Below are 56,909 nucleotides of genomic sequence, written 5' to 3' on the forward strand. Positions count from 1 at the left end.
ACGGGGATGATGAGGATGACGAGGACGACCAGCAGCCCCAGATGCCCGACTTCCCGCACGGGTCACCGTTCGAGAAGTTCTTTCACGATTTTATGAACCGCCAGACCGACCCCAACGCCCCGCCCCGCAGGATGCAGGCTCTAGGCTCGGGCTTTATCATCGACCCGGCGGGTTATATCGTGACCAACAACCATGTCATCCGCCATGCCGATAAGGTAACGGTGACCTTGCAGGACAATACGGTGCTGACCGCGCGCCCCATCGGGCATGATGACCGCACCGATCTGGCGCTCCTGAAGGTGGACAGCAAAAAGCCGCTGCCTTTTGTCTCGTTCGGTGACAGCGACCGCCACCGCGTGGGCGACTGGGTGCTGGCCATTGGCAACCCGTTTGGCCTGTCGGGCACGGTGACGGCAGGGATCATCTCCTCGCGCGGGCGTAATATCGAGCAGGGGCCGTATGATGATTTCATCCAGACCGATGCGCCCATCAACAAAGGCAATTCCGGCGGCCCGCTGTTTGACATGGATGGCGCGGTCATTGGGGTGAATACGGCCATTTATTCCCCATCCGGCGGCTCGGTCGGGATTGGTTTTTCCATTCCCTCCAACGAGGCCCGTAGCGTGGTTGAGCAACTGCGCAAGAACGGCAAGGTGTCGCGCGGGTGGCTGGGTGTGCGTATCCAGAACGTGACACAGGACATTGCTGACGGGCTTGGCCTGTCCCCCGCCCGGGGTGCGCTGGTGGCCGGGGTAGAAAAAGGCGGCCCGGCAGACAAGGGTGGCCTGCATACCGGCGATGTGGTGCAGACGCTCAACGGCAAGCCGATCGAAGGCAAGGCGCTGCCCCGCCTGTCGGCCCAGTTGCCGGTAGGCAGCGTGGCCCATCTGGGCCTGTGGCGGCATGGCAAAACGCTGGACCAGCCCGTGACCGTGGGTGCCCTGCCCGAAGAGGCTGAGGAAGCCGCCGCCAAACCCGCCCCCGAGCACAAGCAGCCTGCTGCTGTCAGCTTTGAGGACTTTGGTTTTTCCGTAGGCCCGCTGGACGCGCAGGCCCGCCAGAAATATGGCCTGCCCGCGGGGCAGAAGGGTGTGCTGGTGCGCTCGGTGCGTGATGACGGCATTGCCGCCGAACGTGGCCTGAAGGAAGGCGATGTGATTACCGAGGTCCAGCAGGCCGAAGTCACCAACCCGTCGGCCCTGAAGCAGCGTATGGAAGCCGCCCGTAAGGAAAAGAAGCGCTCCATCCTGCTGCTGGTGCATGACACGGACGGCATGCGCTGGGTACCCCTGCCGCTGACTGGGGAGGACAAGCCCTGAAGGTGCAGTTCCCGGCGGTGGTCAGGCATTGGGTGTGGCGGTGGCAGGCGGTTGTGCATCATCTGGCACGCTGGCGGGCACAGCCTGCGGTGTGCCAGACCGCGCGTATGCTCAGTGCCGTGGCTCTGGCCGCAGGTGTTGCCCGGCTGACCCGCCTGCAGGAACCCGGCTGGGCGCTGATTACCTCTGTCATCGTGGTGCAGAACAGCATAACGGACACGATCTCCAAGGGGCGTGACCAGTTGGTGGGGACGCTGATCGGGGCGACCGTCAGCATTGTGCCCATTACGCTGATGATGTTCATGCACTGGCCGGTCTGGGCTGCGTTTACGCTGGCGTTTGTGCCGCTGGCGGTGCTGGTGTCGCGCAAGCCCGAAGCGCGCCTGGGGGTGGTGACGTTGATGGTCGCCATCCTGTTCCCCTCTGATAACGACCCGTATCTGCGGCCGGTGGAGCGTGTCATTGCCATTCTGATCGGTGTGGCGTCGTCCACGATCGTGACGTATGTGGTGCTGCACGAACAGGCCCGGCGCGATGCCTTCCGCAACGCGGCGCAGACAATCCGCCAGATTGTGGACATGTTGCAGGCCGCCCGGGCTGGAGATGTGGCGTGGTCGGTCATTCAGGACAAGAATGACGAGTGCGCGGCCACCCTACGCAAGGTGCAGGCCGCTCTGGAAGAAGCCCGGCGCGAGCACTGGCGACCGCTGGAGGAGCGCGACCCCATGCTGGCCCGCCTGCCCCAGGGCATACGCCAGTTGCAGATGGATGCGCTGGTTATGGCGCGCGCCATGCTGACCCTGCCTGAACGTGCCGCCGCGCTGAACCCCCATGATGCGACGGTCCTGCAAGCGGGTATCATGCGTGGGTTCCAGTGGCTGATCGCCCGTTGTGAAAGCGAGGCCGTCGCCCGCACGGGGGACGACAGGCGTGTTGCGGCGGGCGTGATTGCCGCCCTGCCCACAGGCGAGGCGGAAGACCCCATTATCCGCTTTGTTGTCAGCATTTTGCTGACAGACCTGCGCCAGCTTATCCAGTTTCTGGGTGATGATGATACGGACAGGCCGGGCTGAGACCCTGTTGCGGGCAGGGCGTTTTCTACCCGCCGTATCTTTCCCGACCGAGGGACGTTAGCGTTTGTAGCACTTCCGGTATGGGCCCGTACTGGCCGCCAGACAGGTGTTGCCCGGTGCGGGCAGTCGTAGCAGCAGAAAGAGGACGGCATGGTGACACAGGACACGACAGTTGTGCAGGTTGACGCCACAGGCGGGCCGGAGGTGTTGCAGGTGCGCACGCAGCCTGTGCCCCAGCCGGGTGCCGGGCAGGTGCTGCTGCGGCAGGAAGCCATAGGCGTCAATTTCATCGACACATATTTCCGTAGTGGGCTGTATCGGTTCCCCGCCCTGCCTGCCACACCGGGCATGGAGGGGGCTGGTGTTGTTGCAGCACTGGGCGCTGGCGTATCCGACCTGCGGGTGGGGGACCGTGTGGCCTATGCCGGGGCTATTGGCGGGTATGCCCGTGACCGTCTGATTGCTGCGGACAGGCTGGTGCGGCTGCCCGATGCTGTGCCGTTTGATGTGGCGGCGGCGGTCATGCTGCGTGGTCTGTCGGCCCATATGCTGCTGCGGCAGGTCCATGCCGTGCGCGAGGGGGAGGATATTCTGGTCTATGCCCCGGCCGGGGGTGTGGGGCAGTTACTGTGCCAGTGGGGCCGCCATCTGGGTGCGCGCGTGATTGGTGTGACCTCGTCAGAGAAAAAAGCGGATATTGCGCGGGCCTGTGGTGCTGCGGATGTGCTGGTGGGCACGCATGATCTGGCCGAGCGTGTCAGCGCGCTGACACAGGGGCGCATGGTGCCTGTCGTGTATGACAGCATTGGCCGCGACACGTTTGAAACCAGCCTGTCCTGTCTGGCCCCGCGTGGGCTTATGGTCAGCTATGGCAATGCGTCCGGCCCGGTTACGGGGGTGGATGTTGGCACGCTGGGTGCGCGGGGCAGCCTGTATCTGACCCGCCCCTCCCTGATGACCTATATCGCGGCCCGGCCAGAGCTGGAGGCCGCAGCGGCGGAGTTGTTTGGCCTGTTGCAGGCGGGTGTGCTGCGGCCCGCTATCGGCCAGCGCTTTGCCCTGCGTGACGCGGCCCAGGCGCACAAGGAGCTGGAAGCCGGACAGACCACAGGCAGCACCATTCTGCTGCCCTGAACGTGGTCGCCCTGCTGGCGGCAAAGGGCTGCATGGCAGGCGGTGGGCATGACGCGGCGCAGCGGATGGGGTAGAGTTGTTTTTAGCGTCCGCCCTGTGGCGGGCGGAACCTGTATTGAAGGATTGTTCACATGGCAAAATGTGTCGTGAAGTGCCCCAAGTCCCCCTGTGCCCGCGGCCTGCTGCTGGTTGGTCTTGTTGCTGCGGCCTTCTTCTTCTTCCGCAAGAAAAAGAGCGCTGTCTGAGTTCAGACAGTCTGCGCACTGAAACGAAACCCGTCTGACCCGTCAGGCGGGTTTCGTTTTTCCGGGCCTGCGGTGTGCAGGTATCCGGCCAGCCTTTGCCCAGTCATGAGGGAGCTTTTACCTGCGTGCTGGTAGTCCTGTGGAGAAACAGGGCTGTAATGGCGGGAACGGATAACGCTTTGCCGCAGCCTGTGTTATGGTCTTACACCTTATAGTGCGGTCAGGTCGGTAATCCGGTACTGGCTGTCTGGCCTCTGGCGGTGCGCCGGGGTCTGATGATGGAAAGGATAGAGAGCGTTGCAATCCCTGGCTTCCCGTTTTTCCCTGCGTGTCATGGCGTCCGTTGCGGCATGCGCGTTCTCTGTCGCTGGCGTGGCGTTCAGCCCGTCTGCCGCACATGCCCAGGCCTCGGTCCTGCTGAAGAGCCAGCACGCCACGGCTGTGGTTGAAACCGTTGACCGCGACGCGCGTGAAGTGCTGCTGCGTGAAGGCAACGGCCACCTGATCACCATCGAATACGGCAAGGCCGTGCGTGATCTGCCCCACCTGCATGAGGGCGACCGCCTGAACATCAACTTTGTGGAAACGCTGGGCGCACAGGTGGCCCTGCCGGGTAGCCCGATGCCCGAATCCACGCTGACAACGGCCCGCGGCTTTGTGCATGGCCACCCGCGTGGGGTTATTGCGGCCTTCAACCGCGAGCGCGCAACGGTCCGCAGCATCGACATCAAGACCCACACCCTCTCCTTTGTGACGGATGATGGCGACCTGCACGTTGCCGTGCTGCGTACCAAGGCCATGCAGGACTTCCTGGCCACGCTGAAAATTGGTGATGTTGTGGACATTACCCGTATGGAATCCATTTCCTACGTGATCAGCAACGCGACTGTGGCCCAGCCTGTGCCTGCCACCCCGCAGCTTGCTGTCCCTGCGGGTGACACTGTGGCCGCCCCTGTGGCCCCCCAGACCCCGGCTGCCCCCGCGCAGTAAAGGATCGGGCCTGGCCGGGGGGTGCCCCTGACCAGTGTTTGACAAGTCTGTCTGAGCAAACACCCGGCGGTGCGCCTTTGCCCCGCCGGGTGTTTGCGTTTTGGGGCTTCCGGTTTATGGGCCATGCGGCGCGTAAATGTTTTTTTAAGGCAGGGTAATAAAGTAAAAATACAATTTTTAAATGTGTGCCAATGCGGCTCTTAAATAAATATAAAATTTTATACTAAAAAGAATATGCGCGATAAAAATTCGAAACGATAGGCATCATAAAAACATGTCTATTAGTGTTCTATAATTTTTTGTTGAATTTTGTGGCGATATTTTGTAGGGTGATTTTATCAATTCACTTCCGGAGCCCTGTTTTATCAGGCGTATTCCATGCTGCCCGCTTTTTCCGGGCCCGAAGGGACAGACGCGCCCGCACGTACGGGTGCGCGCCTTCCGCGGGATGACCGGACCATGCAAAGGAGGGCCAGAGCGTTTTGCAACTGAGCCGACAAACCCTATCCCGGCTGCCTGCGGGTGTTCATGTTCCAGACTTTGACCCCACCCGTCTAAAGCCCGGTATTGTGCATCTGGGCTGTGGTAATTTCCACCGTGCCCACCAGGTTGCCGCCACCCAGGCCGCGATCGAACAGATGGGCCATGCGGGGGAGGACTGGGGCATTGTCTCGGCATCCATGCGCAAGCCCGAACTGGCCCAGACCCTGACCGCGCAGGACAACCTGTACACCCTGCTGACCCGTGCGCCTGACAGCACGCAGGCCAGTGTGATGGCCGCGATCACCCAGACCGTTTTTGCCCGCGCCGAGGGCGAAACGCTGGCCGCCCGCATTGCCGCACCGCTGACCCGCATTGTCACCCTGACCGTAACGGCTAGTGGCTATTACCTGACTGCCGAGGGGCGGCTGGACCCACGGTCCAAGGCTATCGTTACGGACCTCAAGGCATCCCGCCCCCGTACGGCTGTGGGTATTTTGGCGCGTGGGCTGGAACTGGTGCGTGCCCGTGGCGGCGTGCCCCCTGTTATTCTGTGCTGCGACAACGTGAATGAGAATGGCGCGACCCTGCGCCAGGCAGTCATGGATTTTGCAGCCCTGCGGGGGGACGACAAGCTGGCCGCATGGATTGGTCAGAACGTGCAGTTTCCCGACAGCATGGTGGACCGGATTGTGCCGACCACGACCGAGAACGACCTACAGGACGCCAAAAGGCTGCTGGGCGGGCTGGACGATGCTGCCCCAGTTTCGGCCGAGCCATGGTTCCGCTGGATTATCAGTAATTTTGATGGCCCCCGCCCGTTGTGGGAGGCGTACGAAGGCACGCGGTTTGTTGAGGACGTTGGCGTGTTTGAGCGTGCCAAGCTGCAAATGCTCAACGGTGCGCACATGCTGCTGGCCTATGCGGGCGGCCTTGCCGGACTGGACACGGTCGCTCAGGCGGCGTCTGACCCTGCGCTGGGCGGGCTGGTGGAGCGCTTTATGCGTGACGAGCAGACAGCAGGCATAGACCTGACCAGTGCCCGGCTGGATACCTATGCCGAGGACCTGATGACGCGCTTTCGCAACCCCACCATTGTGCATGAGGCGCTACGAATCGGGCGTAACGGGTCGGCCAAAATGGCCGGGCGTGTCCTGCGGCCCATGCGTGAAAATCTGGAGGCTGGTCGGTCAGTCGGGGGCGCACATCTGCTCATAGCGTCCTGGATCCACTGGTTTACCGAGCACGATCAGGGTGTGCCGGACCGCAAGCTGGCTGACCCACGCGCCGAGACACTGCGTGAGATCTGCGCCCGCACCCGTGGGAACCCGCAGGCCAAGGCGCAGGAGTTTCTGGGTATGGAGAACGTGTTCGGTGCTCCACTGCCCGACCACGAGGCCCAGGTGGCGGCCATAGCCGGGCTGTTGCAGCGGTTTGAAACGCAGGGTGTCCCCGCTGTGCTGGAGGCTCTGGCTAACGCCTGAGTGTCAGCCTGCGGAGGAGGTGTTTTATCAACCATTCTCCGCGCCGTGGAGATCAAAAGCTCTGCGGCCTCTTTTGGGGAGGGGGAGCATGCTGGGAACTGCCACCCTTGTTGGGGAGGCAGAGACTTGGCGTGCAAAAAATCTGTTTTTTTGGAAAAGAGATTTTGTGAGCATCAATTCTCCCACGTGATGTGGGGTTGCGTGTGTGCCCAACAATCAATGGGCACAGTTTTTTCTGGTATTTTTGTGTCTGAGACAGGCAGTTTTGCCATCAGAGTATTCTGTTTGTGTAGAGTGCAGGCAGCAGAATAATTCTCAGCGCCGTATAATATAAAAAATCATCTGGAAAACAGTAAGTTTCCAAAATAGGACTCTGGTCTTGCCCCCGCCCGTTACAGGCGGGGGCAGGTGCTGGCTTATGCCTGCGGGGTAATATAGGCGGGTATGCTGGTCAGGTCATCCACAACGGCCAGTGCTTTGTCACAGACGTCCTGCGGCGGGGTTATCAGATCAGGAATGATGATAACGCGGATATTGGCCGCCTGTGCTGCCCGTGCGCCCGAGGGAGAATCTTCCAGCGCCAGACAGAACGCAGGGTCCACACCAATGTGGCGGGCCGCTGTCAGGTAGGGCTCGGGGTCTGGTTTGCCGTTTGTGACATCATCACGGGTGATAATGGCGTGGAAACGATCAGCCAGCCCCACGCGGGCCAGATGGTGCGTGGCGCGTGGGCGGCTGGAGGATGTTGCAATGGCGCGTGGCAGGCCCAGCGTGTCCAGCAGGTCAAGCAGCGGCAGAACCCCCTTTTTCAGGGTCAGCCTGTCATTGTTGACGAAGTCACGCAGGTGTTTTTCCTGCAATGCAAAAAACGCTTCAGTGGGAAAATCCGTACCGTAGGTCTCAAGCACAAGCTTGCGGCACCCATCGGCGGGCACGCCCACCATGCGGCGGCAAAAGCTTTCGGGCACGTCATGCCCAAGGTCGCGCCCGGCCTGGATCAGGGCATCAATAGCCAGACTTTCGCTGTCCAGCAGCAGTCCGTCCATGTCAAAAATGACACCCCTGATCGGAGTATTTTCGGTTTCCTTATGTCCTGACAACGTGTTTCCTTTCATGGCTGCGAACTTTTGAAGAGTGTTTCAATAGCCCATTATGGAATCTCGTATTTTCTTATACACGAAAATACGAGGATTGTGTGTCAGAATTCTTAACTATTTCAGAATGATCTTTTCAGGCCGTGTCTTACGCCGTGGGTGTGCCAAGCGGGGCAGTGTGGAACAGACCCACACGCAGCCCCCCATGGGGCACAGGCGGGCCAGAGGGCAGAAACGGCAGGCCCGAGGCATGGGCCAGGGCGGGTTCGCTCGTGACTATGGCGGCTCGCCAGCCCGGAAAGTGCTGCAACAGCCGCTGCCCCAAGGCCCGGTAAAGGGGGAAAAGGGCTTCACGCTCGCCAATGCGGGTGCCGTAGGGCGGGTTGGTAATGACCAGCCCCGGTGGCCCTGCGGGGGGCAGGAGCGTGCCTATGCTGCCTTGCTCAAAATGGGTGTAGTCCGCAACACCGGCGCGGGCGGCATTGGCCTGACTGTTGGCAATGGCGGTGGCGTCGCGGTCGCGGCCATAATAGTGGTTGGCCGGGGTGCGCTGGCTTTTGACAGCGCGCATGGTCTCCCATGCCTCGGCATCAAACGTGGCAAGCTGCTCAAAGGCAAAGGACCGTGCCCGGCCGGGGTTCAGGCGTGCTGCCATTTCCGCAGCCTCGATCACAAAGGTGCCTGACCCGCACATGGGGTCCATGACAGGTTCCACCCCATCAAACCCACATTGACGCAGGAAAAGGGCCGCCATGGTCTCGCGCATCGGGGCGCGGCTGACAGACAGCTTGTAGCCCCGCCTGTGCAGCAACGCGCCAGAGGTGTCGATGCTGATGGTGCAGATATTGCGCGCAATACGCACACGTACCCCTACGGTGGCCTTGTCATCCAGCGGGGCGCCCAGTGTGGCGTGGATGGCGTTGGCCACACGCTCTGCCGCCGCCCCGGCATGGTAAATGCGCGAGGCCTCGCACGAGGCCTCAACCCGCACCGGCACGTCGGGCCGCAGCACGGTCTGCCAGGGCACCTGGCGGGCAAGGCGGTCCAACTGCGCCAGATGGCTGACAGGGAAGGACGCAAGGCGCGCCAGCACACGGCTGGCCCCCCGCACCCACAGGTTGGCACGCCAGACCTCGGGCCAGCCGCCCTGAATGCTGACACCGCCGGGCATGGCCTGGGGTTTACGAAACCCGCGCAAGCGTATTTCGGCCAAAAGGGTTTCTTCCAGCCCCGGGGCGGTGGCCAGAAAGATTTCGAACGGGCTGTCCTGTGCTGTCATTGTGCCTGAATGGCAGGAACCCGCCGCCACGGCAATGCACCGTGCAGGTGCCAGCCCCCGCCAGCCCTGCGTGACCATGCTGGTCGGGCAGGGTGGCAGGGGGTGCCGTGGTTAATACGTGCCAGTGCGGAGTTGCAGCACGCGGGCGGTCTGGAAGCGGCTGACGCTCTCGGCCAGGGTGCAGGTTTCCTGCCGCAGGTTGTGTGTGGCGGCGCTGGACTGTTCCACCATGGCGGCGTTCTGCTGGGTGCTCTGGTTAATGTCGGCAATTGCCTTGTTGACCGCACCAAGGCTTGACGCCTGATCCTGCGAGAGCTGGTTGATCTGCCCTATGGCGTCGGTCATGGCCTCGACCTGTTGGGCGATGGTCTGCAGGGTCTGGTGCATGCTGGCCACCAGCTTGACACCACTGTCCACCTGCCCGCGGGACGAGCCGATAAGCTGTCGGATTTCCTTTGCAGATACCGATGATTTTTCGGCCAGGGTGCGTATTTCGGCGGCGACAACCGCAAACCCGCGCCCACTCTCACCCGCCCGTGCAGCCTCCACCCCGGCATTGAGCGAGAGTAGATTGGTCTGAAAAGCAATGCCGTCCAGTAGGTCAACAATGGCCGACATTTTGTGGGATGATCCCTCAATATCCCGCATGGTGCCAATGGTGTCCTGCATGACAGTCTCCGAGGCCCGGGCTGCCTGCCGGGCCTGTGCGGCCATGCCGCGTGCATCCAGCGTAATGCGGGCTGTCTGCTCTGCCCCGTGGGTGACGGTGTGCAGGGCGGCTGCGGTCTCGTTCAACGTCGCGGCCTGGCGCTCGGTGCGCTGGGCCAGATCCTCCACCGCGTGGGCAATTTCGGAAGACCCGGTCTCCAGCCCCCCGACCGCGCCCGTCACCTGGCCCATGGCATCCGACAGGGACGACAGTGCTGCGTTGAAGTTCTGGCGCAGGCCCTCAAACTCCTGCGGGAAAGGGCTTGTAAAGCGGAAGGACAGGTCGCCCCCTGCCAGCGCCTTCAGGCCAATATCAAGGTCACTGATCAGGCTGTTCTGGCGTCTTTCCCGCTCAAGCGTTTCCGCCTGGGCGCGTTCGCGCTCTTTGCCTGCTTCTTCCAGATACACGGAAATGGCCAGGTCAATATCCAGCAGTACCGCCTTGCACAGGCTGCCCAGTGCCTTGCCAAATTCTGCGGGGGTCTGCTGGCTCTTGCGTGAAAACAGCCCCCCAGGGCTTGTGTTGCTCTGTACGGCTGATTGTACAAGGTGATCCAGCACGGTGGCATAGCCGCCAATGTACCAGCGTGGCTCCAGCCCGATACGGGCATGCACGGTGCCTATGGCGCGGGCCTGCGCGGCGTAGCTGTCACCAAAGCTGGCGCTGGAGATGTTGCGCCAGTGGTCCACCTGGGCGCCCTTGGCGCGGTCCATATGCCCGCGTGAGGAAAAGAATTTGAGGGTCTCGGGTGTTTTGCTGACTTGTTTGTAAAAGAGGTCCAGCCCGTTTGGCAGTTCCCGTTCCATAACGCTCTGGAGGGAGCGGATGGCGGCGCATTGTTCTTCCCCCAGAGCGAGGAAGTCCAGGCGTTTGCCAAGCTCAAGTCGGGTGATGTCAGAGACAGGGGGCGTGGACGTCTGAGCGATGGCATGCATGAGGGTTATCCCGTGTGCGAGGTCGTCTTGCGGTTGCGTGGCGGCTTGACAGGGTGGGTCAACTATGGACGCCAATGTATGAAGGTTTGACAAAGGTCAGACTTGGAAAGATCAATTTTTTGTAATGTTCCGGTTTCGATTGTTTTGGGGGCACGAAGCGCATATGTGTCGCTTAATGATAATGACACCTATTATCATTTATCGGGGCCGCCCCCAGGCACACCGCAGCAGGCTGTCAGAGGGCACGCCCCCGTATCGGATCAGGATTGGATAGTCAGGAAGTCATGCGTTTTATCGTCTTGTGTCACCGCTGGGCGGGTGGGGTTGCGGGCCTGCTGCTGGCCATTCTCGGGCTGTCAGGAGCATTGCTTGTTTATAAGGATGTCTGGACCCTGGTGCCACATCATTACGATACCGTTGTGCAGGACGCGACCCAGGTCGGGCAGGCTGTCACACGGATGATGCACGACCCCCACCCCCCGCAGATGATCACCTTTGCCACCGACAGCCTCGGGGTGGACAAGCTAGCCATAGCCAAAGGCGGTGGTGCTTATGCGGACCAGTCGGGGCAGGTGCTGCTGCGCTGGGGCAGCGACTGGGCCCGGCCCGAGCTATGGCTGGTGCAACTGCACCGCTATCTGCTGGTGCGTCCGGGGGGTGAGACGGTTGTCGGGGTTGCGGGGCTGGTAGGGTTTGCCCTGGTGCTGACAGGCTGCATTGCCTGGTGGCGTACCCGGCGCACCTTTGCCCCCCGCCTGCTGCCCCAGCGGTTGAGCCGCCCGGCCATTATCCGCCACCACCGCGACCTGGGGGTGCTGGTGACACCGCTGCTGCTGATCTCGTTCCTGACAGGGGCGTTTATGGTCTTTCGCCCGCTGGGGGCGCTGGTGTTGGGGCCGGGGGCCGGGCAGGTTGTTGCCAGTGCCTTCAAGGCACCGGATTACCCCCATGTGCGGACATCGCCCGATCTGGATTGGCAGGCAATGATGGAGGAGGCGCGTGTGCGTTTCCCCAAGGCCCAGTTCGGGCGGCTGGCCATGCCGCGCCGGGGCGGGTCACTGATTACGCTGAGCATGCGCCAGCCGGGTGACTGGCTGCCCAACGGGGCGGCCATGGTCTGGTTTGCGCCCGATACGGGGGCTGTTGTGGGCGTGCGCGATGGCGGGCAGGCTCCGGCCCAGGCCCGTGGCTTCATGACCTATATGCCGCTGCATATCGGCCGGGTGGGGGGTATTGTGGGCAAAGCCCTGATGGCGCTGAGTGGACTTTCCTTGGCCACGCTAGGCCTGCTGGCCACCTGGACATTCTGGTTTGTGCAACTGACAGGCGACAAAAAGAAAAAACAGGCCCGCGCCGCCGCAGCGCAGGCCGCGGGCCAGACCGGGGGCTGACCCACCCCCACGCCGGAGGTGTGCACAACTGCGTGGGGTCCAGAACCGGGCTCCCTTCCACACGTTTGCGCAGGACAAGGCGCGGGCCACAAAACCCTGCCCGCACCCGCATACCGCGTGGAAGGACAGACCATGTCAGACAGCAAGACGGCCTTTTCCGGCCAGCCCGACGCTACCAGCCTGGTGGATGTGACAGGCACAGGGGGGGAACTGCACCAGACCCTCCCTCAGGCGGATGCCCAGGCCTGCCTGACAGACAATTTCGGCCACCGTATTGCCGACAACCAGAACTCCCTCAAGGCTGGTGCCCATGGGCCCACCTTGCTGGAAGATTTTGTTCTGCGTGAAAAAATTTTCCACTTCGACCATGAGCGCATACCGGAGCGGATCGTGCATGCGCGCGGGTCGGGGGCGCATGGTGTGTTTGAATGCACCCACCCCATACCGGAACTGACACAGGCCACCCTGTTCCAGCACAAGGGGGCAACCTGCCCGGTGTTTGTGCGGTTTTCTACCGTGGCCGGGGGGGCAGGGTCTGTTGACACCCCGCGTGATGTCCGGGGCTTTGCCGTCAAGTTTTATACCGATGCCGGTAACTGGGATCTGGTCGGGAACGATATCCCGGTCTTTTTCATTCAGGATGCCATCAAGTTCCCCGATCTGGTGCATAGCGTGAAAATGGAAGCCGACCGGGGCTACCCGCAGGCGGCATCCGCGCATGATACGTTCTGGGACTTTGTCAGCCTTGTGCCCGAAACCCTGCACACCGTGCTGTGGGCCATGTCGGACCGGGGGATTCCCCGTTCCCTGCGGATGATCGAAGGCTTTGGCGTTCATACCTTCCGCTTTGTCAACGCGCAGGGGGCCAGCCATCTGGTCAAGTTCCACTGGAAGCCGGTGCTGGGTATTGCCTCCACAACATGGGATGAAGCCGTTAAAATAGCCGGTGCAGACAATGACTTTCATCGTCGTGATCTGTACGAAGCCATAGAGCGCGGAGACTACCCGGCCTGGGACCTGGGCGTGCAGGTGTTTGATGAGGAGTGGGCCGCCCGCCAGCCCTATGACGTGCTGGACGCCACCAAACTAGTGCCGGAGGAAGACGTGCCGGTGCGTATTGTCGGCCGGATGACGCTCACACGCAATGTCAGCAATTTTTTTGCCGAAACAGAACAGGTGGCCTTTCTGCCCTCCAACATTGTGCCCGGGATTGATTTTACCAACGACCCGCTGTTGCAGGGGCGGCTGTTTTCCTACCTGGATACGCAGAAATCCCGTCTGGGCACCACAAACTTTCATCAAATCCCCATCAACGCGCCCCGCTGCCCGTTCCAGAACTTCCAGCGCGATGGCTTGATGCAGACCCACGTGCCCACAGGCCGCGCCAATTACGAACCCAACAGCCTTGCCACAGTAGGGGAGGAGGCCGGTCCACGCGCCTGCCCCAGTACGGGTTTTTCCAGCTTTGCAGGGCTGTCGGGGCAGGAGGATGCAGGCCACAAGCTGCGCCTGCGGCCCGAAAGCTTTGCAGACCATTACAGCCAGCCACGCCAGTTCTATCGTTCGCAAACACCCAATGAGCAGGCCCATATTGCCTCGGCCATTGTATTTGAGCTGTCCAAGGTGGGGCTGGAGCATGTGCAAACCCGCGTGGTGAGCCAGTTGCGCGTGGTGGATGAAGGGCTGGCAGCCCGTGTTGCAGCCGGGCTGGGGATGGACCTGCCCGAGCGCGCAACCCCTGCGCGGGAGCCGGTTGACCTGCGCCTGTCAGACCGGCTGTCCATTCAAAAGCAGGCACAGCCTGATATCCGTGGGCGTGTGGTGGGGATTTTGTTTGCCCAGGGGTCCAATGTAGCGTCCATCCGCGCCTTGCAGGACTATGTTGCCAAGGAGGGCGGCAGCACGGTGCTGGTGGCACCAAGGGTTGGTAAAATTGCTGTCAGCGAAGGCGTGCTGAAGGCCGATGGCCAGCTTGCGGGCTCTCCTTCCGTGCTGTTTGACGCCGTCTGCTCGGTGCTGCTGCCCGAACAGGCCCAGCGTCTGGCGCAGGACGCCGCAGCCGTGCAGTGGTTTGCCGATGCCTATGTGCATTGCAAGACCATTGCCCATTGCAAAGGCACACAGGTGCTGCTGGACAAGGCCGGTGTCGTGCCGGACGAGGGCGTTGTGTCGTTGGAGGATTTCCCCCGTGTCGGGGTCACGCGGCATTGGATGCGTGAGGCATCGGTCCGGAATCTGGCCTGAATTGATGAGTTTTTTTAGGCTTGTGCCCTGCCCGCACGGAGCGCAGGAAGAATGGGAACATTCATGCAGGAACAGGCAGGATAGATCATGACTGAAACAGCAGCCGCTTCTTCCTCGGGCGTGCAGTCCCGTCCTATTGCCCTGGTCACAGGGGCCTCGGCCGGTTTTGGGCAGGCCATTGCACGCCGTCTGGTGGCGGAAGGATACCGCGTTATTGCCGCCGCCCGACGGCTGTCCAGGTTGGAAACTCTGGCGCAGGATCTGGGCGATGCCCTCTACCCGCTGGAACTGGATGTGACGGACCTCAAGGCCGTGCGGGCACTGCCCCAGAGCCTGCCCGAGGACTGGCAGGCAGTGGATGTGCTGGTTAACAACGCCGGTCTGGCGCTGGGGCTGGAACGGGCCTGGCAGGCAGATGGGGATGATTGGGAAACCATGATTGCCACCAATATCAGCGGTCTGGTGGAAATGACCCGCGCCCTGCTGCCGGGCATGGTGGCGCGTAATCATGGGCATGTTGTCATGCTGGGCAGTACGGCGGGGCGTTACCCATACCCAGGTGCCAATGTTTACGGTGGCACCAAGGCTTTTGTGGAGCAGTTTACCCAGAACCTGCGCAGCGATCTGCTGGGCAAGGCCGTGCGGGTGACCAACATCGCCCCCGGCCTGTGTGGCGGGAGCGAGTTCAGCCTTGTTCGCCTGCGGGACGCGGCATTGGCGGATGCCGTGTATGACAGCACCCAGCCATTGCAGCCCGAGGACATTGCCCAGACGGTTGCCTGGGTGCTTGCCCAGCCCCCGCATGTGAATGTGAATCTGATTGAAATGATGCCGCTGTGTCAGGCTTCTGCCGGGCTGGCGGTAGACCGCACCATGGGCTGACAGGTGCGGGTCACCCAGAGTGGCCTGTAGCTAAGACCCGCTGTTAAACAGCCTTTTTCCGTGTGTTCTGCTGGGCAGAGTGCAGGGAGGAAGGCTGTTTTTTTGTGCTATTTACACTAAAAATAATAGTTGTTTTTTGAGGGGCATTGGAGCGTTTGGTTGGGCTTGTGCATTAAATACGAAAAATGAGTGCAATTTATATTGACAGACCGCAGAGATTCCTACAGTGGATAAAAACAAAAGTGGTCATTATAACTACTAAAAATAGTTATTTATTCCACTGATGACATCCACCATAGGCCAGACCGGCCTTGCCACCTGACAGGGAGGAGCAACGTATGAAAACGGATATTCACCAAAGTGTTGCGGTATGCCTTGCTGTGGGTACAGCCCTTGTGGCGGTGGTTTACATGCAGGCTGATATGTTCAGCCTGTCCAGCTTTGCCGAGGCAACATCGAGCCTTTTCAGAACCTGATACGCCATGAGGCGGAACAATCATTCTGATAGCATGTAGCTGCTCCTGAGCATTGCTTTTTCAAAAAGTCCATGTTTTTTACAAAAGCATTTTGGTTTTTAGATAGACCTGTTTTTAAAATACCCTCTTGCATGGATGAGGTCAGAGGGCCACGCTGCTCCTGTCAGTTGTGACTAAGCAGGAGACAGACCCTATGCCCTGGGGTGTTGAAGACGCTGTCAAGCATACGCACAAAGCCACAACACCGGCTTTGCAGGCCCTCTGGGTCAAGGTGGCCAATACCTGTCTGGCTCACACCGGGGACGAAGGCCGTGCCATAAGAGAGGCTAATGCCGTTGTCGCCCGGCAGGTGGAACACCCCCACCACATCCCGCCCGAACAGGGCTAGGGCCTGTTAGATCTTATATTATAGGGATGGAAGAAGGAGGCGGGACAAGCACTTTTACGAACGAGATGTGGGCGATCTGGGAACTTCTGATTGAGGCTGTTCGCCCAAAGGGCAAGACGCCGGCCCATGATCTGCGATGCACGATAGCAGCGATCTTCTGGCATCATGAGAGTGGCGCGACATGGCGGAGTATCCCCGCTGAACTGGGTTCGTGGTGGCGGGCGGCACAGCTTTGCATCTGCTGGGTGAAACTCTGCGTATGGGAGCGCCTGCTCGAACTGGTTCAGGAACAACACGGAGTGGCCCTCGGAATGATTTTTCTGGTTGCCACGAACATCAGGGCTCACCACAAAGTGGCGAGAGCCCAAAAAAGGGGCCTCTTTCGAAGAGCGAGACCATCGTGAAGCACTTGGCCGCTCTCGCGGCGGCTATGACACGAAAGTCTGCGTAATCGCGGACGGACATGGAAAAGCCTTCGGTTTTGCTTTGGCCCCCGGACAGGCTCATGAACTGCCCCTGGCACCAGCCATGCTCGACAACCTTCCCGCCATTCCTACGAAACGACGCGACGGGGCGGTCGCTTGCCCAAAATGGGCCTATCGGTGTCGGCATCTCGTTGAGAGCCTCTGGGCTCGCCTCAAGGAGTGGCGCGTTGTCGCAACCAGATACGAAAAAACAGCAACGTCATTCCTCGCCGTCATACACATCGCTGCCGCAGCAGACTGGATCAAGCCATAACAGGTCCTAGTCTCGCCTCAGCGTAATCAGGACTAACGGCTGTGTTGCCCTTGCCTGCAAGCACCGTGCGGGCTGGCCTTTTCTTTTGTGGCGGGGCGGCATAGGGTTGTCAGGTGCTATCAATTCTCATCTACTGTGCAGCAGCGGCATGCGAAATTGCCGGGTGCTTTGCCTTCTGGGCCTGGTTGCGGCTTGCGCGGTCTCCGTTGTGGGTTCTGCCGGGCTGCCTGTCGCTTGTGCTGTTTGCCTGGCTGCTGACCCTGGTGCAGGCCGATGCTGCTGGCCGGGTTTATGCGGCATATGGCGGCATTTATATTCTGTCGTCCCTGCTGTGGCTGTGGGGGGTAGAAGGCGTGCCGCCTGACAGATGGGATATAACTGGCGCGGTGCTGAGCCTTGCGGGGGCTGCGGTTATTCTGCTGGCCCCTCACCAGGGCTAGTCCCCAAGCACATCTCTCTTCCGTTCAAACCATGGTCATGAATCGGGGTGAAGGGGCCTGCGGTCCCTTCCGGGTTTCAGGGCAGAGCCCTGAGAGCAGATAGCCTCCTAGCAGGCTTTTTTTTCCTGCCTTAACCACTGCACAACCCGCCAAAACGCACAACGCCAGAACAGGTCCTTGCCCATTCTGGCGTTTGCGACGGTATGGATGACGGCCGAACACCGCCACACCATGCAGTGGTCAAGCATCCCCCTACCAACAGGGGCTGTTTACGGCGAGCTTAGTGGAAGTCGGTGCGGAATTTTTCCACCGCAGCCAGCGCGCAGGCTTCGTCCTTGTCGCCCCCCGGCGCGCCGGAAACCCCAATCCCGCCCAAGACAGTACCGTCCGCCTTACGCAGGGTCACGCCACCGGCAATAAACAGGACTTCCGGCACGGTGGCGAGTGACCCGTCAGCCGGGCCGGTCAGCTTGGCAGCGACAAGCTCACTGGTTGTGTTTTTGCCAAATGCCATGCCGTAGGAATAGGCAGTGTACGCCTTGCGGTAGGACACTGACAGCGATTGCAGGGGCACGGTATCCCCCTTGATGACCACCTGCTGGTGGCCTGTGGGGTCCACAACGGTGGCCGTGACTGAAAACCCGTGTTTCGCACAGGTGCTGACGGCGTCTGCCGCCAGTTTTTCAGCCGTCTGCCAGTCCAGCTTCTGTGTGGTGACAAGGTTTGTGGTGGTGGCATGCCCGTAGGGGGCTGTTGCCATGGCGGCAAGGGCTGCCAGCATCAGGGCAGGGGCAGACTGGCGCATGGTCAGAATTCCTCATACGTCGCGGGGTCCTGCCCAAAGGTGCGCCCATCGGGGCGGGCCAGTGTGGCAATCTGCGCCATGTCGTCCGCGCTGAGTTCAAAGTCGAACAGCGAGAGGTTTTCAAGCTGCCGTGCGGGTGATGTCGCCTTGGGCAGCGGTACGGCATCAAGCTGGATATGCCAGCGCAGGATAACCTGCACAATGCTCTTGCCAATCCGCGCGGCCAAAGCCTGTAACACGGGGTCTTGCAGCATGTGGCTGGCGCGGCCAAGGGGGCTCCACGACTGGGTGGCAATGCCGTGGGCTGTGTTAAAGGCGCGCTGCTCGGCTTGCGGGAAGTAGGGGTGCAGCTCAATCTGGTTGACCGCCGGGGTTACGCCGGTTTCGGCAATAATGCGCTCCAGATGGACGGGCAGGAAGTTGCAGACACCAATGGAGCGCACAAGCCCGCGCTTGCGGGCCTCGATCAGTGCGGTCCAGGCCTCAACATACAGGTCCTTGCTGGGGTTGGGCCAGTGGATGAGGTACTGGTCGTAGCTGTCAAGCTGGGCGCGGTAGAGGGATTCCTCAATGGTTGCCAGGGCTTCCTTGTAGTGGTGGTGGCGGCCGGGCAGTTTTGAGGTCACGCGCAGCTCTTCGCGCGCAATACCGGCCCGGCGGATGGCTTCGCCCACAGCACCTTCATTTTCGTAATTGAAGGCGGAGTCGAGCAGCCGGTACCCGGTTTTGATGGCCTGTGCGATGTCGCCCGCACCTGCCGAGCCATTGAGCAGATAGGTGCCAAAGCCGATGGCGGGCATGGTTGCCCCATCATTCAGGGTCACTGTCGGGATCGTTGCTGTGGTCATGTGTCAGCCGCTCCTTGTTCAATTGCTGCCTTACTATAACGGCCAGAACGTATTTGTGTCTGACGAAGGCGGCATCACGGCTGTGTTGGTGGGGGTGGCAAGGGGGCCGGGCGGGCTGTGTGGCCTGCTTTTCTGCGGGTTGGGGCGAGATAGGACGAAGAGAAAAAATATATTCCGATATATCTTGAATTACGATGTATCGGAATATATATCGAAAATTATGAAACATAGACATGGACACGCAGGCGGTCGTTACCGCCAGTTTTTCTCTCCTGACGGGGCAGAGGGTTTTTCCCACCCGCGCCGTCCCCACCACCGCCACGAGGGCGGGCGGCGGGGTGGACGCCACAGATTGTTTGATTACGGAGAAATTCGGCTGCTGGTGCTTGGCCTGATTGCCGAAAAACCGACCTATGGCTACGAGCTGATCCGCGTGATCGGGGAGAAGTTTGGCGGCAGCTATACGCCCAGCCCGGGGGTGATCTACCCCACACTGACCTGGCTGGATGAGGCCGGTTACGTCACGCTTGCTGAGGCTGAAGGCCGCAAGAGCTACCATCTGACCCCGCAGGGGCAGGCTTTTCTGGACGCCAACCGGGCGGCTTTGGAGGAAATTGAGGCCAGAGCCTTGCAGAATGGCGGGCAGGATCAGGCGGGGCGTGGGGGTGTGCCGGTTTCGGTCGCCCGTGCGATGGAAAACCTGCGTACGGCCCTGCGCCTGCGGTTACGCCACGGCGGGCTGGATGCAGAGGCTGCGGAAAAAGTGGCTGCCCTGCTGGACGGTGCCGCACAGGCGGTCGGCCGGGTCTGACCCTGCGGGCATGGGGCCGGGGCAGGGCTGGTTGCCAGCCCCGGTCATGGGCTGGCGGTTATCGTGGCCCCAGAGTTTCTTGCAGTTTTTTGGTATCCAGCGCGTTTTCCCAGCGGGACACAACAATGGTTGCCACCGCATTGCCGATCAGATTGGTCAGCGACCGGCACTCGGACATAAAGCGGTCGATCCCAAGGATAAGCGCCATGCCGCCCACCGGCACGCTGGGCACGACTGACAGCGTGGCAGCAAGGGTAATAAAGCCCGCCCCCGTAACCCCGGCGGCCCCTTTGGAACTGACCATGGCCACCAGCAGCAGGGCCAGTTGCTCCCCAAAGCTCAGATGCACATCGGTGGCCTGGGCAATAAACAGGGCCGCCAGGGTCATGTAGATATTGGTGCCATCAAGGTTGAAGGAATAGCCCATGGGCACCACAAGCCCGACAACCCCTTGGGCACAGCCTGCCTGCTCCATTTTTTCCATCAGCCCAGGCAGTGCTGATTCGGAGGAGCTGGTGCCCAGCACAATCAGCAGTTCTTCACGCAGGTAGGCCAGCAGGCGCAGGATGCGAAAGCCCGAAAACCGCGCCACAGCCCCCAGAATGACACAGACGAACATGATCGAGGTCAGGTAGAAGGCTAGCACCAGCCCGGCCAGATGTACAATGGCCCCCAGCCCGAACTTGCCAATGGTAAACGCCATGGCCCCAAAAGCCCCGATGGGGGCCAGGTACATGACCAGCCGTACCACGCCAAACACCAGCTCCGTCAGGCTGCGGAACAGGCTCAGCACGCTTTCCCCCGTCTTGCCCATCTGCGCCAGGCTGACCCCGAACAGGATGGCCACCAGCAGCACTTGCAGGATTTCACCCGACGTAAAGGCACTGGCCGTGGTGGTGGGGATAATCTGGAGCAGAAAGTCCTGAAAGGAGTGGCCGTGTGCCGCTGCCTGCACAAACTGCGTGACGGATGATGTATCCAGGCTGGCGGGCTGGATATGCATGCCCGCCCCAGGCCGGGCGATATTGGCTACCGCCATGCCCACGGCCAGCGCCAGTGTTGAAAAACACAGGAAGTACAGCATGGCCTTGCCCGCCACCCGGCCTGTCTGTTTCATGTCCGACATGCTGGCAATGCCCGTGCAGACGGTCAGGAAAATGACAGGGGCGATGACCATCTTGATCAGCTTGACAAAGCCGTCACCCAGCGGGCGGAGCATGGTCGCGGTGTTGGGAAAGAACGCACCCACCGCAATACCGGCAATAACCGCAACAAGAACCTGGATATAAAGCGTGTGACCACGCACGCCATGCGACGGGGAGGAAGGAATGGCCACGCTGTTTGGTCTTTCTGTCTGGTGTCGGGCGGTGCGGCCCTTCCCCCCAAAGGGACAGTGCCAGCAGGTGCGGCACGCTAGCGTGCCTGTGCCTAGCGTGAAAAGAGGGCAGACAGGCGGCCCCGTTTAAGGGGGCTGGCGTCGTAACCGCTGATTTCCGGGGTTTTCGGCGGTCACAATACCTTAACAGGACAGATTCTTAAAAATTTTGATACAATTCTGGCAGTAAAATTCTGGAGACGGATGGGAAAACCGATGACGCCAGAGATCGATACAGACACTCTCTCCATTGCCGACCGTGAGCGCGAGCGCGAACGGATGCGGCTTGAGATCATGGATGATCTGGATGAGGAAATCGAACTCGAGCTTCAGGAGGAAGGGCTTGAAAGCGGTGTCGGTCTCAGCCGTCACTCCTTCCGCCGTACCTATTTCCGCGAGCTTGTCCGCCTTCAGTCCGAACTGGTGAAAATGCAGGACTGGGTGCAGGAAACCGGCTACCGGCTGGTTGTGCTGTTTGAGGGGCGCGACGCCGCTGGCAAGGGCGGTGCCATCAAGCGTATTACCCAACGCCTGAACCCGCGTATCTGCCGTGTGGCGGCTCTGCCCGCCCCGACCAACCGTGAAAAAACCCAGTGGTATTTCCAGCGCTATGTGGCGCAGCTTCCCGCCGCGGGGGAAATCGTCCTGTTTGACCGGAGCTGGTACAACCGGGCCGGGGTCGAGCGGGTTATGGATTTCTGCACCGAGGATGAATACGAAGAGTTCTTCCGCTCCGTGCCAGAGTTTGAGCGTATGCTGGTGCGCAGCGGCATTAAGGTTGTCAAATACTGGTTCTCCATCACAGATGACGAGCAGGAAGCCCGCTTCCGCGCCCGGATGGAAGACCCGCTGAAGCAGTGGAAGCTCAGCCCCATGGACCTGGAAAGCCGCAGGCGGTGGGAGCGTTACACCCGCGCCAAGGAAGTCATGCTGGAACGCTCCAGCATTGAGGAAGCCCCCTGGTGGGTGGTGCAGGCCGTGGACAAAAAGCGCGCGCGGCTGAACTGCATCCACCATCTGCTGGCTCAGGTGCCGTATGAGCCTGTGACTAGGCCCGAGGTTGTGCTGCCCCCGCGGGAATACAATGCGGATTACGTGCGCCAGCCCACGCCGGAATCCATGATCGTGCCAGAAATTTACTAACTGCCAGCCTCGCAGTCTTACGGCTGGAGGGCATTGCCAGCCTGACCAGCTTTAATCCTGCGGCGGCCGCGTTTTGTGTGCCGAATACTCAGTCATGCCCCTGCCGGGTTCTCCCGGTGGGGGCATGGCGTTTCTGGGCTTGGGTGTCGTGACTGTGCCGGGGTGGCTTGAACTCAGGGCAGGGCGTTTTTCAGCCACTCTTCCACCGTGTCCACCAGGGCGCGCCCGCTCGCTTCGTCACGCCGGGGGGCATCAAAGCGGGGGCCGAGGCGCAGGCTATAGCGCATGGGCAGGGGTGGTAGCCTGTAAAACCGCCACCCCTGGGACAGGTAGGGGTTGGTGGTTTCAATCAGCACCACCTGCACCGGCAAACGGGTGCGCTGGGCCAGAGCCGCAAAGCCCGGCTGCAAAGGGCTGGGTGCGGTGCCAGCGCGCGAGCGTGTACCTTCAGGGAAGAGTAGAAGCTGGCAGCCTTCATGCAACTGTGTGGTGGCAGGGCCAAGTACTCGCAGCAACGTGTCGTGCCGCACATAACCTGCGGTACGCAAGGTGCTGCCCAGTATGGCGCGGTCCCAGATGGAGGCCTTGGTTACGCAGGACAGGTGCGGCAGGGCAGCCGCAAGGATCAGGCTGTCGAGGCGGGAGGGATGGTTGGCCACCAGAATAATCGGCCCTTCCCCCCGCAGGCTGTCCAGCGCGTGCAGGTCACAGTCCAGAATACCGGCGGCATGCAGGTAGCGCACAGCCAGCCGTGACATGCCATGTAGCCAGCGCCGCCCGGCCTGCCTGCGGCGTGGCCCATCGGGCATAAGCCGCCGCAGCACAAACGCCCCGATATCCAGACACAGGAAGATAACCCCCGTGACGGCAAGGGAGGCATAAAAGCGCAGGCGGGTGCTTGGGGCTGGCTGGGCGGGCATGGGGCTTCAGGGCGCTGGGGCGGCAGGGGGTATGCGGGTGTCAGCTTTGGCAACAGGGACAAGAGAGCGCAGGCCGGTCAAGCGGTCGGGTCACCGTAGCCCCGGCAATACTATGCCCCCATAAGCCTGCCCGCCGAGCCTGTAGGCTCAGGGGGTGGTGTTCATCAGGGTGCGCAGGGTTGCAGCCATGGTGCTGCTGTCCGCCCCGGAATCCACCAGCCCACGGTAGCGTGTCTGCGGGTCCATCAGCACAAACTGGGGGGACATACGCATGGCATAGCCCCAGTCCGGGTCGGTGACCCGCTCAATCGGGGCTTTATACTCTTTTGCCAGATCGATCAGGGAATGGGGGGCGGCTGTCCCCGCCACAACACGGGGGCCGATGGACTGGCCATACTGGCGCAGGCGCTCGGCTTCGTCCCGGTCGGGGTCAAGGCTGACAAAAATAATCACCGCATCCCGCCCGCCGGGGTCCACGGCGTTGAGTGCTGTGGACATGTTGCGCAGGGCCGGGGTGCAGGCGTCGTGGGCGCAGTGGGTTGCCCCAAACAGCACCAGCATCCACCGACCGCGGAAGGTCTGGTCGGTCATGGTGCCGGTTGTGGCGTCCATCAGTCGGAAGGAGCCGCCGGTCTCATTACCGTAGCTGTCCAGCGTAATGCTGTGGTTAAGGGCATAGCGGGTGGCAGCGTAGCCCCCGGCCCCTGCCGCGGCCACAATGGCAGCGGTTATCAGCGCCACGCGCTTTCCTGAAGGTGACATGCGGCTAGTGTGCCTCCGCCCAGTTCTGGCCTATGCCGGTTTCAACAACCAGCGGCACGCAAAGCTGCGCCGCTGCCTCCATGATGGTGCGGGCCTGTGCAGCCACGGCATCTGCCTGGGCTTCGTCCGCTTCAAACAACAGTTCGTCATGCACCTGCAACACCATGCGTGCGGACTCGAGCCCCGCAGCCCGCAGGGCGTCAGGCAGGCGTACCATGGCGCGTTTTATGATATCAGCCGCCCCACCCTGCAAGGGGGCGTTAATGGCCTGCCGCTCTGCGTACTGGCGGCGGGCGGCACTTTTTTCTGCAATCCCAGGCACATAGCAGCGGCGGCCAAAGGGGGTCAGCACATAGCCCTGTGTGCGTGCCTCTTCCTTAACCCGTTCCATATAGTCACGAATACCGGGGTAGCGGGCAAAATAGGCGTCGATATAGGCTTTGGCCTCCCCTGCGGGAATGCCAAGCTGGCGGCCCAGCCCAAAGGCCGAAATACCGTAGATAATGCCAAAGTTGATGGCCTTGGCCCGGCGGCGTGTCAGCGGGTCCATGCCTTCAAGCGGCACACCAAACACTTCCGACGCCGTGCGGGCATGAATGTCCTGCCCCAGGGCAAAGGCCTCCCGCAGGGCGGGAATACCCGCCACATGGGCCAGCAGGCGCAGCTCGATCTGGGAATAGTCGGCCGAAATCAGCCTGCGGCCCGGAGGGGCGACAAAGGCCCGGCGGATGCGTGTGCCTTCCTCCGTGCGGACAGGGATGTTCTGCAGGTTCGGGTCGGAGGAGGATAGGCGGCCCGTGGTGGTAATGGCCATCTGGAACGAGGTATGCACCCGGCTCTGCGTGCTGGTCTGGCGCAGCAGGGCATCGGTATAGGTGCTTTTGAGCTTGGCAAGCTGCCGCCACTCCAGCACACGCACGGGCAGGTCGTGGCCCTGATCGGCTAGATCCTGCAACACGGAGGAATCCGTGCCCCATGCCCCGGCTTTGCCTCGGCGGCCCCCTTTAAGGGCCATTTCATCAAACAGGATTTCCCCAAGCTGCTTGGGCGAGCTGATGGTAAACTCGCGTCCGGCGGCTTCGTAAATGCCCTGTTCCATATCCTTCATGCGGGCTTCAAAATCATCCGACAGGCGGGCCAGTTCGGCACGGTCAACGGCAATGCCGTAGAGCTCCATGTCAGCCAGAACGGGGCCGAGCGGGCGTTCTATCTGCTCGTACAGGGCCAGCGCCTGCTGTGTGCGCAGGGTGGGGCGCAGCACATGCCACAGGCGCAGGGTTACGTCGGCATCTTCCGCCGCGTATTCGGTCGCTTTTTCCACCGCGACCTGCGCGAAGGGAATGCGCGCCCGGCCTGTGCCTGTCACGCTGTCATAGGTAATGGGGGTGTGTTGCAGGTGCAGGGCTGCCAGCTCGTCCATACCCTGCCCGTGCAGCCCGGCGGACTGGCTGTAGGACAGCAGCATGGTGTCATCCACAGGGCCGATGGTGCCGTGGGGAATACCCGCTGTATTGAGCACCAGCAGGTCGAACTTGGCATTATGGAAGATTTTGAGGACCGATCGGTCCTCAAGCAGGGGCCGCAGGATGTCCAGCGCCACCTGTGGGTCCAACTGGTCGCCTGTGGGGGTGTCCAGCATGCCTTCGTGCCGCAGGGGCACGTAACAGGCCTTGCCGGGAGTGCTGGAGAGCGAAAAGCCCAGCAGGCTTGCCGTCAGCGGGTCCAGCCCGGTTGTTTCGGTATCGACAGCGCAAACCCCGACTTCCTGCGCGCGGGTCACCCATGTTTGCAGGGCTTCGGCAGTGCGGACGGTGTCATAGCCCGTATAGGGCGCGCTGGTGACAGCCTCTGCGACCGAGGGTGCAGCGGCCGGGGTGGCCTGCGGGGCAAGGGTGGTGCCGTTGGCGCTGGCATGGGCGTTGGCGCGTGCAGCACGGTGCAGTTGCGCGCCCGCGGCGTGCCCCATGCCCATGCGGGTCAACACCGAGCGGAAGCCCATAAGGGCAAGCCATTCGGCCAGCACAGCGGTATCTGGCTCACGCGTGGCCAGCTCTTCCAGCGGTACGGGCAGGGGAATATCCCGCGCAAGGGTCACAAGCTGGAGCGAAACCCGCGCTGCCTGAGCATGTTCCACCAGCATGTCCCGGCGCTTGGACTTTTTCATGTCCGGGGCGCTGGCCAGCACCTTGTCCAGCGTGCCGTATTCATTAATCAGCGCCGAGGCTGTTTTGGGGCCAATACCGGGCACACCGGGCACGTTGTCGGTGGGGTCGCCCATAAGGGCCTGGACTTCGGCCACCTTGTCGGGCGGGACACCAAACTTGGCCTCGACCTCGGTCGGGCCGATGGGGGTCTGGCGAATGGGGTCCAGCATGCTGACACCGGGGCCAACAAGCTGCATCAGGTCTTTGTCGGACGAGACAATGGTGCACGTGCCCCCAGCCGCGCGGATGGCGGTGGCGTAGGAGGCAATCAGGTCGTCCGCCTCCCAGCCCGGCAGTTCAATCCCCGGTACGCCAAAGGCCTGCGTGGCGTCACGGATCAGGCTGAACTGGGGGCGCAGGTCTTCCGGCGGGTCGGGGCGGTGGGCTTTGTACTGGGGATATATTTCTGAACGGAAGGTCTGGCGGCTGGCATCAAACAGCACGGCCAGATGTGTTCCCGCGTGTTCGCGCAGCAGGCGGGCCAGCATGGTGGTAAAGCCATAAACCGCGTTGACGGGCACCCCTTCGGGGCTGGTCATGGGGGGCAGGGCATGAAAGGCGCGGAAGATAAAGCCGCTGCCATCTACCAGTACCAGGTGTGGGGTGTCTGTCATGATCGGGCCAGCCGGAGGGTAGGAGGAACAGGCGGGAAAAACAGCATGGTGATGGGGATATGCCCCTTGCGTCTGGTTGTCCAGCGCGTAGGGCGGCACCCGGAAACCCCCTTGGCGCAGGGCTGGGGCAGGGGGTGCAAGAGTGGTGCTGCCATGCTGTGGCGGGGTAGCGGGGCTGCTGCCGCCAGATATGTCAAAGCTGCGGGCCCGTGCGGGCCGCCGCGCAACGCGGGTGGTTGCGCGGCAGGAGCATGGGCTGGCAGGTCAGCCGACGACCTTGACCCAGTCATGCGGGTCTGCCGTGCGGCCGAACTGGAGGTCGCACAGGGTCTGGCGCAGGCTGCTGGTGATGGGGCCAGCGGTTTTGCCGTCGCCAATGGTGCATTCCCCACGGGTGCTTTTGAAGGCGCCAATGGGGGTGACCACGGCGGCTGTGCCACAAGCAAACACTTCCTTTAGGCGGCCTGCGGTGGCGTCGGCATAAAGCTGGTCGATGGCGTAGGGTTCTTCCCGCACGGTCAGGCCACGGTCACGCGCCAGGGTCAGCAGGGAGTCCCGCGTGATGCCGTGCAGGATGGTGCCGCTGGCCAGCGGTGGGGTCAGCAGTGTGCCGTCCTCAAACACCATCATGACATTCATGCCGCCCATTTCTTCCAGCCAGCGGCGTTCCAGCGCATCGAGGAACAGCACCTGGTGGCAGCCGTGGGCCTTGCCCTCCATCTGGGCGTTCAGGCTGGCGGCATAGTTGCCCCCGCATTTGGCCGTGCCCGTGCCCCCGCGAGAGGCCCGGACCGAGTTTTCCTCCACCCACACGGACACCAGCCCGGAGTCGGCGGAGAAGTAGTCACCCGCCGCGCAGGCAATGACGATGAACTTGAATTCAGCCGCCGGTTTCACGCCCAGCGCGGCCTCGGTCGCGATCATGAAGGGGCGGATATACAGCGTGCCGACATCCGGTGCGGGGACCCAGTCGCTGTCGATGCTGACAAGCTGGGTCACTGCTTCCAGGAACAGGTCTTCGGGCAGGTCCGCCATGGCCATGCGCTCGGCCGATTTGCGGAACCGGCGGGCATTGGCTTCGGGGCGGAACAGCAGGATGCGGCCATCGGGCGCGCGGTAGGCCTTCATGCCCTCAAAAATTTCCTGCGCGTAGTGCAGCACGGAGGCAGCAGGGTCCAGCAGCAGGGGCTGGCGGGGCAGGATTTCGGGCGAATGCCAGCCCCGGCCTTCGGTATAGGTGACAACAGCCATGTGGTCGGTAAAGGCCCGGCCAAAACCTGGGTTGGCCAGAACATGCGCGCGCTCGGCGGCGGAAATGCCATCGGTCTTGCGGGTGATTGTGAAGGCTGTGTCGGGGGCAGTGGTCATGGGGTGTGGCGTCTCCACGGCGCTGGGGTCTGGACCAGTGGGGTCATGGGGTTGCGTCGGCGGCCTGTCTGGGGGCAGGCATGGCGTTGCAGACACCCTGCCTCATGGCTCCGGCGGAGGTCTTCCCTATCATGTTCATGGCGGCTGTGCCAGAGAGGGAGGGCGGGCGCGCGTGCCGGGGTGGCGCGGCCCTGTTCCGCTTTCCGCTTCCATTGACGGCGTATGGTGTCATGCCCCAATCCCTTTTCAATCAGAGTTATGCTTCCCTGCCAGAGCGCTTTTATGCGCGGCCAGCCCTGTCGGGTGTGGCTGCCCCAAAGCTGATCCGGCTGAACACGCCTTTGGCTGAAAGCCTGGGCCTGGACCCCGCCTGGCTGGCCGGGCCGCAGGGGCTGGCCATGCTGTCGGGCACGGCCATGCCGCCTGGGGTGGACCCGGTGGCGCAGGCGTATGCGGGGCACCAGTTTGGCTATTTCTCGCCCCGTCTGGGCGATGGCCGCGCCCTGCTGCTGGGGGATGTGCGTGACAGTGCGGGCCATGTGCGCGAGATCCAGCTCAAAGGCTCCGGCCCCACGCCGTTTTCCCGCAGGGGGGACGGTCGCGCCGCCCTTGGGCCTGTGCTGCGCGAATACCTGATAAGCGAGAGCATGGCTGCTCTGGGTATCCCCACCACGCGGGCGCTGGCCGCGCTGGCAACGGGTGAGTGGGTGCAGCGTGAAACGCCTTTGCCGGGGGCCATTCTGGCGCGTGTGGCCTCCAGCCATCTCCGGGTGGGCACGTTCCAGTATTTCATGTTCCTCAAGGACACGGAGGGGCTGCGGCTTCTGGCCGACTTTGCCATTGCCCGGCATTGCCCCGACGCGGCTCAGGCACCCCGGCCCTATGTTGCGCTGCTGGCGCATGTTGTGGCGGCGCAGGCGCGGCTTGTCGCCCAGTGGATGCTGGTTGGCTTTATCCACGGGGTGATGAACACCGACAACATGGCCATCTCGGGCGAGACGATCGACTATGGCCCCTGCGCCTTCATGGACCATTACGACCCCGCCACCGTATTCAGCTTTATTGATGAGCAGGGGCGCTATGCCTACACCAACCAGCCCACGATAGCGCTGTGGAACCTGACCCGCCTGGCCGAAACCCTGCTGCCGCTGCTCAGCCCTGTGGAGGCTGAAGCTCCGCCACTGGCGAGGGAGGTTCTGGCCACGTTCAACACCCAGTTTCATCAGGCGTATTTTGGTGGCCTGCGTGCCAAGCTGGGCCTGCGGGAAGAGCATGAGGGGGACGAAGCCCTGTTTGCGGCCCTGCTGGAAACCATGGCCCGCACCGGGGCAGACTTTACCAACACCTTCCGCGCCTTGAGTGATGAGGACGTGCTGGCCGGGGCCATGCCCGCCACCCTGCCTGAGGCCTTTGCTGACTGGCTGGCGCGCTGGCGTTTGCGGGCGGCGCAGGAACAGCCCGCCCCCATACAGGAGCGGGCGGCAGGGATGCGGGCGGTCAACCCCTGCTACATTCCACGTAATCACAAGGTTGAATCCATGATTGCCGCCGCCGTCGGGCAGGGTGATTACGGCCCGTTTGAGGAGATGCTGAGCGTGCTGTCCCGCCCTTACGAGACCCAGCCAGGGCGTGACTCCTTTGCCGCACCCCCGTTGCCGGAGGAGCGTGTGCGCAACACATTCTGCGGTACATAAGCCCGCAGGGTGCGTTGCGTAAAAGCAACACTGTGGGAATGACGCTTTAAAACGATATACTATCGTATATCACAATATAAAATATTCCTCTATCGGTGCTTTGAAAATAGCACCGATAGAGGATGTATGATGTTGCTACGGCGTCGCGCAGGTCTGGGTCTTTGGCGGCTTTCTCTCACCTTGCGGCGGGGTCTTGCCCTGGGTGTCGCTGTGGGCGCGATGCACTGTCCTTCTGCCGGGGCCTGGGCGCGCGGGTATGATGCAACACCCACCCAGCAGGCCGACAGCAACGCGGAGCAGGTGATTGTGACCGGCACGCGTGATCCTTCGCAGACAGCGCGCCACTCGGTCAGCCCCGTGGTAGTGGTGTCGGGCGAGCAGCTGCGGGCCACGGGCATGACCGATATCCGCGACGCGCTGACCCAGCTTGTGCCCTCGGTCAGCAGGCAGGTCATGGGGCTGGATCAGGGCTCGCTGACCGATTCACTCAGCCTGCGCGGGCTGAATGCCGACCAGACCCTTGTGCTGGTCAATGGCAAGCGCCGCCATACCACGGCGGCCCTGTCGTTTGACGGCGGGCCACAGCAGGGCACAACCCCGGTGGATATGGACATGATCCCCATGTCCGCCATCGACCATATTGAAATTCTTGAAGATGGCGCATCCGCCCAATACGGCTCGGACGCCATTGCCGGGGTGATCAACATCATCCTCAAATCCAACAAGAGCGGCATTACGGCGCAGGCGGTCAACGGCGGCTATTATGCGGGGGATGGGTTTACCACGGGAGAAATCTTCAACGCCGGGATGGACCTGGGCGGGCGCGGGTTCCTCAACGTCAGTGCCGAGGTCAAGCACCAGGACCGCACCGTGCGTGTGGGGGCCGACAGCCGCACAGGCCAGAAAGACAATGCAGCCATAGGCTCCCCCCAGGTCACGCGTGAAGGGATTGCCGTCAACTTCGGCTATCACATCACCCCGGATATCGAGATTTATTCCTTCGATACCTATACCCATAGGGATGCCGAACGCTGGGCCTACCTGCGGACCGCCAGCAGTCTGCCGGAGGTCTACCCCACGGGCTACACCCCCACCCAGACCATGCCCGATGATGACTTTGGCGTAACCGTGGGTGTGCGGGGCAAAAAGCTGGCAGGCTGGAGCTGGGACCTCAGCACAACCTATGGTGAGGACCACGATAGTCTGGGCCTGTACAATTCAGCCAATATCGACCTGTACCATGCCACGGGCTACACGCCGCAGCGCTTTCACATCGGGTCGTTCAGCAACAGCCAGTGGACAACCAATTTTGACCTGCGGCGGTCCTTTAACGTGCCGTTGCTGGCCAAGCCGCTCAACCTGGCCCTGGGGGCGGAATACCGTTACGACAGCTACGCTATCGGGCAGGGGGACGCGGCCTCCTACGCCTATACCGGATCGCAGGGGTACCAGGGTCTGAGCCCGGCCAATGTCGTTAACGCCAGCAGGGATGTGACGGCGGGCTATATTGATGTGTCCACGCAGTTGCTGCCCAAATGGCAGGTCGATTTTGCAGGCCGGTTCGAGCATTACACCGACGTGGGAGATACCGAGACCGGCAAGGTGTCCTCCCGCTATGACTTCAACCGCTTTTTTGCCATTCGTGGCACGGTCAGCAACGGTTTCCGGGCGCCGACTCTGGCGGAGGAGCATTACGCCAATATCGTCACCAGCCCCAGCTACGCCAACGCGCAGTTGCCTGTCAGCTCGCCCGGTGCGCGTTACCTGGGGGCCAGTGCGCTCAAGCCCGAGCGTTCAACCAACTTCAGTGCAGGCTTCCTGCTCAACCCGCTGCGGTCGCTGCATATTACGCTGGATGCCTACCAGATTTCGGTCAGGGACAGGATTGTTGATGGCGCGGCCTATAACGGGCAGGACGCCATGACCGCGCTGGCGCTGGACGGGGCCTCCGTTCAGGAAGGCATCGACCCGACAGCAGTATCGGCACAGTATTTTACTAACGGGGCCAGCACCCGCACACGCGGTATGGACATAACGGCCACGTATGACACCAACTTCGGGCGCTACGGTAAGGTCCGGTGGGATGCCGCCGTTAACTTCACCCACACCAGCCTGACCAATGTCGGGCGCGATGCAAACGGCAACTCTCTGGTCAACGCCCAGCAGGCGGCGTATCTGACCACCGCATACCCGGCCAACAAGCTGATTTTTGGCGGGGCATGGCGGCTGGGCCGGTGGGATGCCAGCGTGCATGAAATCCGCTACGGCCATACGACATCGCAGTTGACGTATTATACTGGCCCCAATGCGTTTTCTGTCACCAATTTCATGGAATTTGTGAACAGCCCGCGCTGGGTCACCAATCTGGAGGTGGGGTACCAGCTAACCCCTATCTTCCATATTGCTCTGGGGGCGAACAATGTGGGCAATGCCTACCCCCGCCGCCTGCCGTCCGAGGTCTCGTATCTCAATGTTGCGCGGTATGACACCTATAGCCAGCAGCTTGGGCAGGATGGGGGCTTTTATTACCTGCGCCTGAACCTGAAACTCTGAAAGTGTTGAGTCAGACAACTGTCTGATCAAAAAAGATAAAAGCTTTTGGGTGTCGCCTTTTTCAAAAAGGCGATGGGCTGTGCCGCTGTGCGGGCACAGCCGCCCCAGAACCTTTTCGGGTCACTGACGTGGATAGGTGTGCTGAAGCGCTCCCTGTGGGGAGGGCAGGTCGAGCCCCCGCACATGGCCTTGACGGTACGGGGCGGAACGGCTTTGTTCGCGCCCATCAGCCCCAGACCATATTGGACAGTTCTTGGCACAGACATTTTCCGCCCCCGACAGCCAGCCCCCCGGCCAGCCCCTTGTGTTCCATCTGGTGGTGGAGGAAGGGCAGGCGGGCGAGCGCGTGGACCGCTATCTGGCCGCCAACGCACAGGACCTGTCGCGCTCACGTATCAAGGGGTTGATCGAGGCGGGCTGTCTGCTGTGCGATGGCCAGCTCCTGCGTGAGCCTGCGGCGGCGGTGCGGGTGGGCATGGCCCTTGTGCTGACAGTGCCCCCCGCCGCCCCCGCCACGCCAGAGGGCGAGCAGTGCGTGGCCTTTACCGTTTTGTATGAGGATGACGACCTGATCGTGCTGGACAAGCCCGCAGGGCTTGTTGTCCACCCCGCACCGGGGAACGAGACGGGCACGCTGGTCAACGGGCTGATCGCCCATTGCGGGGACAGCCTGAAAGGGATCGGCGGGGAGCGTCGGCCCGGTATTGTCCACCGTCTGGACAAGGACACCTCGGGCGTGATGGTGGTGGCCAAGACCGAAAAGGCCCATCTGGCCCTGTCGGAAGATTTTGCAGCCCGGCGGATCGACCGTGCCTATCTGGCGGTCTGCTGGGGCGTGCCCGCCCCTGCGAGTGGTGAGTTTGAAGGGGCCATCGGGCGTGACAAGCGCGACCGCAAGCGCATGGCCCTGACCGAGCGGGGCGGTAAATGGGCGCTGACCCGTTACCGTGCCCTCCAGCTTTTTGGCACCGGTGCGACGTTGATGGAGTGTCGGCTGGCCACAGGGCGCACCCATCAGATTCGGGTGCATTTTTCGGCCAATGGTCACCCTCTGCTGGGGGACCCGTTGTACCTGCGCCGGATTCCTGCTGCATCCCGCCAGTTGCCAGCAGCGGCCCGTGCGGCAGCGCTGGATTTTCCACGTCAGGCCCTGCACGCAGCCCGGCTGGGCTTTACCCACCCCTGCACAGGGGTTGAACTGTCGTTTGAAACTCCGATGCCCGAGGACATGCAGGCCCTGCTTGAGGCGCTGGCCGAGTCCTGACAGGGCGGATGCCGACCTGCGACCGAGTCGGCTCTGATAAAGGGGACTGGAATAGTCCGGAAAATCGCGGGATTTTAGAAACCCCGATGCAGTTTTCTTGACATGTGTGGTTTTTGGGGCGCAGTTTCGCAGTGTTTCCCGCTCGCCCCGGTTGCTATGGGGCGTTCGGGGCCGTTTCCATCCGGCTGCTGCTCATGTTGAGGGCAGAGGGAAGATAAACGGCTTTTCCATTACGTGCCGGAGCTTGCCTCTCTACTTTTTAAGGATACGCGCCTGTCGTCACAGGAACCGCAAGTATCCTCGGGAGTTCCAGCACAGGAGGAGTACTGGTCATGGTATCGTCCGTCATCAATGTTGGGCCTGAAGGCAATCTTTCAAGGTATCTTCAGGAAATCCGTAAATATCCGCTGCTCACCCCCGAGGAAGAACTCAGCCTGTCCCGCCGCTGGCGCGACAAGGAAGATGTGAAGGCCGCGCACAGGCTGGTCACATCGCACCTGCGTCTCGTCGCCAAGATCGCCATGGGTTATCGGGGCTATGGCCTGCCCATGAACGAGCTGATCAGCGAAGGCAATGTGGGCATGATGCAGGCCGTGCGGCGGTTTGACCCCGAGAAAGGGTTCCGTCTAGCCACCTACGCCATGTGGTGGATCCGCGCTGCCATTCAGGAATACATTCTGCATAGCTGGTCTTTGGTCAAAATGGGCACCACGGCCGCGCAGAAAAAGCTGTTCTTCAACCTGCGGCGTCTGAAAGGGCAGATGCAGGCCATTGAGGATGGTGACCTCAAGCCCGAACAGGTGGACCGTATTGCCACCACACTGGGCGTGTCCGAGCAGGACGTGGTGGATATGAACCGCCGCATGGCCGCTCCCGACCACAGCCTGAATGCCCCCCTGCGGGCCGATCAGGACAGTGAGTGGCAGGACCGCCTGGTGGACGAACAGCACAACCAGGAAGAAACCTACGCCGAGAACGAGGAACTGTCGGGCCGCAAGGCGCTGCTGGCCACGGCCATGGCCACGCTGAACGAGCGGGAGCAGCGGATTTTTACCGAGCGCCGCCTGAAGGACGAGCCCACGACGCTGGAAGACCTGGCGCATGAATACGGCATCTCGCGCGAGCGCGTGCGCCAGATCGAGGTGCGGGCGTTTGAGAAAGTGCAGGCCGCTATGAAGACGGAAATCGAAGCCCGCCGCAACGCCGGGCAGGGGGGCTGAGCGCCCGCCTGCGCCGCACCCTCAGGCGCGGGCAATGTCCTGAATGAAAAAGGTCGCATCCATGCGGCCATTCCAGCTTTCCGCCCGCAGGTAGCCCGCAAGGTGCAGGGGCGGGCGCGTGCTGTCCTCCAGCACTGGGGTCAGGGGGCTGTCTTCCGCGCGGAACAGCAGGGCCTTCAGCCGTGCGCCGTTATCGGCCCGTAGCAGCACCCGCAGGGTATTGCCGTCACGCCCGATCCTGTCTGTCCGTATAATAGTCGCGTGGGACAGGGCCACCATGGGTTCGGGGTTGCCCGCACCAAACGGGGCCATAGCCCCCATCTGCTGCGCCAGCTCGGCACTGGCGCCCGATACGCTCACGACCGCATCCAGCAGCAGGTCCACTGTGTCGGGCAGGTCTGTTGCCTGTGGCAGGCGGGTGTCGAGGAAGGAGTGGAACTCCTCCAGCCGCTCGGCCTCCAGCGAGAACCCGGCCGCCATGGCGTGCCCACCACCGGTTTTGAGCATACCGGCCTGGCGTGCGGCAATAATCACGGTGCCAAGGTCCAGCCCCGGCACAGACCGGCCTGAGCCTTTGATGGAGCCGTCCTCCTGCTCCGCCCCGACCAGAGCCGGGCGGTTGAAGCGCTCCTTGATCCGCCCTGCCACAATCCCGACCACACCGGGGTGCCAGTCGCGCCCGGCCAGCAGGATAACGCCCCGGCCAGCCTCTTTCTGGGCGGCGGCCTGCTCCATGGCGAGGTCCAGAATAGTGGCTTCCACGTCCTGTCTGCGGCGGTTGACCGCATCCAGCCGCTCGGCCATCTGCCGGGCAACGGTGCGGTCGGTGCAGCGCAGCAGGTTCAGGCCCAGGGCGGCCTCGGCAATCCGCCCTCCTGCGTTAATGCGTGGCCCCAGCGCAAACCCGCAGGAAAACGCATCGGGCGCTTTGGTCACGCTGGCAATTTCCATCAGCGCCGCAAGGCCCGTGCGGTCACGCCGGGCCATGACCTTGAGGCCCTGGGCCACAAACGCACGGTTAAGCCCGTGCAGGGGCATGACATCACACACCGTTGCCAGCGCCACCAGGTCCAACTGGCGCATCAGGTCTGGCGGGGGGCGGTCAGGGGTAAACCAGCCTGCATCGCGCAGGCTGCGCCGGGTGGCCACCATGGCCAGAAACGCCAGTGCCGCAGCGCAGATGGACCCCAGTCCCGACGGGCAGTCCGGCCGGTTGGGGTTGACCGTGGCATGGATGGCGGGCAGCGCATCTTCCGACTTATGGTGGTCAAGCACGATGATATCGGCCTGCCCCGCCAGCGGGTTGAGCACATCGGCCGAGGCCGTGCCGCAGTCCACACAGATGAGCAGGGATGCCCCCTGCGCCACAAGGGCTTGCAGCGCAGGCTGGTTGGGGCCGTAGCCCTCGGTCATCCGGTCGGGAATATGGGTGAGAACCCGGCAGCCCAGTTCCTCCAGCACAGCGGCCAGAATGGCGCTGGCGCAGGCACCGTCTACGTCGTAGTCCCCAAAAACACCTATGGTTTCGCCCTGTTGCACGGCTGTGGCAATGCGGGCAGCCGCCTTGTCCATGTCAGTCAGGCAGGACGGGTCGGGCAGCAGGCTTTGCAGCCTTGGCTCCAGATAGTGGGCAGCCTGTTCGGGTGTTATGCCGCGCAGGGCCAGCAGGCGGCCTACCGTATGGGGCAGGCCAAGCTGCTGGGCCAGAGCGCCTGCCATGCGCTCTGTTGCCGGGTCTTCGGCATTGCCCCGCCAGGCCCAGCGCCGCCCGCTGACACTGTGTTCGACCCCCAGTACGGCAGGGAGCTGTGGCCCCGCGTCATGCGGGGCTGTCGGGCGGGTGGCTGTGGGCATGGGGGTATGCAGGCTTATTCCGGCGCCCAGTTTTTGGTGCGGAAGTTGTGGTGGGCTTCGACAAAGCGCGACGTGCCGGACTTGGAGCGCATGACCAGCGAGTGCGTGACCGCGTGGTAGGGGTGCTGGTGCACACCACGCAGCAGCGCGCCCGTGGTCACACCCGTGGCCGAGAACAGCACCGGCCCGGCGGCCATGTCCTGCAGGCCCAGTTTGCGGTCGGGGCTTTTACCGGGGTTCATGGCCAGAGCGCGTTCGCGCTGGGTGTCGTCTTCAAACAACAGGCGGCCCTGCATCTGGCCATCTACGCAGCGCACGGCGGCGGCAGTCAGCACGCCCTCGGGCGCACCGCCGGAGCCGACATAAATATCCACTTCGCTGGTGGACAGGCAGGCGGCAATGCCCCCGGCCACGTCACCATCGGTCAGCAGGCGCACGCGGGCACCGGCCGCGCGGGCGCGGGTAATCAGCTCCTGGTGGCGGTCGCGTTCAAGCGTACACAGCACCAGATCCTGCACGGTCAGGTTTTTGGCGCGGGCCAGGTTCTTCAGGTTGGTTTCGATGGAGGCGTCCAGGTCCACCACACCTTCGGGCAGGCCGGGGCCAACCACGATCTTGTCCATGTAGATGTCGGGCGCGTGCAGGAAGTTGCCGCGCTCGGCCAGGGCCACCACGGTAATGGCGTTGGGCATGTCCTTGGCGCACAGGTTGGTGCCCTCAAGCGGGTCCACGGCAATATCCATGGCCGGGCCGCCACAGCCCACTTTTTCACCAATGTAGAGCATGGGCGCTTCGTCCATTTCGCCCTCACCAATGACCACGGTGCCATCAATGGCCACGGTGTCAAAGGCGGTGCGCATGGCTTCCACGGCGGCGCCATCGGCGTCGTTCTTGCGGCCGCGGCCCGTCCAGCGGGCAGAGGCCAGGGCGGCGGCCTCGGTTACGCGGACCAGTTCCAGCGCCAGGTTACGGTCGGAGGCGAGAAAAGGAGTGGGACCAACGGAGGATTCAGGCATGGGAATCTACGATCCTTCTTGCATTCAGGCAGGGCGGGCGAGGGGCCGTGTTCAGGCCGCCTCGATCCGGATCATGACCGGGGTGTCGGTGACAACGCTCAGCGCATCAATCTGGGCGATCGCTGCCTGCATGGCAGCTTCCGACGTCCGGTGCGTGACCAGCACCAGCGGAACATGGGGGGCGGTTTCGCTATCCGCCGGGTGTTGCAGCATGCTGCGCAGCGACACACCACAGTCGCGCAGGACAGCGGTAATGTCGGCAATAACGCCGGGGCGGTCCTCTACCCGCAGGCGCAGGTAAAAGGCGGCTTCCCCGACGGATATGGGGCAGGCGCGCACGGGTTCTACCGTGCCGGACTGTACGCCCCACAGGGTGATGGCCTGACCACGGGCAAGGTCCACCAGGTCGGCGGTGACGGCGCTGGCGGTCGGCCCGGCTCCGGCACCACGGCCTTCGACCATGATGCGGCCAACAAACTCACCTTCCGCCACAACGGCGTTGAACACGCCATCCACCTGCGCCAGCGGTGCATGCTGGGGCACAAGGCAGGGGGTAACGCGGGCCTGCAGGCCATCGTCTGTCATGCGGGCAAGGCCCAGCAGCTTGATGCGGTAGCCAAGCTGGCGGGCAAAGGCCAGATCGTCCGCGCCGATGTGGCGGATGCCCTCAACATGCACAGAGTCAAAGGCCACGGGGCGGCCAAAGGCCAGACCGGCCAGAATGGTCAGCTTGTGGGCAGCATCCAGCCCGTCCACATCGGTCGTGGGGTCGGCCTCGGCATAGCCCAGGTCCTGGGCGTCCTTGAGCACGCTGGCAAAGTCCTGTCCGGTTTCCCGCATGACGGTCAGGATATAGTTGCAGGTGCCGTTGAGAATACCGCCAACGCGCAGCAGCCTGTCAGCGGCCAGTCCTTCGCGCACGGTTTTAATGGCGGGGATACCGCCTGCCACAGCGGCCTCAAACAGCAGCGGGGCAGCGTTGTCGGCACTCAGCCTGGCCAGGGCGGAACCATGCAGGGCCACCAGCGCCTTGTTGGCCGTGACAACCGGCTTGCCAGCCTTCAGTGCCGCTTCCACCAGGGCGCGGGCTGGTCCTTCGGCCCCGCCGATCAGTTCCACCACCACATCCACATCCGGGTCGCTGACCAGATCGAGGGCGTTGTCGTACCAGCGCAGGCCCGACACATCGACCCCACGGTCACGCGTGCGGTCGCGCGCGCTGACGGCTACGACCTCAATCGTACGGCCGGTGCGGGCGTGCAGCAGGTCCGCATTGGCGTGCAGCAGCCGGATGACACCCGCGCCAACCGTGCCAAGACCGGCAATACCAAGACGGAGGGGGGAGGAGGAGGAAGGGGATGTCACGGTGTTACAGGCTCCGGCTTTTTAGCGGACGGGGAAGAGGAGGGCGAAATGCCATGCGCGCCGAGGAAGCCCCGGATGGAGCGCAGGGCCTGACGCAGGCGGTGGGTGTTTTCCACCAGCCCGATACGGACGTGGCTGTCACCATATTCACCAAAGCCAAGGCCGGGGGCCACGGCTACGCCAGCTTCCTCCAGCAGTAGTTTGGAAAACGCTACGCTGCCCATCTCGCGGAAGGGTTCGGGAATGGGTGCCCAGGCGAACATTGACCCTTCGGGCGAGGGCACGTCCCAGCCTGCGGCATGCAGGCCACGGATCAGCACATCGCGGCGGTCCTTGTACAGGGCGCGCAGGTCGGCCACGCAGTCCTGCGGGCCGTTCAGCGCGGTTACGGCGGCCACCTGGATGGGGGTAAACGCCCCGTAATCCAGATAGGACTTGATGCGTGTCAGGGCGGACACCAGCCGTTCGTTCCCTGCCGCAAAGCCCACGCGCCAGCCTGCCATGGAGTATGTCTTGGACAGCGATGTAAACTCCACCGCGATGTCACGCGCCCCGGGCACGGCCAGAATGGAGGGGGGCACCTTGTCGCCAAAATAGATTTCGGCATAGGCAAGGTCGGACAGGATCCAGATATTCTCACGCCGGGCGAAGGCCACCAGTTCCTTGTAAAAATCAAGGTCGGCCAGATACGCGGTCGGGTTGGACGGGAAGTTGACAATCAGCGCCGTGGGCTTGGGCACCGAGTGACGTACGGCGCGGTCCAGAGCGCGCAGCATGTCCTCGTCCGGTGTGGCGGGGATGGAGCGCACGCTCGCCCCGGCGATAATGAAGCCGAACTGGTGAATGGGGTAGGACGGGTTGGGCACCAGAATGGTGTCGCCCGGGCTGGTAATGGCCGAGGCCAGATTGGCCAGCCCTTCCTTGGAGCCCAGGGTGACGATGACTTCCTTTTCCGGGTTGAGCGTAACGTTAAAGCGGCGCTCGTAATACCCGGCCACGGCCTTGCGCAGCCCCGGAATGCCCTTGCTGACCGAGTAGCGGTGGGTGCGCGGGTCGGCAATGGTTTCCACCAGCTTGCTGACAATATGCGGCGGGGTGGGGGTGTCGGGGTTGCCCATGCCAAGGTCGATAATGTCCTCGCCCCGCGCGCGGGCCGCGGCCTTGGCCTGATTTACCGAGGCAAAGACATAGGGCGGCAGGCGGCGGATGCGATGGAACTCTTCGGTCATGGAGGTGTGGTGCTCTGGCTATGGGGTTGTGACCCCATTGTTGTTGTGGGACAGGCATAGTAGTCGGCAAAATGCGACAGGCCAACACCCCGCAGGCGCTAAATTAACCCGCCTGCCGTGTGGTGGTGGCGGGTGGGCAAGGCCCATGGGCGCGTTGGCGGGGCTTTGCCAGTCTGGCGGGGTGGCTTGGGGCCGCGCGGCCAGTGGCAGATAACTCCTGGAGCGTGTCTGCCTGTTTGGGCCAGCCCGTATCAGGGCGTGGTGGAAACCCGCGCCCCTGTGCCAAAGGCATCGCCCCGGACATGCAGGGCTGTGGCGGGCACCCCATGGGCGACAAGGAGCTGTGCCAGGCGAGAGGCCCGTAGCAGCCCAAGGCGCACGGCATCGGTCTGGTTGACGGCATCCAGCGCTGTCGCGTTGCCAAACCCGCGGATGTAGAAGGGGCCTTTGGGGGTTTTGTCCACCAGTTTGGCCAAAGCGGCGTCCTGCCCGCTGGAAAGCTGGTCGGAATCGGGCAGGAAGTGGAAGCCCGTGCCTTTGACGTCCGCAAGGTCATAATTGGGTGTGCGTGTGCTGGCCGTGGGGGTGTCAGCAGGCGTGGCCACCCCGGCAATCTGGGGTGGCGGCGGTGGGGCTGCCGGTATGGCGGGCAGTACCTGCGGGCCTGCGGCTCCCTTGTCGTCACGCACGGTGGGGAGGGCAATTTCCCCATCGGGGCTGTCAGCCGTGCTGGGGGTGGTGGTGTCCGGCTGGGGGCGGCTGCTCTGGGCCTGTTGTGGCCGCGGGGGGGCTTCGGCCGCGTCCAGCACGGCACCGCTGGCCCCTGTGGGTAGTTCAGCCTTTGGGGCGGTTCCACCCGGCGGGGGCGGTATGTCGGGGATAAGGCTGCCGTTGGCCGCAACGGTACGGTACGTCAGGTTCCGGTCGCGCAGCAGCCGCTGGGTCAGCAGGGCGCGGGCCTGGGGGGATGTAACATCCGGCGGGTCTGTGGGGGTCAGCCCCACATGGGGGTACGGGTCATAGCGGCCAGGGGCCGGGGGGCGCTGGGTGGCAATAACGCCGCCGCGCATTTTGTGGACCCAGTCAAAGGTGCTGTCCACGGCGTCCTGATGGTTGCACCCGCCCAGTGCGACCATGCCCCCTGCCACCAGTGCGGCGCGCAGGCGGCGGAGGCCTGTGGTGCGCGCGGGTAAAGGCCCGGACCCGGTGCGTGTCCGGCAAGGGTGTGGCTGCGGCATGGTCTGGTGGGTGCTCCCCGGATGCGCTTGGCAGGAAATGGCTTTCACCTTACCTCTTTCGCGCCGCGCTGGCGAGCCACAGCATGATTGCCCCTTGGCAGGCACGTTGCAGCGGCGCAGGATAGCGGCATGAACACAGACACGGAACAATGTGCGGAGACAGCAATGCCGGGTATTTCCTTCCAAAACGCCATCAGGCTGGATGATGAACCGGACGCGCCGGAAAGCCCCGAAACCCCTGAAAAGGACGAAAAGGCCCCCGGTGCCCCGCATGGAGAACTGGAGCACAAGCTGTTCAAGCAGCGTAAGGTGCTGATCTTCGGCGGTGTGAACGACAAGATGGCGCGCGACGTAACAGGCCGCCTGCTGGCTCTGGCCGGTGAGTCCGACAAGCCGATTGATGTGTACGTCAATTCCCCCGGCGGGCATGTGGAAAGTGGCGACACCATCCATGACATGATCCGCTTTGTCGATTCGATTGCACCGGTCAACATGATCGGCACCGGGTGGGTGGCGTCTGCTGGGGCGCTTATTTTTGCGGCTGGCCACAAGGACCGTCGATTCTGTCTGCCCAACACGCGCTTTCTGCTGCACCAGCCGATGGGCGGCGTGCGTGGCCCGGCAACCGATATCGACATCGAAGCGCGTGAAATCATCAAGATGCGCGAACGGCTTAACCGTATTTTCGCGCATGAGACCGGCCACAGCTACGAGAAAGTGGCCAAGGACACCGACCGCAACTACTGGATGTCGGCGCAGGAAGCGATTGATTACGGTTTAGTGACCAAGATCATTTCCCAGTTTTCCGATCTGCATTAAGTCCGGCACAGTACTGCCGCCCATCCTGCGGGGCACTGTGGGGTGGGGGTGGTCTGTTTCAGGTCATCGGACCAGTTCGCGGGGTCTGGCCATGCTGGCCGGACCTTCCTGTACAGGTGGACGGTCCCCAGGAGACAGGTGCCTCATATGGGTTCTCTGAGCGATATCTATTCCAAACTTCCCGACAGCATGGACGATCTGCCCGCGCCGCCCAACGCGCAGGCTGTGGTCGAGGCTGACTATCGCGCCCGGCATTGGATGAGCCCCGAGCAGGGGCCACTGCGCCCCGGGTCGGACGCGCACAAGCGCGCACTTGCTGCCATGTTCCGCGATACGTTCAACCCCTACAAGCCGTCCGTGATCGACTGGCCGAAGCTGGACCCCGAAACGCTGCACAAGATCGTGTCGCTGCCGATCTGGGATATTGCGGTCCAGACCGAAGGCAAGGCGCGCCTGCGCATGGCCGCCTATGCCAGCCTGGTCAAGGACCCCGACATCAAGGATGCCATCTCCCGCAATGCGTGGGAGGAAAACCGGCACAAGGAAGTGCTGTCCAAGATGGTGGCCGCCTACAACATCCCCATGGCGCCGGAGCCTCCGTATATTGAGCCGCGCGATGTCGAGTGGGCCTATATGGTCACCGGCTTTTCGGAATGTGTGGACAGCTTCTTTGCGTTTGGCATGTTTGAGCTGGCCAAGCGGTCTGGCTTTTTCCCGCCTGAACTGACCGACACGTTTGAGCCGATCATGCAGGAGGAATGTCGCCATATCCTGCTGTTTGCCAACTGGCTGGCCTGGTACCGTGCTGTCATGCCCTGGTGGCGCCGTCCGTATTTTGAACTCAAGGTGTGGGCGGTCTGGGCGTTCCTGGCCTATGAGCGTCTGAGCCTTGTCCGCACGGTGGACGACAAGGGGCAGGAACACACCCAGGACAATAACTTTACGGTGACCGGCACCAAAGAAGTCACCAATGTGCAGATCACCCTGCCCGACTTCATGGAACTGTGCCTGACCGAGGACGCCCGGCGCTTTTCCGGCTATGACCCGCGCCTGCTGCGGCCCACAACGCCGCCCTTTATCGGCCGCGTGATCCGTGATGCCGGGCGCTGCTGGGAGTTTGCCAGCGGCATCTTCAAAGCCAACAAAAAGTAACCTGTGGGTCTTGCTGCCGGTTCTTGAAAACCCCTCCCTGGCGGAGGGGTTTTTTTATGGGGCACAGGCTTTTTGACAGCAGGTGCTGACGTATTGTCAAAGCCCGCAGGCTGGGCATAAATGCGCGGCCACGGCCCGCTTTGGGGCGTGCTGAAAAGGAGCCGACCGCGATGGCCAGTCGTAAGGATGTTGATGCCACGGCAGGCCTGCTCATGCTTGCCCTGTGCGCGACCTGGGGCATGCAGCAGGTGCTTATAAAAGCCATTGCGGCAGATATTTCCCCCATTATGCAGATCGGTCTGCGGTCGGGGCTGGCGGCTGTGCTGGTGGCGGGGCTGCTGGCGTGGCGCAGGCAGGTGTCGGCGTTGTGGGCGGTGTCCGTGCCTGCGGGCTGTGCGGTTGGGGCGCTGTTTGCGCTGGAATACTTTTTTGCCGGGCAGGGGCTGCGCTTTACCAGTGCCGCGCATATGTCCATCTTCCTGTACACAGCGCCTATTTTCACAGCCCTTGGCCTGCATTTCAGACTGCCGGAGGAACGCCTGGCCCGTATGCAGTGGTGGGGCATAGCTTTGGCGTTTGGGGGCATTGTGGTGTCCTTCATGGGGCGTGGGGCCGGGGGTGGCGCTGTGTCCTCGCTCGTGTGGGTGGGGGATTTTCTTGGCGTGCTGGCGGGGGCGTCCTGGGGGCTGACGACGCTTGTTGTCAGGTTTTCCAGCCTGTCGGATGCGCCAGCGGCTGTCACCCTGTTCTGGCAGTTGGGGGGTGCTTTCTGCCTGCTGGTGCCGATGGCTCTTGGGTTGGGGCAGGGGGCTGTCCATGTGGATACCCGCGTGGTGGCGGATATGGGGTTTCAGACAATCGGTATCACCTTTGTCAGCTTCATGGTCTGGTTCTCCCTGCTGCGGACTTATCTGGCCTCGCGGCTGAGTGTTCTGTCGTTCATGACCCCGCTGTTTGGCATTACCTTTGGGGCGGTTTTTCTACATGAGCCTCTGACCCATGCCTTTCTGGCCGGGGCAGTGCTGATACTGGGTGGGATCATGCTGGTCAGCGGTCCCACTCTGCTCCGCTGGAAGGGCGCACGCGCCAAGGGCATCACCCTGCCGTTCCGGCGGCCCTGAGGGCGGGCAGGGCGCTGCCCCACCGGGCCGCCCCTGTGTTGCGGGTGGGGCTGTTGTCGGGGTGAGACCGGCATGGGGCGGGCCTGCTGTGCGGGCTATATTCTGCCTGCTACGACAAATATGAGAATGACTCTCAATTTCTTGTTGCTCCATTCCAAACGGCATGGCAAGCCAGCGGGAATGGTTGCCCTGACCCTGAAAACCGTGCGCCCGGCCCTTGTCCGCATGCACCGCTATACCGGCCTGTTTCTGGCGGTTGTCCTGTGCGTGCTTGGTCTGACAGGCAGCCTGTGCACTTTTCAGGACGAGATTGACGCCTCGCTCAACCCCGACCTGTTCCACGCAGCGCACCCAGACAGGCATCTGCCGCCTTCTGTCCTGCTGGCGCGCCTTCAGGCCCAGCGCCCGGCCGCACAGGTTAACGCTCTGCTCTACCGGCCCGAGGCCGGGCAGTCTGTCCGCGCGTTTACGTCCAACGAAGGGGCGCCTGCTGACGAGCTGTTTCTGGACCCCTCCAATGGCCATATTCAGGGCGAGCGGGAAACAGAAGGCTGCTGCTTTAACCGGCGTGTGGTCATGTCGTTTTTATACAGGGTGCATTATTCGCTGGCGCTGGGGCGGTTTGGCATCGTTTTTCTGGGCCTTTGCGCAATCCTGTGGACTGTGGATTGCCTTGTGGGCCTTGTGCTGACCTTTCCTTTGCAAAACAGGGTGTGGCAGCCTGCGTTTTGGGTACGCTGGGCGCCAGCCTGGGGGGTGTCGTTCGGTCGGGCGTTTATCCGCGTGGTGTTTGACCTGCACCGGGCCGTGTCGCTCTGGCTCTGGATTGTGCTGCTGGGGCTGGCTGTCAGCGGTGTGGCGCTGACGTTGAATGACCAGGTTTTTACACCCGTTGTTTCCACCCTGTTGCCCGTGCGCCCAGCCCTGACAGCCCCGCCCGGAGGCCGGTTTCCACACGGTTTGACGCTGGATCAGGCGGAAGAGACCGCCATTGCCTTTGTGCGCGCCTATGGTGAGAGCCCCCGCCCCGCAGGTGTTTTGCTGGCGGCGGATGGATCGACGGCAACATTTTACCAGTTCAGCGCCAGCGGGCATGAGGTGGCAGGGCTGGGTAGCCCGCAGGTTACGGTTGACCTGCATACGGGCTCCATTACCCGTGGAGAAATACCGGGCATGGGGGCGGTCGGGAACATTGTCATGCAGCTTCAGTTCCCATGGCATAGTGGCAGGCTGCTGGGCCTTTTCGGGCGGATTGTGATCTGCGTGTCCGGGTTGGCGGTGTGCCTGCTGTCGGTGACAGGGGTGTTGATCTGGTGGCGCAAGCGCAATCCCCCGCGCAGGCACCGTAAGGTTGCGGCGTAACGCCTGTTTAAAACAGGAGCAAAAGCTTTTTGGGTATCGCCTTTTTTCAAAAAGGTGATGACTGTCTAATCTGTTTGAGAAAAGACGCATCTGAAGATTTTGTAGGTTTTGCCACGTCTATGGATGGCACCGACCACTATAATGTTTCTTTATTGAAACAAAAAGAGCCTTCTCCCTATACTCGGCCCCACATCAGGGCAGCGGGTCTGTCCGCCAGCCGGGGGAGGGTGCGTGGTCATGGCGTGGGTCTATCTTGTACTGGCAGGGGTGTTCGAGGTTGGCTGGCCAGTCGGGCTTAAGCTGTCGCAGGTGCCCGCAACACGGCTGGCGGGCATTGCCATGGCCCTGTTCTTTCTGGGGGTAAGTGGCACGCTGCTCTGGCTGGCGCAAAAGCAGATCCCACTGGGCACGGCCTATGCGGTCTGGACAGGGATCGGGGCTGTGGGCACCTTTGGTATGGGTGTCTACCTTTATGGTGACCCCCTGACAGCCGCCCGGTTTTTGGGTGTGGCCCTGATTATCGCAGGGGTGGTTACCCTCAAGCTGGCGCATTAAGCGGGCAGGCCCCGGCTATGACAAGCCGGGGCGTAAAGGCAGGTCAGAACGTTACTTTTGTGCCGATCTGGAACGTGCGGCCGGGGGCGACCTCACGCCCCCAGGGGCTGGTATCCATACCGCGGAAGTAATAGCGTTCGTCCCCAAAGTTCATGATAGCAAAAGACAGGTCCAGTTTTGTGCCGTCGTTGCGCAGGGCGATGGTGTGGCTGACCTGAGCGTTGAAGACAACATAACCCGGCACACGCCCGACCGAGCCGGTTGCGTTTTCGCGCTTGGTATTGGCGGCATCGGTGTAAGAGCGGGAGAACCAGAAGCCGTTGATGTTAAAGCGCGTCTGCCCCCACTGATACGTCGCCCCGCCCGAAAGCTGGTGTTTGGAGGTATAGGGCACCACATTGCCCTGATAAGCGCCGTTCAACTGGCGGGCATCAAGGAAGGAATACGCGGCGTTGAAGGACAGGTTGGGCAGGTTCTTCAAAGCCCAGTCGCCAGAAAACTCCAGCCCCTGGTAACGGGTTGCTCCAAGGTTGATATACGACCCCGGCGTGCCAAGGCTGGGGCTGATGATGGTGCTGTCATATTCGATCTGGTTGCCAAAATCGATCCGGTAGAATGTCAGGCCAAGCGTGGTCTGGCGATTGGGGAACCAGCGTCCCCCGACTTCGTAGTTCCAGGCTTTTTCGGTGTTCAGGCGGTTGCCGTAAATGATCTGGGTTGACTGGGCAGGCCGCATGGATTTCTGCACGTCAAAGAAGACATAACCCGTTTTTCCAATGCTGTAGCCCAGCGTGACACCGGGTAGGATGTCGCGCGTGCCATTGCCTTCCTTCTGGCCTGTGGCTTTGTTCACGTAGCTCTGGTCCACGTGCTCAAACCGAAAGCCCGGTGTCAGTGTCAGGCGGTTGTCGAGAAAACCCATTTTGTCGCTGACAAAGGTCGCCCACGCCTGGTTGTTGAACTGCCAGTCCCGGAAGGATGTCCACGGCCCGGAGGGCAGGGACTTGCGGTTGACCATGTAGTGAATGTCCTCGCTGACATAGCGCGCCCCGAAGGTGAATTCATGCGTAACCCCCCAGGTTTTGGTGCGCAGGGTCATCTGGGGCTGCACGCCATAGACCGTGAAGTCACGCGGGGAGTTCTGCATCCGCTGGGCTGGCAGGTCGGAGCGCCATGTCTCGGCCGAGGACAGGCGCATACCGTTGGTAAAGGACCGGCTGGCCTGGTCGGCAAAAAAGGTCAGCGTGGCCTGCCCGCCGGTAATACCCCGCCAGTGGTGGATGTCATGCTGTGCAACAAGGCTGCCCCGGTAGGTGTCGCCTGTCATGGAATCGTAAGGCCGGGTGCTCTGGAAAGGGTTTTTCTTGTAATCCGCCGGGGACAGGGCACCGGGCATGTCGATGTCGGCTTCATAATCGGCAAAGTCGGCGCGCAGGCGGTCGTTATCCGTTATGTCGTACTGGGCGCGCAGGCGCAGGTTACGCACGTTGACCGAGCTGTGGCTGTCGCGGAACTGCTGACCGTTCTGGAAATTGGCATCCAGTTGCATGGCAAAGCGCTGGCTCAGGTGCCCGCCGGTGCTAAAATCGGTATTGGTCAGCACATGGCCGTTATTGCCCGCAATTTGCAGCCGCTCGCCAATTGTTGTGGTCCATTTTTGTGGAATGGGCCTGCTGGCGATGTTGATGACACCGCCCATGTTGTTGGGGCCGTATTGCAGGGCCGCGCCGCCACGCACAACGTCAATATGGTCAACCATGTCCATGGTCATGGGGAACATGGAAATACTGGTCTGCCCATAGGGGGCCAGAGCCAGCGGGATACCATCCTCCAGCACCTGCACACGGCCACTGCGGCTTTCGTAAAGGCCACGAAGCTGGATCTGGGGCAGGGCACCTGTGCCGGTTTCGTCAAAGATTTTCACACTAGGGATGCGTTGCAGCGCGTCATCGAGCGAGCGCACGGCATTGCCGCGCAATTCGGCATTGCTGATAACCGTCCGGCTGCCTGCGTAATGCCGCACGGCGGAGCGGTTGGCACTGCCGATCACATCGCCCTGGATGACAATGCTTTCCCCATGGGGGGATTCAAGAGTGCCGACAGGCGTTGCCACATGGGCGGGGGCGGGCAGGGTCGTGGGGGTTGGGGCGGCGGCGGGTGTGGGCACCAGTTCGTAGTCACCGGCCCCGGCTGCATGAAAGCTCAGCCCGCTGCCTGCCAGCAGTTTTGACAGGGCAGAGGGGGCATCCATCCGCCCCGACACGCCGGGTGAGTGATAATTGCCAAGGCGTGCCCCGCCTGCGGCAACCTGCACATGGGTCTGCCTGCTAAAAGCCAGCAACACATCGGACAGAGGACCGGGGGCGATATGGAACACCTGCGCAGCCTGCTGGGCTGCGGCGGGGCGGGCCAGCAGGGGCGGGGCGGCTGTCAGGGCGGTGGCAAGGCAGACAATACGCAGCGTGGTTGGCCGGGTGCTGCGGCAAGGGGGGGCTGGGTGCATGGTGGAAGGCGGTCCTGCTCTGGGTCTGGCATGCGAGTGTCTCGCAATTGCATGAGACCAAGACGCTCCCAGTGGCGGGTTTTCCTGTCCGGGTGATAATTTTTTTTCGAGAGGGCAGAAAAACCCCGCTGTCAGGACCGCGAGATAACCGTCAGCCAGCGCGAGAACTGGCGAACCCGCCCCCCGTGCTGGCGCACCGCAAGGGCCAGCGCTCTGGTGGGCTGGCGCAGGTCATACACACCGCTGACTGTCTGCTGGCCCAGCGCTGGGTCCAGCAATACAATGGCCCCGGTCTGCCAGGGGCGTATGCGGGCGATCAGAGTGGACAGGGGCATGGCATCGGCCATCAGCAGTCCGTCACTCCACAGGCCTATGGTGTCGGGTTTGCGGGTGCCGCGTGTAGTGGTTGTGCCCTCAATGCTCACCCAGTTGCCGGGGCCAAGGTCCTGCGGGGCTGTTGTGCCATCGGCGGCCTGTACCTGGCTTGCCCCTTCGCGCACGGCAACGGTGGTACCCTGTGCGGACAGCAGGACATCAAACACCGTGCCAATATCAGTCGCCTTGACCCCCCCGGCCATCACAGCAAACGGATGGGCGGGATCATGCCTGACCTTGAACAGGGCCTCCCCCTCCAACAGCGTGACCATCCGGGCTTGGTCCTTGGTCTGTATGCTCACGGCCGTGCGGGGGGCCAGGGTTATGGCTGTGCCGTCGGGCAGGGTTATGGTCCGTGTCTCACCCACGGTGGTGTACTGGTCGGCCTGCCAGCGCAGCAGCAGGTCCGGGCTGGCAACAAACAGGCAGGCACAGGCGGCGGCCAGCCCAAGAGGCACAGGCCATAGTGTACGCAGGCGGGGCCGTACGCGGCGGGGGTCTGGTTGGGGTGCTTGCTGGCTTTGGGGGCTGCCCCCCATGTGCGCCAGCGTTGTGGCGGCGCGGTTGACACTGGCCCAGGCCTGGGCATGCAGCGGGTCAGCCTTCAGCCAGGTCTGAAAACGCTCCTGCAAGGCAGCATCATCAGGGTCGTCCCGTAGCAGAACAAGCCAGACAGCCGCATCCTGCCGGGGGAGTGTGGGATCAGCCATTGTCTGTCAGGCCCAGCCGGGTAATGGGCCGCAGGGGAGGGTGGGGGCGTATGGGGCTGGCGTGCGGCGCATGGCGGGCAGGGACGGGCCAGAAAAGAGTGTCAGGCAGGGCATATGCGGGCAGTCTTTCAGCGTGGCCCGGTGCGGTCAAGCTCTTCAGCACAGGTTGCCAGACCTTTTGCAATCAGAGCCTGCGCGAAGGAAATGGACACCCCAAGTTCGGCCGCAATTTCACGCAGTTTGCGGTTTTCAAAATGATACAGCCGTAACGCCATGGCCTGCCGGGGGGGCATGGTGTCGATAATGGTGGCCAGACGCTCCATTTCCAGCCGGGAGATCACGGCCTCCTCAGGGGTGGGCTGGTCGGCGGCTATGGTCTCGCTGAGCGTATCGGGGGGTACATCCACTTCCGCCTCACGCTTTCTGCGCCGCAGGTGGCTGACAAAGAGGTTATGGACAACGCTGCGCAGGTAGCGGAAGGGCGAGTCCACACTGTCGGGCTGGTGCCGCTCCAGCAGGCACCAGGCCTCCTGCACCAGGTCTTCGGCGGTATTGCGGTCGCCGGTCAGCTTGCGGGCATACACCAGCAGCCGACCATAATGGGTCGTATACGCATCCACCTGCCGGGGTGGGTTACCAGGGTGGGGGAGGCGTGCCATGCTGCCGAGCATAGACGAATGCGAATTTTTCGCAACTGCAAGAGGAATGACACAGCGCGCCCTGCCCGCGTGGCTTCAGGCCAGTCTGCGGGGCCGGGGCGGGGTTGCTGCTCTGGGCAGGCCTTGGTGGTTTACTGGGGGGGCGGGCTGCGTAATAAGGGGCGGCGGCAGCGCCAGCCCTTGTCCCCTTCCAGCCCCCGAGGCCTCATGATCCGTCTTGATACCATCAGCAAGCATAATGGCCACCGGGTCATTTTTATCGAGGCTTCGGCCGCCCTGCAAAAGGGTGAAAAAATCGGTCTGGTCGGCCCCAATGGTGCAGGCAAGACAACCCTGTTCCGGCTGATTACCGGGCAGGAAGAGCCTGATGAAGGCCATGTTCTGACCGACCGTGGCATTACGGTGGGTTTTTTCAATCAGGACGTGGGGGAAATGAGCGGCCGCAGTGCGGTTGCCGAGGTCATGGATGGGGCCGGGCCGGTGTCGGTTGTCGGGGCGGAACTGGCGGAGCTGGAAACCGCCATGGCCGACCCCGAACGGTTTGATGAGCTGGACACCATTCTGGAACGCTTTGGCGAGGTGCAGGCCCGCTTTGAGGAATTGGGCGGTTACGCGCTGGATGGCCGCGCGCGTGAGGTGCTGCACGGGCTTGGCTTTAGCCAGGAAATGATGGATGGCGATGTTGGGCGTCTGTCCGGCGGGTGGAAAATGCGCGTGGCTCTGGCTCGCATCCTGCTGATGAAGCCTGATGTGATGCTGCTGGACGAACCAAGCAACCATCTGGACCTGGAAAGCCTGATCTGGCTGGAGCAGTTTCTGTCAGGCTATGATGGCGCATTGCTCATGACATCGCACGACCGTGCCTTCATGAACCGGATCATCAACAAGGTGATCGAGATTGATGGCGGGGTTCTGACCTCCTTTTCGGGCGACTACGAGTTTTACGAACAGCAGCGCGCCCTGAACGAAAAGCAGCAGCAGGCTCAGTTTGAACGCCAGCAGGCCATGCTGGCCAAGGAAGTGGCGTTTATTGAGCGCTTCAAGGCCCGCGCCTCGCACGCGGCGCAGGTGCAGAGCCGCGTCAAAAAACTGGATAAGATCGACCGGGTAGAACCGCCCAAGCGCCGTCAGGCCCTGTCCTTTACCTTCCCGCAGGCCCCACGCTCGGGGGATGCCGTGGCCACCCTGCGCGGGGTGGACAAAAGCTATGGCAGCCGCGTGATCTACAAAGGGCTGGACCTGCTGATCCGGCGGCAGGAACGCTGCTGCGTGCTGGGGGTGAACGGCGCGGGTAAATCAACCCTGCTCAAGCTGGTGACGGGAACCACCACGCCCGATGCCGGTACGGTCACTCTGGGGGGCAGTGTCCGCATGGGGTATTTTGCCCAGCACGCCATGGACCTGCTGGACGGTGAGCGCACAATTTTTGAAACGCTGGAACATACGTTCCCGCTGGCGGGCCAAGGGTCGTTGCGCGCACTGGCCGGTGGCTTTGGTTTCTCGGGTGATGATGTGGACAAACAGTGCCGCGTGCTCTCAGGGGGTGAGAAAGCCCGGCTTGTCATGGCGCTGATGCTGTATGATCCGCCGAACTTTCTGGTGCTGGACGAACCGACCAACCATCTGGACATCGCCACCAAGGAAATGCTGATTACGGCTCTGGCGGATTATGACGGCACCATGCTGTTTGTGTCGCATGACCGGCATTTTCTGGCCGCCCTGTCCAACAGGGTGCTGGAACTGACCCCCCAGGGCCTGCACCGTTACGACGGCGGCTATACGGAATACGTGGCCCGCACCGGGCGCGAAGCCCCCGGCCTGCACGAATAGGCAGCAGCTTCAAACCCGGCAGGGGCCGCAGGCTCCTGCTCCATGGTTTATAGGGGCTCGGGCTACTCAGGCACCCCCATACCGGCGGTAACGGAAGGGGGGTGGCGTTTGTGGGCGATCCGCAATGGCCTGGCTGATCAGGCCATGGTCATGCGCCTGATGGCACACGGGGTCCGCCACATCGGCCCGGCCAGCCAGGGCCAGAGCCTGACAGCGGCAGCCGCCCCAGTCTTCCTCCTTGAACGCGCAGGACCGGCACGGGTCGGGCATCCAGTCCGTGCCACGGAACATGGTAAACAGGGGCGCTTTTTCCCAGATATCGGACAGAGAGGCTTCCGTCACAGTGGGGAAGGCCACGTTGGGGATGGTCTCTGCCGCATGGCACGGCAGCACCCGGCCCGAGGGCGCGACATTCAAAAAGCGTTGCCCCCAGCCCCCCATGCAGGGCTTGGGCTTGTCCGCGTAGTAATCGGGGGTCACAAAATCGATGGTCATGCGCCCGGCAAGGCGGGTGCGGGCCTCGGCTACGGCGTGTTCCGTTGCTTCAAGCTGGGCGCGGTCGGGCAGCAGGGCGTCCCGGTTCATCAGGCCCCAGCCGTAATACTGGGTATGGGCAATTTCCACCCGGCGTGCGCCCAGCTCTTCTGCCAAGGCCAGCATGGCGGGCACACGCGCGCAGTTCTGGCGGTGGATGACAAAGTTGATCGTCAGCGGCAGACCTTCGGCCACAATCAGGCGGGCGGCCTCCAGCTTGCGGGCATGGGAGCCTGCCATGTGGGCAATCCTGTCGCCCTCATCAGCCTGTGCGTCCTGGAAGGACAACTGGATATGGTCCAGCCCGGCCTGCGCCAGTTGCCCCAGTGTGGTGGGGTTAAGCAGCACGCCTGATGTAATCAGGTTGGAATACAGGCCAATTTTGGCGGCATGGGCGACAAGCTGCGGCAGGTCTGGCCGGGCCATGGGCTCCCCGCCGGAAAAATGAACCTGCAACACCCCCATGGCTGCGGCCTCGTCCAGCACGCGCAGCCAGTCGGCTGTCTCCAACTCCCGCGCGCGGGGTTCCAGCGCCAGCGGGTTGGAGCAGTAAGGACACTGGAGCGGGCAGCGGTGTGTAAGCTCCGCCAGCAGGCTCATAGGGGGTGGGGGGGCTGTCATGCCGCCAGAAGAACCTGTTTTTCAGCTAATTCATGCACAAGGGCCAGAACATCGCGGGTGATGATATCACGCGGGGCCGCAAAAGTCTGGGCCAACTCGTCTATGATAGCGGCCAGTGTGCGGGTGCCGTCAACCCGTTGCAGCACTTCGGCCGCAATGGCATCGGCCTGAAAGGCGCGCTCGGGGGCCTGGATAAACCATGTCTGGCGCACCCGGTCGTACTGTAGCCGTGTGCCACGCGCAAAACGTGGCACACTGGTTTCTGTCATGGGCGCGGGGGGGGCGCCCGTGGTCATGCCTGGCTCTCGGGGCGGAAAGCCCCTGGGGGAATGTTGCCGGGTGTGACATAGGCATAGTCCAGCGCGTCCAGCATGCTCCACAGCACATCGCACTTAAAGCGCAGGGCCGCCAGCACGGCGCTCTGCTGCTCGGCAGTGCGGGCATGTTCGCGCACATAGGCCAGGGCAAAGGCGGAATCACGCGGGGCCTGGGTCAGCCGGGGCTGGAAGTAGGCCAGGGTTTCCTCGGTAATAAAGCTGTAGTTGCCCAGCATGCCCACCACGCGTTCGCTGATGATGGTGGGAGAGAACAGCTCGGTCAGGGACGAGGCAATGGCTTCGAGAATGGAGCGTTCACGCACAAAGCGGACATAGGCATCCACCGCAAAGCGGGTTGTGGGCAGCAGGCCATCGAGCGATTCCACATAGCCGTTGTCCAGCCCCAGCCCTGCCGTCAGCTTCAGCCAGCGGGCAATGCCGCCTGTGCCGGGCTCGGTGCCGTCGTGGTCTTCCAGCCTGCGGCGCCATTCACGGCGCAGTTCGGCCGTGGGCAGACGGGCGAGGAGCGAGGCATCCTTGGCCGGAATACTGGCCTGATAATAATAGCGGTTCAGCGCCCAGGCCTGCACCTGCCCCTTGGTCAGCAGCCCGGCGTGCAGGGCGCGGTGGAAGGGGTGCAGGTTGTGGTAGCGCTCGGCACCAATGGCGCGCAGGGCGGCTTCCAGCTCATCAGCGGTAAGGATACGGTCTGTCATAGCGTGACCTTCATGCCATCGTAGGCGACTTCCCACCCTGCCAGTTCGGCCTGTGCGCGCTCGGGCGAGTCCGACAGAAGAACAGGGTTGGAATTGTTGATGTGGATCAGGATCTTGCGGCCCGTGGGGATGGTGCGGAAGGTGGCTATGGTGCCATCGGGCTCGTCCGCTACCGACATGTGGCCCATGCGGTGGCCAGTCTTGCTGCCCAGCCCGGCGCGGACCATTTCATCATCCGTCCACAGGGTCCCGTCGAAGAAGACGGCATCCGCCCCTTCCAGCTTGTGGCGCAGGTCGTCCGACATGCGCGCACAGCCGGGCACATACAGCACGCGGGCCTTGCCGTCGGTTATTTCCAGCCCGATGTTTTCACCATTGGTGACAATCTCGGCCGGGTTGCTGCCTTTTTCCGCGTACAGCGGCACCTTGCCGGGCACCGTAAAGGGCGTGATGCTAAAGCCCGCAGGCTTGAGGGCAAGGGGCTGCCCCAGTGTGAGCGCATGGCGCGGCACAAGGGTGGGGTCCAGCGCGGTAAAAATGGGGTTGGCGTCCAACTGGCCCAGGACCGAGGGCGTGGCATACAGCGCAAAGGGCTGGCGCTCACGCAGGGTCAGCAGGCCGGTAATGGCGTCAATTTCACCACTGGTCAGGACAACTCCGGCAATGGGGGTCGAGCGCAGGCCGTCACGCGGGTACAGATCGGGGGTCTGGTTGATCTGGGTACGCAGATCGGGCGAGGCATTGAGAACATACCAGGAGACGCCATCTCCGCTGACAGCGATGGAGGCCTGGGTGCGGGCCGGGGCTGTGGGGTCGCCCGCGCGGGCGCGCCTGCATGCCGGGGCGTTGGAGTTCCACTGTGGGAAACCACCGCCAGCCGCGGCGCCTAGAACGACGATATCGAGCATGCGCCCTTTCCAGTCAGAGAAAAGCCGCCAGCCATGGGGAAGGGTGCTTCCCCCCGACTGGCGGCTGAAACAGGGTTCGGAAAAGGTCCGACCTTATTTCTTCTGACCGCAGACGTAGCTGTTGATTTCTGCGCCCAGGGGGATTTCAGACACTTTCGGTGCAGTCCAAGCCATGGCTTTGCTCCTTCATCATTCAGGGTTTTAACATCAAAGGCGTGTATGCGTGCCATACCGGATGGGGTGCATACACGCGGTCGCATCCTTCAGTTTGGCCAAAAACCGGGCTTGTGCAAGCCCCCGGTGGTAAAATGACCGGCATGGCAGGCCCCTGCTCACGTTACTGTGAACTCTCGGTGACATCGGGGCTATCCAGCGTGACAATCAGCGGCACATGGTCGGACGGGCGCTCCATGGCGCGCTCGGCCCGGTCGGGTGTGGCCTGCGTCAGGCGCTGCGCCACACGGGGGGACAATAGCATGTGGTCGATTCGTAACCCGTTGTCCCGGTCCCACGCGCGGGCCTGATAGTCCCAGAAGGTATAGGCCGTGCCTGTGGGGTGCAGGGCGCGCAGGGCATCGGTCAGCCCCAGCCAGACCAGACGACGCCAGGCGGCACGGCTTTGCGGGCGCACCAGTGCGTCCTCCGGCCCCAGTGCGCCGGGGGCGCAGTCCTCCGCCGTGGGGCAGATGTTGTAGTCCCCCGCCAGCACAAAGTCGGTGTCGGTGGCCAGCAGGCTTTGGGCGCGGGCTGTCAGCGCGTCCAGAAATTCCAGCTTGGTGGCATAGCCTGCCTCCCCGCCGGAATTGCCGTTGGGCAGGTACAGGTTGCCCAGCACCAGCCCCTGGGTGCGGACTTCCACATAGCGCGCCGCTGGGTCGGTAAAGCCGGGCAGGGTGGTGGTTGTGGTTTCAAACGGGCCGCGCACCAGAGTGGCCACGCCATTATAGCTTTTCTGCCCCACAGCCACGCTGGCATAGCCCAGAGCCTCAAACACATCGGCGGGAAACTGCGCCGTTTCGCATTTGATTTCCTGCATCATCAGCACATCGGGGCGGACGCGCTCAAGCCAGTCCGCCACCAGCTGCTGGCGCTGGCGGACGGAATTGACATTCCATGTCGCGATTTTCATGCGAGGGAAAAGCT

51 protein-coding genes (2 of these 51 cut by a window edge) are annotated in these 56,909 nt (G+C 62.5%); 24 read left to right on the forward strand and 27 right to left on the reverse strand.

The window, feature by feature from the left end; translation table 11 throughout:
* The 5 genes from FLP30_RS05910 to FLP30_RS05930 form a co-directional block, all read left to right on the forward strand.
* Positions 1–1,319, forward strand: partial view of a DegQ family serine endoprotease gene (locus tag FLP30_RS05910; protein ID WP_149278996.1) — the 3' portion only. It extends 235 nt beyond the left edge of the window; the window shows 1,319 of its 1,554 coding nt (coding positions 236–1,554); its start codon lies beyond the left edge, outside the window; the stop codon is at positions 1,317–1,319.
* Positions 1,320–1,321: 2 nt separating this feature from the next.
* Positions 1,322–2,392 (forward strand): FUSC family protein, encoded by a 1,071-nt coding sequence (locus tag FLP30_RS05915; protein ID WP_246856611.1) that lies wholly within the window; start codon positions 1,322–1,324, stop codon positions 2,390–2,392.
* 150 nt (positions 2,393–2,542) lie between these two features.
* Positions 2,543–3,526: a quinone oxidoreductase family protein gene (locus FLP30_RS05920; RefSeq protein WP_149278997.1), complete on the forward strand. Its 984-nt coding sequence runs from the start codon at positions 2,543–2,545 to the stop codon at positions 3,524–3,526.
* A gap of 578 nt (positions 3,527–4,104) precedes the next feature.
* Positions 4,105–4,761, forward strand: a complete 657-nt coding sequence (locus FLP30_RS05925; RefSeq protein ID WP_149280251.1) for a hypothetical protein — start codon at positions 4,105–4,107, stop codon at positions 4,759–4,761.
* Positions 4,762–5,243: 482 nt separating this feature from the next.
* Positions 5,244–6,725, forward strand: coding sequence for a mannitol dehydrogenase family protein (locus FLP30_RS05930; RefSeq protein ID WP_149278998.1), 1,482 nt, complete (start codon positions 5,244–5,246; stop codon positions 6,723–6,725).
* Between the two features lie 416 nt (positions 6,726–7,141).
* Here FLP30_RS05930 and FLP30_RS05935 read toward each other — a convergent pair whose 3' ends face one another.
* The 3 genes from FLP30_RS05935 to FLP30_RS05945 all read right to left on the reverse strand — a co-directional run bounded on the left by FLP30_RS05935 (position 7,142) and on the right by FLP30_RS05945 (position 10,742).
* A complete protein-coding gene (locus FLP30_RS05935; RefSeq protein ID WP_246856612.1) occupies positions 7,142–7,825 on the reverse strand; it encodes an HAD family hydrolase in 684 nt (227 codons plus the stop codon).
* Positions 7,826–7,967: 142 nt separating this feature from the next.
* A complete protein-coding gene (locus FLP30_RS05940; RefSeq protein ID WP_149279000.1) occupies positions 7,968–9,098 on the reverse strand; it encodes a THUMP domain-containing class I SAM-dependent RNA methyltransferase in 1,131 nt (376 codons plus the stop codon).
* A gap of 111 nt (positions 9,099–9,209) precedes the next feature.
* The gene (locus tag FLP30_RS05945; protein ID WP_149279001.1) at positions 9,210–10,742 is read right to left on the reverse strand and encodes a globin-coupled sensor protein; all 1,533 of its coding nucleotides are present in this window, start codon (positions 10,740–10,742) and stop codon (positions 9,210–9,212) included.
* Positions 10,743–11,026: 284 nt separating this feature from the next.
* On the opposite strand from FLP30_RS05945, the gene FLP30_RS05950 reads away from it, so the two are divergent.
* From FLP30_RS05950 to FLP30_RS05975, 7 genes are all read left to right on the forward strand, one after another.
* Positions 11,027–12,133 carry a PepSY-associated TM helix domain-containing protein gene (locus tag FLP30_RS05950; protein ID WP_149279002.1) on the forward strand — a complete coding sequence of 369 codons (1,107 nt, stop codon included), beginning with the start codon at positions 11,027–11,029 and terminating at the stop codon, positions 12,131–12,133.
* Between the two features lie 132 nt (positions 12,134–12,265).
* On the forward strand, positions 12,266–14,377 hold the full coding sequence (locus FLP30_RS05955) for a catalase (protein ID WP_149279003.1): 2,112 nt from the start codon (positions 12,266–12,268) through the stop codon (positions 14,375–14,377).
* An 87-nt stretch (positions 14,378–14,464) separates the two neighbouring features.
* The gene (locus FLP30_RS05960) at positions 14,465–15,259 is read left to right on the forward strand and encodes an SDR family NAD(P)-dependent oxidoreductase (protein WP_149279004.1); all 795 of its coding nucleotides are present in this window, start codon (positions 14,465–14,467) and stop codon (positions 15,257–15,259) included.
* Between the two features lie 338 nt (positions 15,260–15,597).
* Complete coding sequence (locus FLP30_RS14080; RefSeq protein ID WP_168200052.1) at positions 15,598–15,735, forward strand: hypothetical protein; 138 nt, start codon at positions 15,598–15,600, stop codon at positions 15,733–15,735.
* A 193-nt stretch (positions 15,736–15,928) separates the two neighbouring features.
* Positions 15,929–16,123, forward strand: a complete 195-nt coding sequence (locus tag FLP30_RS05965) for a hypothetical protein (RefSeq protein WP_149279005.1) — start codon at positions 15,929–15,931, stop codon at positions 16,121–16,123.
* A gap of 26 nt (positions 16,124–16,149) precedes the next feature.
* A protein-coding gene (locus tag FLP30_RS05970; protein WP_408834557.1) for an IS5 family transposase occupies positions 16,150–16,861 on the forward strand; the annotation gives its coding sequence in 2 pieces (ribosomal slippage) (positions 16,150–16,490 and positions 16,489–16,861; 714 coding nt in all).
* Between the two features lie 113 nt (positions 16,862–16,974).
* Positions 16,975–17,301, forward strand: coding sequence for a YnfA family protein (locus FLP30_RS05975; RefSeq protein WP_149279006.1), 327 nt, complete (start codon positions 16,975–16,977; stop codon positions 17,299–17,301).
* A gap of 280 nt (positions 17,302–17,581) precedes the next feature.
* Here the strand turns inward: FLP30_RS05975 and FLP30_RS05980 are convergent, their stop codons facing one another.
* Together FLP30_RS05980 and FLP30_RS05985 are read right to left on the reverse strand one after the other, a co-directional pair.
* Positions 17,582–18,061: a GlcG/HbpS family heme-binding protein gene (locus FLP30_RS05980; protein ID WP_246856628.1), complete on the reverse strand. Its 480-nt coding sequence runs from the start codon at positions 18,059–18,061 to the stop codon at positions 17,582–17,584.
* A 47-nt stretch (positions 18,062–18,108) separates the two neighbouring features.
* Complete coding sequence (locus FLP30_RS05985) at positions 18,109–18,954, reverse strand: aldo/keto reductase (protein WP_149279008.1); 846 nt, start codon at positions 18,952–18,954, stop codon at positions 18,109–18,111.
* A 220-nt stretch (positions 18,955–19,174) separates the two neighbouring features.
* Between FLP30_RS05985 and FLP30_RS05990 the strand changes: the two genes are divergently transcribed.
* Positions 19,175–19,765 carry a PadR family transcriptional regulator gene (locus FLP30_RS05990; protein WP_149279009.1) on the forward strand — a complete coding sequence of 197 codons (591 nt, stop codon included), beginning with the start codon at positions 19,175–19,177 and terminating at the stop codon, positions 19,763–19,765.
* A 58-nt stretch (positions 19,766–19,823) separates the two neighbouring features.
* On the opposite strand, the gene FLP30_RS05995 is transcribed toward FLP30_RS05990, so the two are convergent.
* Entirely contained in the window at positions 19,824–21,101 is a 1,278-nt protein-coding gene (locus FLP30_RS05995; protein WP_149279010.1) for a dicarboxylate/amino acid:cation symporter, read from the reverse strand.
* A gap of 255 nt (positions 21,102–21,356) precedes the next feature.
* On the opposite strand from FLP30_RS05995, the gene ppk2 reads away from it, so the two are divergent.
* Positions 21,357–22,283, forward strand: coding sequence for a polyphosphate kinase 2 (ppk2, locus tag FLP30_RS06000; protein WP_149279011.1), 927 nt, complete (start codon positions 21,357–21,359; stop codon positions 22,281–22,283).
* 173 nt (positions 22,284–22,456) lie between these two features.
* Here ppk2 and FLP30_RS06005 read toward each other — a convergent pair whose 3' ends face one another.
* The 5 genes from FLP30_RS06005 to FLP30_RS06025 form a co-directional block, all read right to left on the reverse strand.
* Positions 22,457–23,203 carry a lysophospholipid acyltransferase family protein gene (locus tag FLP30_RS06005; RefSeq protein ID WP_149279012.1) on the reverse strand — a complete coding sequence of 249 codons (747 nt, stop codon included), beginning with the start codon at positions 23,201–23,203 and terminating at the stop codon, positions 22,457–22,459.
* 147 nt (positions 23,204–23,350) lie between these two features.
* Entirely contained in the window at positions 23,351–23,965 is a 615-nt protein-coding gene (locus FLP30_RS06010; RefSeq protein WP_149279013.1) for an SCO family protein, read from the reverse strand.
* 4 nt (positions 23,966–23,969) lie between these two features.
* Positions 23,970–26,783, reverse strand: a complete 2,814-nt coding sequence (gene polA, locus FLP30_RS06015) for a DNA polymerase I (protein WP_149279014.1) — start codon at positions 26,781–26,783, stop codon at positions 23,970–23,972.
* Positions 26,780–27,073, reverse strand: a complete 294-nt coding sequence (locus tag FLP30_RS06020; RefSeq protein WP_149279015.1) for a hypothetical protein — start codon at positions 27,071–27,073, stop codon at positions 26,780–26,782. The genes polA and FLP30_RS06020 overlap by 4 nt, the downstream gene beginning before the upstream one ends.
* A complete protein-coding gene (locus FLP30_RS06025; protein WP_149279016.1) occupies positions 27,048–28,151 on the reverse strand; it encodes a branched-chain amino acid aminotransferase in 1,104 nt (367 codons plus the stop codon). Before FLP30_RS06025 ends, FLP30_RS06020 begins: the two co-directional genes overlap by 26 nt.
* A 230-nt stretch (positions 28,152–28,381) precedes the next feature.
* Between FLP30_RS06025 and FLP30_RS06030 the strand changes: the two genes are divergently transcribed.
* The 4 genes from FLP30_RS06030 (at position 28,382) to rpoH (ending at position 34,882) form a co-directional block, all read left to right on the forward strand.
* On the forward strand, positions 28,382–29,845 hold the full coding sequence (locus FLP30_RS06030) for a protein adenylyltransferase SelO (protein ID WP_149280252.1): 1,464 nt from the start codon (positions 28,382–28,384) through the stop codon (positions 29,843–29,845).
* Between the two features lie 126 nt (positions 29,846–29,971).
* Positions 29,972–32,398: a TonB-dependent receptor plug domain-containing protein gene (locus FLP30_RS06035; RefSeq protein WP_246856613.1), complete on the forward strand. Its 2,427-nt coding sequence runs from the start codon at positions 29,972–29,974 to the stop codon at positions 32,396–32,398.
* A gap of 304 nt (positions 32,399–32,702) precedes the next feature.
* The gene (locus FLP30_RS06040) at positions 32,703–33,662 is read left to right on the forward strand and encodes an RluA family pseudouridine synthase (RefSeq protein WP_149280254.1); all 960 of its coding nucleotides are present in this window, start codon (positions 32,703–32,705) and stop codon (positions 33,660–33,662) included.
* Between the two features lie 332 nt (positions 33,663–33,994).
* Positions 33,995–34,882 (forward strand): RNA polymerase sigma factor RpoH, encoded by an 888-nt coding sequence (rpoH, locus tag FLP30_RS06045; RefSeq protein ID WP_149279017.1) that lies wholly within the window; start codon positions 33,995–33,997, stop codon positions 34,880–34,882.
* Between the two features lie 21 nt (positions 34,883–34,903).
* On the opposite strand, the gene recJ is transcribed toward rpoH, so the two are convergent.
* The 5 genes from recJ to FLP30_RS06070 form a co-directional block, all read right to left on the reverse strand.
* Positions 34,904–36,736, reverse strand: coding sequence for a single-stranded-DNA-specific exonuclease RecJ (gene recJ, locus FLP30_RS06050; RefSeq protein ID WP_149279018.1), 1,833 nt, complete (start codon positions 36,734–36,736; stop codon positions 34,904–34,906).
* Positions 36,737–36,750: 14 nt separating this feature from the next.
* Entirely contained in the window at positions 36,751–37,752 is a 1,002-nt protein-coding gene (gene glpX / locus FLP30_RS06055; protein ID WP_149279019.1) for a class II fructose-bisphosphatase, read from the reverse strand.
* Positions 37,753–37,803: 51 nt separating this feature from the next.
* Entirely contained in the window at positions 37,804–39,117 is a 1,314-nt protein-coding gene (locus FLP30_RS06060; RefSeq protein WP_149279020.1) for a homoserine dehydrogenase, read from the reverse strand.
* Entirely contained in the window at positions 39,114–40,346 is a 1,233-nt protein-coding gene (locus tag FLP30_RS06065) for an LL-diaminopimelate aminotransferase (RefSeq protein WP_149279021.1), read from the reverse strand. Before FLP30_RS06065 ends, FLP30_RS06060 begins: the two co-directional genes overlap by 4 nt.
* A 251-nt stretch (positions 40,347–40,597) precedes the next feature.
* A complete protein-coding gene (locus FLP30_RS06070) occupies positions 40,598–41,632 on the reverse strand; it encodes an OmpA family protein (protein ID WP_246856660.1) in 1,035 nt (344 codons plus the stop codon).
* An 81-nt stretch (positions 41,633–41,713) separates the two neighbouring features.
* On the opposite strand from FLP30_RS06070, the gene FLP30_RS06075 reads away from it, so the two are divergent.
* The 5 genes from FLP30_RS06075 (at position 41,714) to FLP30_RS06095 (ending at position 46,593) form a co-directional block, all read left to right on the forward strand.
* Positions 41,714–42,403, forward strand: coding sequence for an ATP-dependent Clp protease proteolytic subunit (locus FLP30_RS06075; RefSeq protein WP_210419322.1), 690 nt, complete (start codon positions 41,714–41,716; stop codon positions 42,401–42,403).
* Between the two features lie 147 nt (positions 42,404–42,550).
* A complete protein-coding gene (locus FLP30_RS06080) occupies positions 42,551–43,555 on the forward strand; it encodes a ferritin-like domain-containing protein (protein ID WP_149279022.1) in 1,005 nt (334 codons plus the stop codon).
* Between the two features lie 170 nt (positions 43,556–43,725).
* Positions 43,726–44,676 carry a DMT family transporter gene (locus FLP30_RS06085; protein WP_149279023.1) on the forward strand — a complete coding sequence of 317 codons (951 nt, stop codon included), beginning with the start codon at positions 43,726–43,728 and terminating at the stop codon, positions 44,674–44,676.
* A gap of 180 nt (positions 44,677–44,856) precedes the next feature.
* The gene (locus tag FLP30_RS06090) at positions 44,857–46,038 is read left to right on the forward strand and encodes a PepSY-associated TM helix domain-containing protein (protein WP_168200053.1); all 1,182 of its coding nucleotides are present in this window, start codon (positions 44,857–44,859) and stop codon (positions 46,036–46,038) included.
* A 237-nt stretch (positions 46,039–46,275) separates the two neighbouring features.
* Entirely contained in the window at positions 46,276–46,593 is a 318-nt protein-coding gene (locus tag FLP30_RS06095; RefSeq protein ID WP_149279025.1) for a DMT family transporter, read from the forward strand.
* Positions 46,594–46,636: 43 nt separating this feature from the next.
* On the opposite strand, the gene FLP30_RS06100 is transcribed toward FLP30_RS06095, so the two are convergent.
* The 4 genes from FLP30_RS06100 to FLP30_RS06110 form a co-directional block, all read right to left on the reverse strand.
* Positions 46,637–49,096 carry a TonB-dependent siderophore receptor gene (locus FLP30_RS06100; RefSeq protein WP_149279026.1) on the reverse strand — a complete coding sequence of 820 codons (2,460 nt, stop codon included), beginning with the start codon at positions 49,094–49,096 and terminating at the stop codon, positions 46,637–46,639.
* A 131-nt stretch (positions 49,097–49,227) separates the two neighbouring features.
* Positions 49,228–50,181 (reverse strand): FecR family protein, encoded by a 954-nt coding sequence (locus FLP30_RS06105; protein WP_149279027.1) that lies wholly within the window; start codon positions 50,179–50,181, stop codon positions 49,228–49,230.
* Positions 50,174–50,344: a hypothetical protein gene (locus tag FLP30_RS14085; protein WP_168200016.1), complete on the reverse strand. Its 171-nt coding sequence runs from the start codon at positions 50,342–50,344 to the stop codon at positions 50,174–50,176. Before FLP30_RS14085 ends, FLP30_RS06105 begins: the two co-directional genes overlap by 8 nt.
* Positions 50,310–50,840, reverse strand: coding sequence for an RNA polymerase sigma factor (locus tag FLP30_RS06110; RefSeq protein ID WP_168200054.1), 531 nt, complete (start codon positions 50,838–50,840; stop codon positions 50,310–50,312). Before FLP30_RS06110 ends, FLP30_RS14085 begins: the two co-directional genes overlap by 35 nt.
* Positions 50,841–51,047: 207 nt before the next feature.
* Here FLP30_RS06110 and FLP30_RS06115 point away from each other — a divergent pair, with 207 nt between their 5' ends.
* Positions 51,048–52,670 (forward strand): ABC-F family ATP-binding cassette domain-containing protein, encoded by a 1,623-nt coding sequence (locus FLP30_RS06115; protein ID WP_149279029.1) that lies wholly within the window; start codon positions 51,048–51,050, stop codon positions 52,668–52,670.
* Between the two features lie 66 nt (positions 52,671–52,736).
* Here FLP30_RS06115 and pqqE read toward each other — a convergent pair whose 3' ends face one another.
* The 7 genes from pqqE to FLP30_RS06150 form a co-directional block, all read right to left on the reverse strand.
* Positions 52,737–53,825, reverse strand: coding sequence for a pyrroloquinoline quinone biosynthesis protein PqqE (pqqE, locus tag FLP30_RS06120; protein WP_149279030.1), 1,089 nt, complete (start codon positions 53,823–53,825; stop codon positions 52,737–52,739).
* Entirely contained in the window at positions 53,822–54,121 is a 300-nt protein-coding gene (pqqD, locus tag FLP30_RS06125) for a pyrroloquinoline quinone biosynthesis peptide chaperone PqqD (protein ID WP_168200055.1), read from the reverse strand. Before pqqD ends, pqqE begins: the two co-directional genes overlap by 4 nt.
* Positions 54,118–54,858: a pyrroloquinoline-quinone synthase PqqC gene (gene pqqC / locus FLP30_RS06130; protein WP_149279031.1), complete on the reverse strand. Its 741-nt coding sequence runs from the start codon at positions 54,856–54,858 to the stop codon at positions 54,118–54,120. The genes pqqD and pqqC overlap by 4 nt, the downstream gene beginning before the upstream one ends.
* Entirely contained in the window at positions 54,855–55,766 is a 912-nt protein-coding gene (gene pqqB, locus FLP30_RS06135; RefSeq protein WP_149279032.1) for a pyrroloquinoline quinone biosynthesis protein PqqB, read from the reverse strand. The genes pqqC and pqqB overlap by 4 nt, the downstream gene beginning before the upstream one ends.
* A gap of 93 nt (positions 55,767–55,859) precedes the next feature.
* Entirely contained in the window at positions 55,860–55,940 is an 81-nt protein-coding gene (gene pqqA / locus FLP30_RS06140; protein ID WP_149280258.1) for a pyrroloquinoline quinone precursor peptide PqqA, read from the reverse strand.
* A 163-nt stretch (positions 55,941–56,103) separates the two neighbouring features.
* On the reverse strand, positions 56,104–56,895 hold the full coding sequence (gene xth / locus FLP30_RS06145; RefSeq protein WP_149279033.1) for an exodeoxyribonuclease III: 792 nt from the start codon (positions 56,893–56,895) through the stop codon (positions 56,104–56,106).
* Positions 56,892–56,909 carry the 3' end of a HesB/IscA family protein gene (locus FLP30_RS06150; protein WP_149279034.1) on the reverse strand. 354 nt of this gene lie beyond the right edge of the window, so 18 of the gene's 372 nt are visible here — the last part of the coding sequence; the start codon falls outside the window, past its right edge; it ends in the stop codon at positions 56,892–56,894. Before FLP30_RS06150 ends, xth begins: the two co-directional genes overlap by 4 nt.

Source organism: Acetobacter vaccinii, from assembly GCF_008365315.1.
GTDB lineage: Bacteria > Pseudomonadota > Alphaproteobacteria > Acetobacterales > Acetobacteraceae > Acetobacter > Acetobacter vaccinii.

Bases quoted from the DNA above. Each gene is read 5' to 3' on its own strand.
- ppk2 (WP_149279011.1), top strand. From the start codon at position 21,357: ATGACGCCAGAGATCGATACAGACACTCTCTCCATTGCCGACCGTGAG.
- FLP30_RS05990 (WP_149279009.1), top strand. From the start codon at position 19,175: ATGAAACATAGACATGGACACGCAGGCGGTCGTTACCGCCAGTTTTTC.
- pqqB (WP_149279032.1), bottom strand. From the start codon at position 55,766: ATGCTCGATATCGTCGTTCTAGGCGCCGCGGCTGGCGGTGGTTTCCCA.
- FLP30_RS06075 (WP_210419322.1), top strand. From the start codon at position 41,714: ATGAACACAGACACGGAACAATGTGCGGAGACAGCAATGCCGGGTATT.
- pqqD (WP_168200055.1), bottom strand. From the start codon at position 54,121: ATGACCACGGGCGCCCCCCCCGCGCCCATGACAGAAACCAGTGTGCCA.
- FLP30_RS06105 (WP_149279027.1), bottom strand. From the start codon at position 50,181: ATGGCTGATCCCACACTCCCCCGGCAGGATGCGGCTGTCTGGCTTGTT.
- FLP30_RS06005 (WP_149279012.1), bottom strand. From the start codon at position 23,203: ATGCCCGCCCAGCCAGCCCCAAGCACCCGCCTGCGCTTTTATGCCTCC.
- FLP30_RS05985 (WP_149279008.1), bottom strand. From the start codon at position 18,954: ATGACCACAGCAACGATCCCGACAGTGACCCTGAATGATGGGGCAACC.
- FLP30_RS06115 (WP_149279029.1), top strand. From the start codon at position 51,048: ATGATCCGTCTTGATACCATCAGCAAGCATAATGGCCACCGGGTCATT.
- FLP30_RS06030 (WP_149280252.1), top strand. From the start codon at position 28,382: ATGCCCCAATCCCTTTTCAATCAGAGTTATGCTTCCCTGCCAGAGCGC.
- FLP30_RS06020 (WP_149279015.1), bottom strand. From the start codon at position 27,073: ATGACTGGGTCAAGGTCGTCGGCTGACCTGCCAGCCCATGCTCCTGCC.
- FLP30_RS06065 (WP_149279021.1), bottom strand. From the start codon at position 40,346: ATGACCGAAGAGTTCCATCGCATCCGCCGCCTGCCGCCCTATGTCTTT.
- FLP30_RS05955 (WP_149279003.1), top strand. From the start codon at position 12,266: ATGTCAGACAGCAAGACGGCCTTTTCCGGCCAGCCCGACGCTACCAGC.
- FLP30_RS05940 (WP_149279000.1), bottom strand. From the start codon at position 9,098: ATGACAGCACAGGACAGCCCGTTCGAAATCTTTCTGGCCACCGCCCCG.
- rpoH (WP_149279017.1), top strand. From the start codon at position 33,995: ATGGTATCGTCCGTCATCAATGTTGGGCCTGAAGGCAATCTTTCAAGG.
- FLP30_RS05925 (WP_149280251.1), top strand. From the start codon at position 4,105: ATGGCGTCCGTTGCGGCATGCGCGTTCTCTGTCGCTGGCGTGGCGTTC.
- FLP30_RS05965 (WP_149279005.1), top strand. From the start codon at position 15,929: ATGCCCTGGGGTGTTGAAGACGCTGTCAAGCATACGCACAAAGCCACA.
- pqqE (WP_149279030.1), bottom strand. From the start codon at position 53,825: ATGACAGCCCCCCCACCCCCTATGAGCCTGCTGGCGGAGCTTACACAC.
- recJ (WP_149279018.1), bottom strand. From the start codon at position 36,736: ATGCCCACAGCCACCCGCCCGACAGCCCCGCATGACGCGGGGCCACAG.
- xth (WP_149279033.1), bottom strand. From the start codon at position 56,895: ATGAAAATCGCGACATGGAATGTCAATTCCGTCCGCCAGCGCCAGCAG.
- pqqA (WP_149280258.1), bottom strand. From the start codon at position 55,940: ATGGCTTGGACTGCACCGAAAGTGTCTGAAATCCCCCTGGGCGCAGAA.
- FLP30_RS06010 (WP_149279013.1), bottom strand. From the start codon at position 23,965: ATGTCACCTTCAGGAAAGCGCGTGGCGCTGATAACCGCTGCCATTGTG.
- FLP30_RS06100 (WP_149279026.1), bottom strand. From the start codon at position 49,096: ATGCACCCAGCCCCCCCTTGCCGCAGCACCCGGCCAACCACGCTGCGT.
- glpX (WP_149279019.1), bottom strand. From the start codon at position 37,752: ATGCCTGAATCCTCCGTTGGTCCCACTCCTTTTCTCGCCTCCGACCGT.
- FLP30_RS05920 (WP_149278997.1), top strand. From the start codon at position 2,543: ATGGTGACACAGGACACGACAGTTGTGCAGGTTGACGCCACAGGCGGG.
- FLP30_RS06025 (WP_149279016.1), bottom strand. From the start codon at position 28,151: ATGACCACTGCCCCCGACACAGCCTTCACAATCACCCGCAAGACCGAT.
- FLP30_RS14080 (WP_168200052.1), top strand. From the start codon at position 15,598: ATGAAAACGGATATTCACCAAAGTGTTGCGGTATGCCTTGCTGTGGGT.
- polA (WP_149279014.1), bottom strand. From the start codon at position 26,783: ATGACAGACACCCCACACCTGGTACTGGTAGATGGCAGCGGCTTTATC.
- FLP30_RS05960 (WP_149279004.1), top strand. From the start codon at position 14,465: ATGACTGAAACAGCAGCCGCTTCTTCCTCGGGCGTGCAGTCCCGTCCT.
- FLP30_RS05980 (WP_246856628.1), bottom strand. From the start codon at position 18,061: ATGGCAACAGCCCCCTACGGGCATGCCACCACCACAAACCTTGTCACC.
- FLP30_RS06035 (WP_246856613.1), top strand. From the start codon at position 29,972: ATGATGTTGCTACGGCGTCGCGCAGGTCTGGGTCTTTGGCGGCTTTCT.
- FLP30_RS06110 (WP_168200054.1), bottom strand. From the start codon at position 50,840: ATGGCACGCCTCCCCCACCCTGGTAACCCACCCCGGCAGGTGGATGCG.
- FLP30_RS06085 (WP_149279023.1), top strand. From the start codon at position 43,726: ATGGCCAGTCGTAAGGATGTTGATGCCACGGCAGGCCTGCTCATGCTT.
- FLP30_RS05945 (WP_149279001.1), bottom strand. From the start codon at position 10,742: ATGCATGCCATCGCTCAGACGTCCACGCCCCCTGTCTCTGACATCACC.
- pqqC (WP_149279031.1), bottom strand. From the start codon at position 54,858: ATGACAGACCGTATCCTTACCGCTGATGAGCTGGAAGCCGCCCTGCGC.
- FLP30_RS06080 (WP_149279022.1), top strand. From the start codon at position 42,551: ATGGGTTCTCTGAGCGATATCTATTCCAAACTTCCCGACAGCATGGAC.
- FLP30_RS06095 (WP_149279025.1), top strand. From the start codon at position 46,276: ATGGCGTGGGTCTATCTTGTACTGGCAGGGGTGTTCGAGGTTGGCTGG.
- FLP30_RS05950 (WP_149279002.1), top strand. From the start codon at position 11,027: ATGCGTTTTATCGTCTTGTGTCACCGCTGGGCGGGTGGGGTTGCGGGC.
- FLP30_RS06090 (WP_168200053.1), top strand. From the start codon at position 44,857: ATGGTTGCCCTGACCCTGAAAACCGTGCGCCCGGCCCTTGTCCGCATG.